This window comes from Campylobacter australis (assembly GCF_050586305.1).
GTDB lineage: Bacteria > Campylobacterota > Campylobacteria > Campylobacterales > Campylobacteraceae > Campylobacter_A.
The window spans coordinates 1-40,871 of the sequence record NZ_JAXUAA010000010.1; the positions used below are offsets into that span (position 1 = coordinate 1).

At 35.2% G+C, this 40,871-nt stretch carries 64 protein-coding genes and 2 pseudogenes; 34 read left to right on the forward strand and 32 right to left on the reverse strand.

The genetic code is table 11. The features are described 5' to 3' along the window. Window positions 1-1,540: 1,540 nt before the first annotated feature. From U5B17_RS08855 to U5B17_RS08980, 26 genes and pseudogenes are all read right to left on the reverse strand, one after another. On the reverse strand, window positions 1,541-1,672 hold the full coding sequence (locus tag U5B17_RS08855) for a hypothetical protein (protein ID WP_430804987.1): 132 nt from the start codon (window positions 1,670-1,672) through the stop codon (window positions 1,541-1,543). Window positions 1,673-1,679: 7 nt separating this feature from the next. Next, on the reverse strand, window positions 1,680-1,844 hold the full coding sequence (locus U5B17_RS08860) for a hypothetical protein (RefSeq protein WP_430804988.1): 165 nt from the start codon (window positions 1,842-1,844) through the stop codon (window positions 1,680-1,682). Between the two features lie 131 nt (window positions 1,845-1,975). Then, window positions 1,976-2,203 carry a hypothetical protein gene (locus tag U5B17_RS08865; protein WP_430804989.1) on the reverse strand — a complete coding sequence of 76 codons (228 nt, stop codon included), beginning with the start codon at window positions 2,201-2,203 and terminating at the stop codon, window positions 1,976-1,978. A gap of 1,146 nt (window positions 2,204-3,349) precedes the next feature. After that, a complete protein-coding gene (locus U5B17_RS08870) occupies window positions 3,350-4,447 on the reverse strand; it encodes a tyrosine-type recombinase/integrase (RefSeq protein ID WP_430804990.1) in 1,098 nt (365 codons plus the stop codon). Next, on the reverse strand, window positions 4,437-4,679 hold the full coding sequence (locus U5B17_RS08875; RefSeq protein ID WP_430804991.1) for a hypothetical protein: 243 nt from the start codon (window positions 4,677-4,679) through the stop codon (window positions 4,437-4,439). Before U5B17_RS08875 ends, U5B17_RS08870 begins: the two co-directional genes overlap by 11 nt. Further along, on the reverse strand, window positions 4,657-4,869 hold the full coding sequence (locus tag U5B17_RS08880; protein WP_430804992.1) for a hypothetical protein: 213 nt from the start codon (window positions 4,867-4,869) through the stop codon (window positions 4,657-4,659). Before U5B17_RS08880 ends, U5B17_RS08875 begins: the two co-directional genes overlap by 23 nt. Then, the gene (locus U5B17_RS08885; RefSeq protein ID WP_430804994.1) at window positions 4,862-5,110 is read right to left on the reverse strand and encodes a hypothetical protein; all 249 of its coding nucleotides are present in this window, start codon (window positions 5,108-5,110) and stop codon (window positions 4,862-4,864) included. Before U5B17_RS08885 ends, U5B17_RS08880 begins: the two co-directional genes overlap by 8 nt. Beyond that, entirely contained in the window at window positions 5,097-5,456 is a 360-nt protein-coding gene (locus tag U5B17_RS08890) for a YopX family protein (RefSeq protein ID WP_430804995.1), read from the reverse strand. Before U5B17_RS08890 ends, U5B17_RS08885 begins: the two co-directional genes overlap by 14 nt. A gap of 117 nt (window positions 5,457-5,573) precedes the next feature. After that, window positions 5,574-5,816, reverse strand: coding sequence for a hypothetical protein (locus tag U5B17_RS08895; RefSeq protein ID WP_430804996.1), 243 nt, complete (start codon window positions 5,814-5,816; stop codon window positions 5,574-5,576). Beyond that, a complete protein-coding gene (locus tag U5B17_RS08900) occupies window positions 5,813-6,070 on the reverse strand; it encodes a hypothetical protein (RefSeq protein ID WP_430804997.1) in 258 nt (85 codons plus the stop codon). Before U5B17_RS08900 ends, U5B17_RS08895 begins: the two co-directional genes overlap by 4 nt. Beyond that, the gene (locus U5B17_RS08905; RefSeq protein ID WP_430804998.1) at window positions 6,067-6,270 is read right to left on the reverse strand and encodes a hypothetical protein; all 204 of its coding nucleotides are present in this window, start codon (window positions 6,268-6,270) and stop codon (window positions 6,067-6,069) included. Before U5B17_RS08905 ends, U5B17_RS08900 begins: the two co-directional genes overlap by 4 nt. Window positions 6,271-6,272: 2 nt before the next feature. Continuing rightward, window positions 6,273-6,470, reverse strand: a complete 198-nt coding sequence (locus U5B17_RS08910; RefSeq protein WP_430804999.1) for a hypothetical protein — start codon at window positions 6,468-6,470, stop codon at window positions 6,273-6,275. Between the two features lie 95 nt (window positions 6,471-6,565). Continuing rightward, window positions 6,566-7,312 carry a phage antirepressor KilAC domain-containing protein gene (locus tag U5B17_RS08915; protein ID WP_430805000.1) on the reverse strand — a complete coding sequence of 249 codons (747 nt, stop codon included), beginning with the start codon at window positions 7,310-7,312 and terminating at the stop codon, window positions 6,566-6,568. Continuing rightward, window positions 7,309-7,521 (reverse strand): hypothetical protein, encoded by a 213-nt coding sequence (locus tag U5B17_RS08920; protein ID WP_430805001.1) that lies wholly within the window; start codon window positions 7,519-7,521, stop codon window positions 7,309-7,311. The genes U5B17_RS08915 and U5B17_RS08920 overlap by 4 nt, the downstream gene beginning before the upstream one ends. 388 nt (window positions 7,522-7,909) lie before the next feature. Then, window positions 7,910-8,143: a transcriptional regulator gene (locus tag U5B17_RS08925; protein WP_430805002.1), complete on the reverse strand. Its 234-nt coding sequence runs from the start codon at window positions 8,141-8,143 to the stop codon at window positions 7,910-7,912. 62 nt (window positions 8,144-8,205) lie between these two features. Next, window positions 8,206-8,322: pseudogene (locus tag U5B17_RS08930) on the reverse strand (single-stranded DNA-binding protein); the annotation flags it as partial. Window positions 8,323-8,326: 4 nt separating this feature from the next. Then, window positions 8,327-9,340, reverse strand: coding sequence for a recombinase RecT (locus tag U5B17_RS08935; RefSeq protein ID WP_430805003.1), 1,014 nt, complete (start codon window positions 9,338-9,340; stop codon window positions 8,327-8,329). Then, window positions 9,337-9,726 carry a hypothetical protein gene (locus U5B17_RS08940; RefSeq protein WP_430805004.1) on the reverse strand — a complete coding sequence of 130 codons (390 nt, stop codon included), beginning with the start codon at window positions 9,724-9,726 and terminating at the stop codon, window positions 9,337-9,339. Before U5B17_RS08940 ends, U5B17_RS08935 begins: the two co-directional genes overlap by 4 nt. Window positions 9,727-9,737: 11 nt before the next feature. Continuing rightward, the gene (locus U5B17_RS08945) at window positions 9,738-10,532 is read right to left on the reverse strand and encodes a PD-(D/E)XK nuclease-like domain-containing protein (RefSeq protein WP_430805005.1); all 795 of its coding nucleotides are present in this window, start codon (window positions 10,530-10,532) and stop codon (window positions 9,738-9,740) included. Window positions 10,533-10,643: 111 nt separating this feature from the next. Continuing rightward, window positions 10,644-10,859 carry a hypothetical protein gene (locus U5B17_RS08950; protein ID WP_430805006.1) on the reverse strand — a complete coding sequence of 72 codons (216 nt, stop codon included), beginning with the start codon at window positions 10,857-10,859 and terminating at the stop codon, window positions 10,644-10,646. Window position 10,860: 1 nt separating this feature from the next. Next, entirely contained in the window at window positions 10,861-11,034 is a 174-nt protein-coding gene (locus tag U5B17_RS08955) for a hypothetical protein (RefSeq protein ID WP_430805007.1), read from the reverse strand. Window positions 11,035-11,149: 115 nt separating this feature from the next. Then, window positions 11,150-11,773, reverse strand: coding sequence for a hypothetical protein (locus U5B17_RS08960; protein ID WP_430805008.1), 624 nt, complete (start codon window positions 11,771-11,773; stop codon window positions 11,150-11,152). A 95-nt stretch (window positions 11,774-11,868) separates the two neighbouring features. Continuing rightward, on the reverse strand, window positions 11,869-12,018 hold the full coding sequence (locus U5B17_RS08965; RefSeq protein WP_430805009.1) for a hypothetical protein: 150 nt from the start codon (window positions 12,016-12,018) through the stop codon (window positions 11,869-11,871). Between the two features lie 40 nt (window positions 12,019-12,058). Continuing rightward, window positions 12,059-12,559, reverse strand: coding sequence for a helix-turn-helix domain-containing protein (locus tag U5B17_RS08970; protein WP_430805010.1), 501 nt, complete (start codon window positions 12,557-12,559; stop codon window positions 12,059-12,061). After that, a complete protein-coding gene (locus U5B17_RS08975) occupies window positions 12,546-12,746 on the reverse strand; it encodes a hypothetical protein (protein ID WP_430805011.1) in 201 nt (66 codons plus the stop codon). Before U5B17_RS08975 ends, U5B17_RS08970 begins: the two co-directional genes overlap by 14 nt. Beyond that, on the reverse strand, window positions 12,736-12,978 hold the full coding sequence (locus U5B17_RS08980) for a hypothetical protein (RefSeq protein ID WP_430805012.1): 243 nt from the start codon (window positions 12,976-12,978) through the stop codon (window positions 12,736-12,738). Before U5B17_RS08980 ends, U5B17_RS08975 begins: the two co-directional genes overlap by 11 nt. An 84-nt stretch (window positions 12,979-13,062) precedes the next feature. On the opposite strand from U5B17_RS08980, the gene U5B17_RS08985 reads away from it, so the two are divergent. After that, on the forward strand, window positions 13,063-13,185 hold the full coding sequence (locus U5B17_RS08985) for a hypothetical protein (RefSeq protein ID WP_430805013.1): 123 nt from the start codon (window positions 13,063-13,065) through the stop codon (window positions 13,183-13,185). Between the two features lie 218 nt (window positions 13,186-13,403). Further along, a complete protein-coding gene (locus tag U5B17_RS08990) occupies window positions 13,404-13,556 on the forward strand; it encodes an excalibur calcium-binding domain-containing protein (protein ID WP_430805014.1) in 153 nt (50 codons plus the stop codon). Window positions 13,557-13,624: 68 nt separating this feature from the next. On the opposite strand, the gene U5B17_RS08995 is transcribed toward U5B17_RS08990, so the two are convergent. From U5B17_RS08995 to U5B17_RS09020, 6 genes are all read right to left on the reverse strand, one after another. Next, a complete protein-coding gene (locus U5B17_RS08995; RefSeq protein ID WP_430805015.1) occupies window positions 13,625-14,071 on the reverse strand; it encodes a thermonuclease family protein in 447 nt (148 codons plus the stop codon). Then, entirely contained in the window at window positions 14,016-14,924 is a 909-nt protein-coding gene (locus tag U5B17_RS09000) for a hypothetical protein (protein WP_430805016.1), read from the reverse strand. Before U5B17_RS09000 ends, U5B17_RS08995 begins: the two co-directional genes overlap by 56 nt. Continuing rightward, window positions 14,925-15,380, reverse strand: a complete 456-nt coding sequence (locus U5B17_RS09005) for a Panacea domain-containing protein (protein WP_430805017.1) — start codon at window positions 15,378-15,380, stop codon at window positions 14,925-14,927. It lies immediately after the preceding gene. 275 nt (window positions 15,381-15,655) lie between these two features. After that, entirely contained in the window at window positions 15,656-16,417 is a 762-nt protein-coding gene (locus tag U5B17_RS09010) for a DUF1828 domain-containing protein (protein WP_430805018.1), read from the reverse strand. Between the two features lie 2 nt (window positions 16,418-16,419). Beyond that, entirely contained in the window at window positions 16,420-16,917 is a 498-nt protein-coding gene (locus U5B17_RS09015) for a DUF6978 family protein (RefSeq protein WP_430805019.1), read from the reverse strand. Between the two features lie 103 nt (window positions 16,918-17,020). Next, window positions 17,021-17,734, reverse strand: coding sequence for a LexA family protein (locus U5B17_RS09020; RefSeq protein ID WP_430805020.1), 714 nt, complete (start codon window positions 17,732-17,734; stop codon window positions 17,021-17,023). 530 nt (window positions 17,735-18,264) lie between these two features. On the opposite strand from U5B17_RS09020, the gene U5B17_RS09025 reads away from it, so the two are divergent. The 32 genes and pseudogenes from U5B17_RS09025 to U5B17_RS09180 form a co-directional block, all read left to right on the forward strand. Beyond that, the gene (locus tag U5B17_RS09025; protein WP_430805021.1) at window positions 18,265-18,567 is read left to right on the forward strand and encodes a hypothetical protein; all 303 of its coding nucleotides are present in this window, start codon (window positions 18,265-18,267) and stop codon (window positions 18,565-18,567) included. A gap of 85 nt (window positions 18,568-18,652) precedes the next feature. Then, window positions 18,653-18,910: a hypothetical protein gene (locus tag U5B17_RS09030; protein WP_430805022.1), complete on the forward strand. Its 258-nt coding sequence runs from the start codon at window positions 18,653-18,655 to the stop codon at window positions 18,908-18,910. 1 nt (window position 18,911) lies between these two features. Continuing rightward, window positions 18,912-19,808: a phage replisome organizer N-terminal domain-containing protein gene (locus U5B17_RS09035; RefSeq protein ID WP_430805023.1), complete on the forward strand. Its 897-nt coding sequence runs from the start codon at window positions 18,912-18,914 to the stop codon at window positions 19,806-19,808. Further along, window positions 19,805-20,419 carry a hypothetical protein gene (locus U5B17_RS09040; protein ID WP_430805024.1) on the forward strand — a complete coding sequence of 205 codons (615 nt, stop codon included), beginning with the start codon at window positions 19,805-19,807 and terminating at the stop codon, window positions 20,417-20,419. Before U5B17_RS09035 ends, U5B17_RS09040 begins: the two co-directional genes overlap by 4 nt. Then, window positions 20,416-20,634 carry a hypothetical protein gene (locus U5B17_RS09045; protein ID WP_430805025.1) on the forward strand — a complete coding sequence of 73 codons (219 nt, stop codon included), beginning with the start codon at window positions 20,416-20,418 and terminating at the stop codon, window positions 20,632-20,634. Before U5B17_RS09040 ends, U5B17_RS09045 begins: the two co-directional genes overlap by 4 nt. Beyond that, window positions 20,624-21,355, forward strand: coding sequence for a DNA-methyltransferase (locus U5B17_RS09050; RefSeq protein ID WP_430805026.1), 732 nt, complete (start codon window positions 20,624-20,626; stop codon window positions 21,353-21,355). The genes U5B17_RS09045 and U5B17_RS09050 overlap by 11 nt, the downstream gene beginning before the upstream one ends. Beyond that, window positions 21,345-22,196 carry a DNA adenine methylase gene (locus U5B17_RS09055; RefSeq protein ID WP_430805027.1) on the forward strand — a complete coding sequence of 284 codons (852 nt, stop codon included), beginning with the start codon at window positions 21,345-21,347 and terminating at the stop codon, window positions 22,194-22,196. Before U5B17_RS09050 ends, U5B17_RS09055 begins: the two co-directional genes overlap by 11 nt. After that, entirely contained in the window at window positions 22,186-22,530 is a 345-nt protein-coding gene (locus U5B17_RS09060) for a DUF1064 domain-containing protein (protein ID WP_430805028.1), read from the forward strand. Before U5B17_RS09055 ends, U5B17_RS09060 begins: the two co-directional genes overlap by 11 nt. Window positions 22,531-22,670: 140 nt before the next feature. Then, window positions 22,671-24,365 carry a phage terminase large subunit family protein gene (locus tag U5B17_RS09065; RefSeq protein ID WP_430805029.1) on the forward strand — a complete coding sequence of 565 codons (1,695 nt, stop codon included), beginning with the start codon at window positions 22,671-22,673 and terminating at the stop codon, window positions 24,363-24,365. Continuing rightward, window positions 24,362-24,574, forward strand: a complete 213-nt coding sequence (locus U5B17_RS09070; protein ID WP_430805030.1) for a hypothetical protein — start codon at window positions 24,362-24,364, stop codon at window positions 24,572-24,574. The genes U5B17_RS09065 and U5B17_RS09070 overlap by 4 nt, the downstream gene beginning before the upstream one ends. Continuing rightward, a complete protein-coding gene (locus U5B17_RS09075) occupies window positions 24,564-25,016 on the forward strand; it encodes a hypothetical protein (RefSeq protein ID WP_430805031.1) in 453 nt (150 codons plus the stop codon). Before U5B17_RS09070 ends, U5B17_RS09075 begins: the two co-directional genes overlap by 11 nt. Window positions 25,017-25,049: 33 nt before the next feature. Continuing rightward, on the forward strand, window positions 25,050-25,280 hold the full coding sequence (locus tag U5B17_RS09080) for a hypothetical protein (RefSeq protein WP_430805032.1): 231 nt from the start codon (window positions 25,050-25,052) through the stop codon (window positions 25,278-25,280). Continuing rightward, entirely contained in the window at window positions 25,280-26,662 is a 1,383-nt protein-coding gene (locus tag U5B17_RS09085; protein WP_430805033.1) for a phage portal protein, read from the forward strand. Before U5B17_RS09080 ends, U5B17_RS09085 begins: the two co-directional genes overlap by 1 nt. Continuing rightward, window positions 26,652-28,337 carry a phage major capsid protein gene (locus U5B17_RS09090; RefSeq protein WP_430805034.1) on the forward strand — a complete coding sequence of 562 codons (1,686 nt, stop codon included), beginning with the start codon at window positions 26,652-26,654 and terminating at the stop codon, window positions 28,335-28,337. Before U5B17_RS09085 ends, U5B17_RS09090 begins: the two co-directional genes overlap by 11 nt. Window positions 28,338-28,347: 10 nt before the next feature. Continuing rightward, complete coding sequence (locus tag U5B17_RS09095) at window positions 28,348-28,542, forward strand: hypothetical protein (RefSeq protein WP_430805035.1); 195 nt, start codon at window positions 28,348-28,350, stop codon at window positions 28,540-28,542. Further along, window positions 28,539-28,826: a hypothetical protein gene (locus tag U5B17_RS09100; protein ID WP_430805036.1), complete on the forward strand. Its 288-nt coding sequence runs from the start codon at window positions 28,539-28,541 to the stop codon at window positions 28,824-28,826. The genes U5B17_RS09095 and U5B17_RS09100 overlap by 4 nt, the downstream gene beginning before the upstream one ends. Further along, window positions 28,826-29,251: a hypothetical protein gene (locus tag U5B17_RS09105; protein WP_430805037.1), complete on the forward strand. Its 426-nt coding sequence runs from the start codon at window positions 28,826-28,828 to the stop codon at window positions 29,249-29,251. The genes U5B17_RS09100 and U5B17_RS09105 overlap by 1 nt, the downstream gene beginning before the upstream one ends. Next, on the forward strand, window positions 29,251-29,736 hold the full coding sequence (locus tag U5B17_RS09110) for a phage baseplate assembly protein V (RefSeq protein WP_430805038.1): 486 nt from the start codon (window positions 29,251-29,253) through the stop codon (window positions 29,734-29,736). The genes U5B17_RS09105 and U5B17_RS09110 overlap by 1 nt, the downstream gene beginning before the upstream one ends. Window positions 29,737-29,811: 75 nt before the next feature. Beyond that, window positions 29,812-30,903, forward strand: a complete 1,092-nt coding sequence (locus tag U5B17_RS09115) for a phage tail protein (protein ID WP_430805039.1) — start codon at window positions 29,812-29,814, stop codon at window positions 30,901-30,903. Between the two features lie 28 nt (window positions 30,904-30,931). Then, the gene (locus tag U5B17_RS09120; protein WP_430805040.1) at window positions 30,932-31,432 is read left to right on the forward strand and encodes a phage major tail tube protein; all 501 of its coding nucleotides are present in this window, start codon (window positions 30,932-30,934) and stop codon (window positions 31,430-31,432) included. 9 nt (window positions 31,433-31,441) lie between these two features. Next, window positions 31,442-31,702, forward strand: a complete 261-nt coding sequence (locus U5B17_RS09125; protein ID WP_430805041.1) for a hypothetical protein — start codon at window positions 31,442-31,444, stop codon at window positions 31,700-31,702. A 309-nt stretch (window positions 31,703-32,011) separates the two neighbouring features. Then, a complete protein-coding gene (locus tag U5B17_RS09130; protein ID WP_430805042.1) occupies window positions 32,012-34,276 on the forward strand; it encodes a phage tail tape measure protein in 2,265 nt (754 codons plus the stop codon). A gap of 8 nt (window positions 34,277-34,284) precedes the next feature. Next, window positions 34,285-34,659, forward strand: coding sequence for a hypothetical protein (locus tag U5B17_RS09135; RefSeq protein WP_430805043.1), 375 nt, complete (start codon window positions 34,285-34,287; stop codon window positions 34,657-34,659). Next, window positions 34,652-35,110 carry a hypothetical protein gene (locus U5B17_RS09140; protein WP_430805044.1) on the forward strand — a complete coding sequence of 153 codons (459 nt, stop codon included), beginning with the start codon at window positions 34,652-34,654 and terminating at the stop codon, window positions 35,108-35,110. The genes U5B17_RS09135 and U5B17_RS09140 overlap by 8 nt, the downstream gene beginning before the upstream one ends. Further along, window positions 35,107-35,310, forward strand: a complete 204-nt coding sequence (locus U5B17_RS09145) for a tail protein X (protein ID WP_430805045.1) — start codon at window positions 35,107-35,109, stop codon at window positions 35,308-35,310. The genes U5B17_RS09140 and U5B17_RS09145 overlap by 4 nt, the downstream gene beginning before the upstream one ends. After that, on the forward strand, window positions 35,301-36,224 hold the full coding sequence (locus tag U5B17_RS09150) for a phage late control D family protein (RefSeq protein ID WP_430805046.1): 924 nt from the start codon (window positions 35,301-35,303) through the stop codon (window positions 36,222-36,224). Before U5B17_RS09145 ends, U5B17_RS09150 begins: the two co-directional genes overlap by 10 nt. A gap of 42 nt (window positions 36,225-36,266) precedes the next feature. After that, window positions 36,267-36,560 (forward strand): GPW/gp25 family protein, encoded by a 294-nt coding sequence (locus tag U5B17_RS09155; protein WP_430805047.1) that lies wholly within the window; start codon window positions 36,267-36,269, stop codon window positions 36,558-36,560. Then, on the forward strand, window positions 36,557-37,597 hold the full coding sequence (locus U5B17_RS09160; RefSeq protein WP_430805048.1) for a baseplate J/gp47 family protein: 1,041 nt from the start codon (window positions 36,557-36,559) through the stop codon (window positions 37,595-37,597). Before U5B17_RS09155 ends, U5B17_RS09160 begins: the two co-directional genes overlap by 4 nt. After that, window positions 37,590-38,198, forward strand: coding sequence for a phage tail protein (locus tag U5B17_RS09165; protein ID WP_430805049.1), 609 nt, complete (start codon window positions 37,590-37,592; stop codon window positions 38,196-38,198). The genes U5B17_RS09160 and U5B17_RS09165 overlap by 8 nt, the downstream gene beginning before the upstream one ends. Then, complete coding sequence (locus tag U5B17_RS09170; RefSeq protein WP_430805050.1) at window positions 38,195-40,141, forward strand: phage tail-collar fiber domain-containing protein; 1,947 nt, start codon at window positions 38,195-38,197, stop codon at window positions 40,139-40,141. The genes U5B17_RS09165 and U5B17_RS09170 overlap by 4 nt, the downstream gene beginning before the upstream one ends. Window positions 40,142-40,152: 11 nt before the next feature. Beyond that, complete coding sequence (locus U5B17_RS09175) at window positions 40,153-40,656, forward strand: DUF4376 domain-containing protein (protein WP_430805051.1); 504 nt, start codon at window positions 40,153-40,155, stop codon at window positions 40,654-40,656. Next, window positions 40,650-40,871, forward strand: a pseudogene (locus U5B17_RS09180) (hypothetical protein); the annotation flags it as partial. The gene U5B17_RS09175 and the pseudogene U5B17_RS09180, both read left to right, overlap by 7 nt.

The following is a 40,871-nucleotide window of genomic DNA, read 5'->3' on the forward strand; positions in this document are numbered from 1 at the left end:
CTGGTTGGTTTAAAGTGAGAGTTTGGCTAGTTAGGATCACATCGGCATGCTTTATATGATCGCTGGCTTGTTTTATGCGCTCTTGTTCATTTTTTAGCTCTCTTTGTTGTATCTGTGCTTCGCTAGCATACAACAAAGACAATCCACACAAAAATAAAAAGAAGCTTCTTGGCATACCTTTATTTAACCCATATTATATATTTATTACATTTTATGAAAAATATATTTAAGTAGTACTTAAATATATTTTTCAATTTTGATTATTTACCGCAGGTAGCCATTTATTTAGTATTGAAAATTTTACTTTTGTGCCTTTTTGTTTTTCACTCTATCTCATTTATAGTAAATTTCTCAGACCTTAAAGTCAAAATTACTATAGAGATGGCAGAAATCGATGAAAAAATGCAAAATAATCCAATGCAAGATAGGATATTTAAAACAGTATTCAGCAAATCCAAAAAATAACACAATAACGAGTACATTTTCAAATATTATTCATCTACTTTTCTAATTAAAATATTATTTTCATTTTTTTATCTAAGCCAATTTTTTCTATATATAAGGTCATGAGATCCTAAAACAAAATTGTTTATTTTTTTCAATAATAATTGATATATTATCTGGTGTACCATCCCATATTTTTATATTTTCTATTGCTTTTCTGAAATTTATCATCTTGGCATATTGCAAAAATACTTTAATTATTATAAAAACATATTTACCACATCTTTTATTGCTAACTACCCCAATAGTTACAAAAGCCTCTTCTACCTCCACCCACTAACTAAACATTCTAAATAAATCTCATTAATATATTAACTACATTATTGAGCTTTCTATACATTTACTAAAAAGCTTTTGAAAAAATGGATCACTAGACTTTGGTTCAGGCAGGAGCACTCACTATATCTTAAGCTAAATTTGCCTATCTAAAAACATTTATTGTGGCTATAATATTTTATCACATATTAGCAATCTAGTATTCAACTCTTGGTTTTTCAAACCAGCCATTTTTATTAAGCATTTTACAGCATTCGTTAAAGCGATTTATCATAATGTCGCTTAGAGTTTGTTTTAGACCTTATTTAACGCATCTATTCTCAGTATTTTCACGCCCTTTGATATAAAAATCAAGATTTGCTAATTTTAAAAGTTTTTGCATAGTACGGCATTTTTGGATATAAATTTACAGTATCCTTGCTGATCAATAGCGAAAATTTAAAATTATTAACTTTTATCGTTATAGACAATATTTGTCTGCCTACCGTTGATGCTTACAGGTGTTCATTTATAATAATGCTCGCTTTATCATTTAAATCGGCGTTGTAACTGGCATCAGAATTTATTGCATCGTTTTGCTATAGCTTGAAAGCCATTATGCCAATGTACCTGATTTTGCTTTTAGTCTTAGTTTTCTTGCTAGCTCCACCAGCCTCAACCATAAACCTTACAAAAAATCATTTAAGCCAGCTTTTGTATAAAATACAACTTTACGACTAATGTAGGCTAGTTATTTTGCATTTCTATATTTTGCTTGTGCTCACTTTGATATACCAAATTTTAGTTCAACTTCATCTTGACTATCTTCATAAAAGCCATTGTCATTTAAATGTTGCATTTTAACTCCTTTAAATTCTTGTTTTTTATTACTATTTATGCAATTTCTATCCATCACCTACTCATATACTAAAGCTATTAGTCATAACTCTTTCTTGGTTTAGCTTGGTATGCACTTCATCATACATCTCTAGCATATCTGATTTGATATGCTCTGTTATGCCTAAAAATAGTTTTGCTATATTTGATATAAAAGAGATTGTCTTTTGTTTAAAAGCAAGTAGCAAGGATATTTCTTACCGTTCTATACTCTCAGACACTTTATTATATATTTCATCTTTAAATTCCTGCTCATCGTTATAAATCCTTTGTGTCTGATGTATTCTAGCAAGGTCTTTATGAGTAGCTACACTACCTTTTATACCTCTATAGCAATACCCTTAAAAGCATCTGCTGCCATATCTTGAAGAGATGAGCCATATACTCTCATCTGTTTTTTATCTCTTCTATGACAAGCTTGCTTTGTAAAATCATAGTTTGTAAATACTATCTGATAGTGCTTGGTCTTTTCATCATCTAGCCCTTCAAATTTCTCTTTATCCCTAGTAGTTCCAAATACTAATAATACCTCTGTAAATGGAGTCATCTTCTTTTGCCAATCTTTGCGTCCAGTAGTCCCATTTTTACAAACTATGCTTTGGCTCTCATAGTCCTTTTAAAGAGACTGTACTTTTCATTGATGATGTTTATAGTGTAGTGATTTGTTGTTTCATTACCTCTGTATATTAAATTTCCAAAACAGTTTATTAGATAGTATCTATTTAGTCTAGTTGAGTCTTTTAGACTACCTATCTTTTTAGTTTGGTTTGGCTCTCTTAGATCATGACCAAGCTGTGCTATGGCTTTTGCTTGTGGTTAGATTTTGTGAAATTGCAGCCACTACTATTTGGTGATTGTTTATTGTTAGGGCACTCATGATATGGCTCCTGTTTTTAGCAGTGGGTATATTAAGGATTTTAAAGATGTTGTTGGTATCGCTGTGTACTTAAAGGTTAGCATGTTTGTGTCCTTGTCATTACTACTTTTAGGTACAGGCTTTGAAAATAGCTTTTGCGTACTCTGGCTAACTGGCAAATTTCTTGCATTCTCTTTCTCTTGAACTGTATTAAGCAGATTGCTATTTGGTTTTTCCAGAATTTCTCCTAATAATATAATTAATATATGAATTGATTACAGGTAGAACATAAAAACAAAGGATATTTGCTTACTAGGATTAGAAAATAGTTGCTATTCCAATCCATCAGCACATAAAACATGAGATATAAATTACTTGATTTTGTAAATCAAGTAACACAATTATAGATCGTTTTAAAAAATATGTAAGCAAAAATCGTTTTGCCATTACATTAAGATTCTAAAAACTTATAGAAAGGCTATATGCAGTGGTCTAGATTAAAATTTTTCCATACTAAAAAATATAAATTAATTTTATAACATATTTATTAATAGGATTGAGAATGGATTTTAATCGGGTGAGAAAAACTGACTGGATTTCTTCTTAGAATATGCTATAACTACAATTAGCTTAAAATTTTACTAAGAATTCTACTAGTTCGCTACAAAGTTTTAGGTCTATTTAAGGAAAGGATAAGTGCTAAAATAATCTAGTAAAGCACTACTTTTTGGGGTTTCTGGTGTCAAGAGAGAGACTTGAACTCTCGACCTCCGGCTTATGAGAATTACGCCTTTTGTCGTTTTAGTCCCTAAAAATCGCTATTCTTGCAGTATCGCCCTATTGGTGTGCCCTACTTTGTGCCTTTAAGCCCAAATTTAGCTCAAAAAAGACATTATTAACAGCTCTGATTTTTTCGTTTGTGAGCTGTGCCGTATAGTAGTGTTTGTCGCTTACCTCTTGCGAGTGACCTGCAAGCTCAGCCACAAACTCTCTACTCACTCCGTGATTTCTCAAAATACTCACAAATGTATGCCTTGTCGCATAAAGCGTCTTATATTCTACGCCGATACTTTGTAAGAGCGGTTTAAAGTAATGCTTTGCGATAGCCTTGCTCTCGCTGTATGGTGTGCCTAGCCGTGATGGGAATAGCCACTCACTACCACTATCATAATCTTTTAAAATTTCAACCAAATAATCGGCTAAAATAACAAAGCGGTTGTGATTTTTTATGCTATTACTTTGTAAAATTTGCCCCTTAGTCATGGTGCGATTTACAAAAATTAGCTTATTTTGCCAGTCAATATCGCTGTATTTTAACGCCAAAAGCTCGCCCGTGCGTAGTCCTGTGGTGAATGCCAAGTGTAAAAAGATATTTAGCCAGCCTTTTGAGTGGGTTAAAATCTTTTGCATTTCATCGATGGTATATGGCTCTTTTTTCTCATTATACACTCTAAACCCATCAACTAAAAGCAAGGGGTTTTTTGGTATTATATCGTTTAAAGTCGCTTTATTTAATGCCATATTTAGGATATTTTTTAAGCGTTTAACGGTAGTAGTTGAGTAATTTTTTAAAAGCTCACTTTGCCACTTCTCCAAATCAAGTGGCGTTATATCCTTTAGCCCATAGCCTTTAAAATATGGCAAAATAAGGCGTTTTGCTTTTGATATGTAATCATCTTGCACCGCCTTGCTTCGCTTGTGTGCGCTTAAATTTAGCATTTCTAGTAGAAAATCACTAAGCTTATATGATGGCTCTTTTACTGCATTTTTTTCATCAATTTTATTTAAAAGAACGCTCCAGTAATTACGCGCGATAAAGAGTAAATTTTCATTTGTCGCTTGTAAATTAGTAGAGAAACGGTATCTTTTACCGCTAATAGTGCCAAAGACATAGATCACGCCATTTCGCACCTTGTAGCCACCGCTATTTTTCATTATATCTCCTTAACAGTGTAAGGGCGACAGCTTGAGACACCATAATTTTACCATTTTCTTCCCAATATTCAGTCCCAGGGCTAAATTTTCTTTTTAAAAAGCTTGTTATGGTCTGTCTGCTCTTGCCTGTTATGTTTGCTATTTGAGCTACTGACATGCGTTTTGGTAAAAGCAAATTTATAGTATCTCTTAGCTCTAATAATAAGCCTTTAACCTCTAAAAACTCGCTCATGTTTTATCCTTTTTCGCCGTAAATCTTTTATCAAGCTGTGTTTTAAAATTTTTAGCCTACACATAGGCAACTTAAACAAGATAGGTAAAATCTCATTATTTATAATGGCGTGTTTTTTATCGTGTTTCTCGCAAAATTTTATAAGCCGATCAAGTGTTTCAAGCTCTTTTTCTCTATCTGGACTACTCATGTTCTCCGCCCAATGCGTAAAATAAATCAGATGAAAAAGGAATAAAGAGTTTATAATTTTTACCATCGCCTTTTGTCTCTACCAAAAAATCGCCAAATACGCCATCGGTGGTGAGTTTAGCATTTTTTGTGTCTAGTTTGTCTAGCCTTATCACTCCGCCTTGATTGTCAATAGCGACAATATCCTCGTAGTTTATTTCGTATTCTTTTAATAGTTTAAGAATTGTTTTAAGCGTTCTCATTTAAAAGCTCCTTATTTTCGTAAATATTGCCGATGACTACCCAATCGCCAAGTTCATCGATGTCATAATTCACATTATTTTTTGTAACGACTAAAAAGCTGTTTAAAATATACTTTATAATTCCGACTTCGTCCTCTTGTGGCATAACACCCAATGGCGGGACTGACGGGTCAAATTTCACAATATCCTCCTCGTAAATTTCCACTCCGTTTTTATCCTTTAACCCAACATATTGCATAAGCTCAAATTCATCATCGCAAAGTTCATAATCAAACCAGCCGTCATCTTTAGAAAAAGTTTCTCCGTTATTTTCTTTATCCCAAACTCTAAATTTAATCTCTCTCATTTTTTAATCCTTTTAGTTCTTTATAAATTTCCAACGCCTTTTGTCTTTTGGCGTTATCGTCTTGCATTAAAATAGTTTCGTGGATATTGCTCTTTTTCTGATTTTAAAAACAACATTTTATCCCAGCCTATAACTTTTATATGTCCAAATACCATACAGCCACGCAATAAAACACACAAGCATAATTACTATGTCATACCAGCGAGGCGTAAGCTCGGCTTTTGCCACCTTTTCGCAAAGCATCGCCATTGAATTTAATGCACCATACATACAAACCATAAAAAAGCTCCATAGACAAAATGAGCCACCACCCATCGCCTCTAAATTCTTAATCATTTTAAAAAATACTATGTCGATCATATCTTAACCTTTGCATATCCGCTTAAAAAATCGACAAGCTTTTGCGCTTGCGCCTCTTGAATATAAAACGCGACAATACTTAAAAAATCATCACTTGCACTACTTAAAGTCTGTGCTAGATCAAGTGCTAACCACTTTTTGGCTTGTTCGTTGCTGAGCCTATCGAGCGTGCGCGTTTGTGCTATTTGCAATATGCCAGCTAGTCCAAGCTCATTAAGCACGCGCTCAGCTCTTTCGCGTTCTCTTTTTGTCATATCTCGCCTTTTAAAAGTTTTTCATTAAATTTGATCGCCTTTGCGACTTCATTTATGCGCTCATCGTCGCGCAGCTCAAGCGGAAGGGCTAAAAGCTCGTTTAGCAGCTTCTTGCCGTTCTTGATCTTAGTCTTAAAATGCTCGCTGGCGTCTGGCAATTGGCAAAGGCTCACTCCGTAAAGATACTTAGTGGATTTCATTTTTATCCTTTTATCTCTTTGATTTCTTTCTTAATAGCCTTTAATTCTTGCAAGAATCTCAAGGCTTCAGGCGTATTTAGCCCTAATGCACTAATATACATAATAAGCGTATTAATCCTAGCTTCTATCTCTCCTAGTGCGTTTTGTAGTGCTAAAATCTCAGCTACATACTCGGTGCGGCTTTTATTTAGGGCTATCATTTTTAATCCTTAATATTTACATCAAGGCGGACTAACTCCGCCTAAGCTTATTTTGTGTATAATATCTGTCTGGTTTTTGTAGTCTAATTGGTGGATTAGGCTACATCTCTTCCAAAAGACTTAAATATTTTTTCCGTAAAATAAACTTGCCCTTTTGCCGTAATGCGTGTTGTTAGCTTTTCGCCTTGAAAATTTATGTTATTAACAAAACTTGGCTTACGCTCGAAGTATCCAGCTTCTACATATTTTTGATAAGGCTCCGTGCTACTTGGTATAATGTAGCCGTTGTCTCTAAACCATTGATAAAGCCGTTTTTCGCCTATGTTTAAGCCTTTGCTACATAGTATCTTTGCAAAATCTCGTATCAGTAGGCTGCCTTTGCTGATTTCTGCAACCCTGCCAAAATCAGTATATGGCATATCAGCCTCGATTTTTGCCGTGAGTTGTTTATTTTTGTCTTGTTCGTCTGCGTATCTTAAAGCAAGTTCGGCAAAAGCTCGCGGATCTGCTAATAAATTTTGGATTGTCGGCGGTTTTTCGTGTGCTAAGATAAAATTACTCGCCCAATCTCTAAATAGAATTGTTTGCGGTGTCTCTCTTAGCTTAAAGCCTAGCGTAATAACGCCCTTTTTAGTCCAAAAAGTCTGCATTGCGTTACCTGTTGCATTTTGCCACAGATAGAAATGCACGCCCTCTTTAAATTCATTTCTAGCCTTTTGTGAGCGGATAGCGTCCTCACTTACTCCAAAGCCCTCCGCAACTTGTTTATTTGATAAGCTCCAAGTGTCCTCATATTCAAGCACTTCTAAATTTAAATTGTTAAATTCTATGATTGCGCTCATCGTATTCCTCCTTTCGGCTCTAAAATATTTAAAATTTTAGCTTTCAAAGCATTATGATTATTTGCTAGGTTTTGCAACATTACAAATAAATCATAGGCTAAATCAAGCACCTGGTATTCTTGTCCTTTTGTGTCTGTTGAGTATTTAGATAAAAGCTCGGCAAATTTTGCTAAGCTCTCATCATTGCCATCATAAAGCTCGTTTTTCATTTTTGAGCCTTTGTGTGGTAAATCCAAATGCAAGTAGCAATAAAAGCTACTGCCATTAAGACATCTAAAAAATCTGCTGACATAATAAGCTCCTTATGGTATAATTACAAAAGGCAACGATGCAATATTTATTAACGCCCCTTGCGGGGGAGTGGTTAAACCCACTCTATAATTCGCAAAATCCAGTAAAGGATTTGCAAAATTAACGCTAATACTTGCAAGAATATTAACATCGTTGCTCCTTTTGTTTATTTCAAAGGTAATTATTTTTTACCTTTGATAAGAGCATTATACCATATTAATTACTTAATGTAAAGAGTTTTGTAAATAAAAATGAAGTTTTTTGCAGTTTTTTAGTAAAAATTAATGACTTTTTAGAAAAAGTAGCCTATCTTAGCCACTTTTTCAAATTCTCTTTTATTGTTTCGCTGTCAGCAAGTTCTTTTTCAAGCTCTAAAATTCGCCTATACATCTTAATGGCGTGTTGCATTGGCTCGCTTACATTGCCAGTAGAGGCTGAATTTTTAACTGCTCCTTCTCCATACCCTATCGCCTCCCCAAGCTGCTTATAAGTAAGCCCAAGTTCTTTGCAGGTTTGTTTTATTAAATTTTCATCTGCCATTGTTATCCTTTATTTTTAGCCTAGATTATACAAAAATACCACTTAAAGATAATCTAATGCGTGCTTGTATATTTGCGAGTTACGGCGATACTTGAATTGCCGATACAACTTCCACTCTGTGAGTATCTAAGCTCAATATCTTTGGTCAAATTCCCAACTAAAACTATTTTGTTAAACATATCTCTACTCCAAAAGACTATCTATACTGCTTGGCTCATCTAAATACGCCTTAGCCTGCTCTTTGCTAAGCCTCATCACAACCTTTTCGGCTTCATTCTCATTTAGTCCGCGCCTCATAAGCTCGCTTTGTAGCTCATCGTGAGGCAATGGTTCATCTATGTTTATAACTGGCACATCCTCCATCTCGGCGTCTATCGGATCAGTCTTTTGTGCTTTTAGTTCACTTGCCTTTTTAAGTCCTAAATTTGCTATCTCGTTTAAATCAAGTGGCTTTTTAACTTCAATCGCTTTATCGTTAATCTGCTCTGTTTTAAACGGCTCATTTTCAGCATTTATAGCCTCTTGCATTTGCTCGGTTATTGGTAAGCGAGTGGCTACATATTTAATAGCTTTTGCTTTATACATCTCTTCCGCCCATTCAGCCCAGATGTTTGTTAGCTCTGCACTGCTCTTTTGGTTTTGGCTTTTTAGGCGTAATTGCTCTAGCTTTTTAAACGGCACAAACTCGCTAAATTCATTATTTTTAGCATCTTTTGCATACACTATTACTCCGCGTAAATTTTCAAAAACCCATCTAGCATTTGTCTCATCTCTCTCGTCATAATTTGGATTAAAAGAAATTTCATCCTTAACCCCTGCAAAACGCATACTAAAATCATCGCACCTATACACGCATAAGGCTCTAAATATCCAGCCGTTGCGATACGCTAAGCTTACCCAGCCTTTATAGCCGATTTGTAGCTGGGCACTCTCGCCGTATTTGTTGCGAAATGGCACGACATAGGCTTGTCCGAAAGTCTTGTTAGGGTTTAGCCCTAATCGGACTATCTCAAGCCCTGCGCTTAATACGCTCTCAACGGAGCAGTTTTGCAAGCCCCTTTCGTTTGCCATCGCCGTTAAAGAGGCGGCAAAGGTGCTTGACTTTGCCTTGTCGCCACCAGTGATTACATTAATAACGCTCATTTTTGAGGCGACTATATCTCTTGCTTGGTTTTCTCTAATTTGAAGTTGGTTCATTTGGTATCCTTTTTTCGTAATTTTCTGTCGTATTTTTTATAAAAGTGCATAAGCCTAGCTAGTGTAAAGGCAGATATTATCCTATTGTGTAAATTATCATCGTCATTACTTTCCACATGGCACCAAATGCTTATTTTTTCATCATTAATAAAAATTTTAGAAGTCTCCCCATTTACATTATCAAATGGCTCATCCCGCCTATAATCACCATAATAAATATAAAACTTTCCTGTGAGCGTTTTTTCGTCGTCTATCTCATAAGTAGTAAGAAAGGTATTGTTTTTATCCCTCTTATACCGCTCTAAAAAAGAAAAAGTTTTAAAAATTTCTTTTTTAACCTTTTTTTGCAGTCTGTTAGTTAAATACTCCGCTTTTTCTTGTGTCATTTTATATCCTTTCACTCATAAAATTTCCACGCTGGCAGGCTTAGCATTTGCACGGCGTTAATGCGTTCGCCGTCAAATTTAGCATAGCCCCACCACTCATTGTTACCACTGCAAAATTTATAAAGTTCTAAAAGCTCTTGATAGCGTTTGCGCCCAAGATCTAGCGCCACTTCGTCAAGCTCGTAAAAGCCGACCATAAACGGCGCTTTTGTTTCTACTGCGATGAATAGAAATTTATTAACTTCCCTGCCAAGACTAGCCATCACATCGGTGTAAAAGGCGGCTTGAATGTGATAGTTAAAGCTTGCCACACTTTTAGCAAAGCCCACCGCCGAAGCATCCGAAGTTGTTTTTAGATCGACGATAAGCCCTAATTTTTCATTGTAAAAATCAGGCTTGCACTTCACCGCCACTTCATCTATTTCACTAAAATATGCCTGTTCTGCCTTGCCGTCTTGTAAAAAGGGGGCTGTTTCTGGCATAGAATTAACGCTATTTGCTATCTGCTCGGCTGTGGCTAAAAGCTCGGCACTTATCGGTGTTTTATCGCCTAAATTTTGCATAAATTGCTCGTGCTGTGCCTTGCCGTCTTTGGTTCGTTTGTCGCAAGTTGGCTCAATGGCAAACTCATTGCCAAAATCAAGCGGTTCAAGCACTAATTTATGCACTACAGAGCCCAAAAGTAGCGATGGCGTTTGCTCCCTTTTTAGCTCGTGTTTTAGCTTTAAATGCAAAGGGCTTTTTGCTAATAAATCTAAATCAGATTTTGAGATTTCAGCCCTTGCGTGATACTCTTTGTTTGTCATTGCCTAACTCCGCTTCTCATTCTTACACCAAAAACGCCGCTTTTACTATAAAAGAGCCTAAAGCCTGCACGGATAAATTTAAATTTTTGCTCTAGTGTCACAATTTGTTCCTTAAAGTCTATTATTCCAGACGGTTTGTTCTATCTCATCTATGTTTTCAAAGCCAATTAGTGGCTCATAATAACCACGCAAGGCAACTAGCTTACAACTAATCGAGTCAATAAGCTTTTGTATTTTGCTCTCATACTCATCGCAAAAAACCGTAAGGCTTTGCTCGAGCTCCTCTTTTTTCATAAAGTCATAGTCTTGACTCTCAATACTGCTCATCTTAAGCCCCCTTGCTGTTTAGTTGTTTTAGTTTTTCATTTGTTCTTGCGATAATTTGCGCTCGCTGTTCTTCATTTGGACGCTTTATATAAGAATTTGCAAAGCTTGCATTATTTTTTTCAGCCCTTTTAAGTGCACTTGCCATCTCATCAAAGCTTGATATAAACGCTTTCATAGCTAGCCCCTATAAGCCGTATCAACGACCCTATCACCTTGTCTTGCTACTATAAAGCCATCAGCGTTTATATAATAAAACCTGCGGGAGAAATAACACCCACTTAGTCCTTTTATCATTGTGTCTCCTTTGTGTGTTGTGTTAAAGCTATGCAAACATCATTTATAAAAGTTTTTGTAGCGTTTTGTAATTTATTAGCTGCCATCTGTAGCTCAGATAGTAAAAACTCGTTGTTTTGTTGGTTGTTGTGTTTTAAAATGGTGTTTTTGGCTTTTAAAAGCTCGATTTTTTGATTGTGCTGTGCTATCTGTCCTTTATAGCCGTTTATCTGCTTTTCGTGGTGGTTTGTTTTGTTGATAAGTGTGGCTTGTAGGTCGCTAACTTTATCTACTAAACGCAAGTTATTTTCTCTAGCGATACGTGCGTTTTCTAGCTCTTTATTGATAGACTTTTCAAGCTCCATCTCAGCCCAAAGGCGGAAATTTTTAGCTTGTGGGCTACGGATAAACATACCAAGCTTGATGATACCGCGTAAAGTCCATTTGATTTCGTTTGTGCCGTATTTGTTTTGCTCTGTAATAAAATGGATATTTTCTAAAATTTCATCGGCGTGTAATTTTTTATGGCTTCTAATTGTTGCTTCATTTATGCCATAATGTGTAGCAACATACTCGGTAGTGAATGTTTGGAAATTTAAAATTTCAACTTGGGTTGTTGGTTGTAAAAATAAAGAATTCATCTTTTAACTCCTTTTGGATTACTTTTGTATTCTGTAAGTATTCCAAAAAGAAGCTTAAAAGATTATAAAAAGAGTAAAAAATTAATCTAAAAAGATTATTTTTGTAATCTATTGTCTATGTCTTTGGTTACAACATAGACAATATACTGATTTATTGTCATTCCTAGCGACTGCGCTATTTTTTCCATAATCTCTAACATTTCTCCGTTAAAGGTTATTTGTAGCTTTTTATTTTCTTTTTCCATTGTGTTTCCTTTTTTTATTGTTTTTAGCGTGTTGAAATTTTCAACGCGCTGTTTTTGCTTCATCGATTAACTCAAAAGCCTTTTTAAATTTATCTAGTTGCTTTTTTGTTTTTTCATGCTCTAGTAAAAGCTCCATAAATTTAACTGCCATTTCTGGTGGCTTTGTTTGCGTAGCCCATTGCGCGGTTGTGTTATTTGCCACTCCTATTCGCTCCGCCAACTCCCTTTGTGTGATATTTAGCTCACGGCACACGCGCTTAACAATGTTTTCGCTTTGTGGTGCCTCTAATGTATCTTTTATCTGCTGTGCCTCTTTCGTTCCGCTAGGCGATAGCACAACACCAGTGTAAGCCATCTCTTTTTTATCGTAATCTTTGTATCTTATGCTGTCAAATTTTGCAAGTTGTTTGATAGTTTCGTGAATTTGTGCTTCATCTGCTATCTCATCTTTTGTAAAGATTATCTGTGGTTTTGGATATTTACTAAGCAAGAGTAATAACAGCTTTTCTTTATAGGTTAATCTTTTTTCATCTGCGGTCATCGTTGTCCTTTTTAAATTTATCTTTTAAAAATATGCCTGTTGCATTTATGCCTATGCCAGCTATTATTACGATAATACCTTTTGTGCTATCGTTTGATGCAGCTAAAAAGCCATAAATCATAATGCCAAGCCCTATGGTTTCAACCAGCTGGGCGCATACCTTTTTAACTAGATTTTCATTTTCCATTTTCGTCCTTTTCACAAACAAAGCTTATTTCGGTATTTTGTAGATAGTCAAACCGCTTAAAAACATTGTCTAGGTCTCTTAATAAATTCGTGTCGTTGTAAAATAGTGCATTGTTACAATTAGGGCAATATTCAAACGACTTTTTGCGTTCGTTTATGTCAAATACAATGCGAGTTTTACAGTGCTTGCACCTGATTTGTATCTCGGTTATGTCTTTGATGTTTTTTGTCATTGTTTATCCTTTATAAATTAAGCTAATATTTTAACTAAAAAATATTTAAATTTTACCCTAACAAAAGAGCAGCAAGTAGGTGTTTTGGATGAATTCAAAAAGGAGCTAGCAAATACATACTGCCCTTGTGTTAGAGTAAAATTTGGACTTTTTAGCAGAAATTTAAAAACGAGCCTAAAAACTATCCTAAAAGCTCGCTGGCGTTAGCTAGGGCAATATCGCTTCCCTAGTGCGCTTCCGATTAAAACCAGATTTGTATCAACTCGATACAGGCTCTGTCGGTCAAAGCTTCTCAGCTATCAAGCCTTATCCTTGGTTGGATAGTGAAAGTATATAATAACTATACTTAAATGATTATTAAAAAAGTTTATTTTTTATATACTTTATGAAATTTTTTTGTGCTATAATTTTTAAAAGGATATACTATGAAAATACTAATCTTATTTATAAGTCTTGTAATTTTTGGTTTTAGTGCGGAAAAAGAGTTTGATTGCTCAAAGCGCTATTGTAAAGAGATGAAAAGCTGTAAAGAGGCAATGTATTACCTTAATAATTGTGGCATGGATAAATTTGACTGAGATGGCGATGGCGTGCCTTGTGAAAATGTTTGCGGAAAAAAGAAAAAACGAAAGTAAAAACTATCTCTTTATTTTAACTTTCTAAATTCCCAAGGCGGTATAGGATTTTTGTCTTGCCAAAGCCCTAAGCCTTGCCTTTTTGCTTGTATTTCATGAAGCTTATATTTTTTATCATATTTTACATACGCCCATGCATAACCATTTAAAACCATTTGCTCGTTAATATCATAGTCATTAAAATAGATTGTTCCTACTACTCTGCCGTATCTGTCTTTTTTGTGCTCTTCTACGAATACCATTTGCCCTGCTATCATGTCGGCTAAAAATAATCTTGCCTTGTTACCATAAGCTTGCTTTTCCTCTGGTGCGTCTATGCCGTTTAATCTTATTCTAATTTGCTCTTTTTGCTCGGTTAGTATCGTGATTGTGTCGCCATCTGATACTTTGATTACTTTGCCGTCAAGGGCTAGTATAATACTTGGTAATATTAAAATTAATAGTAGAGTTGTTTTCACTTGTTTTTCTTACATTTTCATCATAGTTAAATGATTTTATAAGACATACCGTAGCAATAAAAATTATAATTATATTAAAAAGCCAAATTTTAGAACAACATCCGCCTTCTGTTTTTTGCCCAAAATGTATCTCTCTAATAAAATTAAAAAGTAAATTCAAAATATTTACAACAAAAATCCCCAAAAAACATATAATAGACACAAGCTTAAAAGTATTTGGTTTGTCTATGTTTTGCAGTACAGAAGAAGAAAACGTTATATTTGCTACAAAAGCAAGGATAATTGATGCAAATATACCAAGAATGGACACATAGTTTTTTTGAGATTTTTTTAACTCTTCACCAGTATGCCTTGTCTCTTCTGTTGCATCAATTAGTATTTTATTAAAATTTTTTATATCTTTTTTTGCGACTTCAAAATTTTCTTTAAAATCAAGTATATCATCTAGCCGTATGCGCTCTAAAGATATATGGTCCAATAATTTAAAAACCTTATTTTTTAAATTTAATTCAGGATTATCATATTCTGCAAGCTCTTTACTTTCGTATAAGTGCCTTATATTCTCAGCTATTATATCCAAACACTCGCGTCTTACACGACTTTCCATCATAAGATATGCAGTAATTTCGGAATATTGATGCCTATTGTTTTTAGTATATATTTTTTCCAGCTTGTCGATAAGCATAGTATATTCATCTTCTTTAAATATACGTGTTGAGATTTCAACCAAAAAAGAACTGAAAAGCAATTCTTTTGAGTGATTATAATTGCTGTTTGTTGAATTTATTTTTGACTGATCAACTTCTGTTAATAGGCTATTAAGATTTTTGGCTTTTGTATTAGAGTTGTTCATCTATCTATTATCTCTAATTTTTCGCGCTTCATCCTCGATAAAAGCATTAGGAATTATATTATATGCCCCTATGCCATTTTTATATACTCTATCCCAAGCGCCATCTTTTGTGTGGCTAAAATCAACTAATTGCCAAGATGGAATATTAGCTATTTTGTCTATAAAATTATATAGCATATTTATATCTTCTGTTAAGAAAGGTTCAATATCATCTCTCATATCTCTAACCTTTATCAAATTAGATACAAATATAGCATATTTATTATACACTTCCTCTATAACAGGTCCATACTGCCATGCTTCAAAAAAATTATCATCTATAAGACTTCTATCTCTATTGACCAAGTAATACATATTAATAAAATATAGGATTTTTTGAAGCTTTAAGTTGCTAATAGGATTACCCATATCAATGCAACGATTTATAATGTGTGCTGCTACATCCAATGCTTTCATCTTTGCTCCTTTCAATATTTTAACGTATTTTATCTGTATTTTTAAGACATTTTATGTCTAAATTGTAGAATTTTAAAAGAACTGGTTAAAAAATGGCGCAATTGTACCAAAAAATAGATAAATGTTCGCAATAGTTTGTAATATTATACTAAAAAATTGTATAAATTTTAATTTCACACAACTTTTAGCTCTCAACCCCTACCTTACCCCAGCGTCATCAAAAGTAAGCCCTGGGCTATCTTTTTCCCTACAAATTTTTTACAAAATTTTAATTTTTAAGCAGCCAAATACTCGGTGTAGTTTTTGATTTTGCTCCATTTTAAAAGCTTGATATTTAATTCTTTGGTTGCAACACTTAAGTCTTTGTTTTCAATATCGCCATCATTAAAAATAATAATTTTATCACTTGAGCTTCTATCTGTTGCTAAGTCTGTAAAAGTAAAAAGAGTTGCCTTTAAATTCTCTTTTTTTGCATTATTTAAAAGCTTAATAAGTCTTTCTTTTTCTTGTCGTGATTTGCTTATCAAAAACTCGAATTTATGCGATAAATGAGATTTGCCCTCAATAGAAACATTTGGCGCATATCTTGCGTTTATACTATCAAAAAAGCTTTCTACATCATCATAAAAAAATCCACTACTTGTTTTACTTGGAACAAACATATCATTTACGCTTATTAAAGCTTGTATCATGTTGTGCTGTTTTTTTGCAAAATCACAAGCTCCGCTTATAACAAAAAGCTCATCATCGTCTTTTTTAAAAATACCAAAGCCATTTAATGCAACTTCAAGGTGCTTGTTTCTTTTTTCGGTATTAAACTCAAAGCCAGATAATTTTAAATCCTGTATAGTCTCTCCGCCATCACTTATCTTAAGTGTGTCGTCATCTAAAAAATCAATATAAACCGAAATATTGTCATTATGTCTATCTAAAAAAGGTGTGATAATCTCATAACACTTTTTATCAATAACATTAATATCAAAATCGCCTTTTAAATACTCAAAGTAGGAGTTTAAAAGTTTATTTATCTCAAGCATCGCTAAAAAAGCACCCTTTGTAGTTTTATTTTTATATTTGCATACTTGCAAAATTGCTCTATTTGCTCCATAAATTTATCATCACAATCACTAAAGCCAAACTCACTTATTGGGAAAGCCCATTTATCATCATAACCATCAATATAAATGTGCAAATGTCCCTCTAGGCTTAGCCTTGCTTGGCTATATTTTTGCATAAGTTGGCTTAAAATTTTATCAGTCGGAGCCTTGTCTTTATTGTATGGTGGATTTGTGTGAGTATTGAAAAATTCATTTCTTAGTAAATGAGTGCTTTTATTGGCTCTAAGCTGTATGGTTGTTCTTTTATGCTGTTTTTTAGACATACCAAGGTCTAAAAGTAATGATATGTCTTTATAGTTTTTTTCGGTTGTTTCAAGCTCTATGTTTTTAACATAAAAATTTATCTTATCAAGTGTAAAATTTGTATCTTTTACTATTTTTAAAGCTTCAATAAGTTTTTTAGCCTCATCTTGTGTCATTTTTTATCCTTTTAAACTTAGCCACGCCCAACAGCTCTAAGTCTTGCTTTGCGATTGTTTAGGCGTAGTTTGTTTATGCTTACAACTTTGCTCAAAAATTTTATTAATCATTTTTTAAGCCAACCGCCCGAAGTCTAGCACTTCTATTGTTGATATTAGCTTTTGTAATACGCACAACTTTAGTAGCTTTAAAATTATCAAGCAAAGCGTCATCATTGCTCATAATATTAATAGTCATAAAGGCTGGGTTTTGGTTGCGTGGGATAAGTTTAATATTGCCTTGCTTATCTTTGTAATAAATTTTAACTGCTTTATCGTTAAAAAGGGTATAATAAACTAAATCACCATTTTTTATAGGCTCTTGCTCATCACAAACCAACAGATCGCCATCATCAATTTCAGGACTCATGCTGTCGCCGCATGCTTTTACCGCAAAAACTCGCTCATTCCATAAATTTTCAGGGTAATATACGACTTCATCATCGCAGTCATATACACTAAGCTCAGGGGCGCCACAACTTGCACAAGCTACAACCGCGACTTTTTTAACACCCATTTTGTCGCTTACATTAAAGACAACACTTGCGGTTTCGTCCATTTCAACAATATCGCTAAATTTAAGATCAAGAGCTTGTGCTATTGCATTTATATTCTCTATACTAGGGCGCATAGTGCCTTTAGGCTGTAGCCATTTCTTAAGTGAAATTTCTGCGACATCATAGCCATTTTCAATCATAGTCATCATCAAATCGACATATTTCATATTTTTACTTTTTAAAGCCTCTTTGATGACTTCTTTTTTTAGTTGGTATTGCATTTTTTATCCTTTGAAAAAAGTATATAAATTATATCCTATTTTACAAATTTTTAAGTATATAATTAATACAATTTTTAAGGTTTTTATAAGTATATATATAATATACTTTTGTCATGACAAAGAAACAATTTTCAAAAATATTAAGAGAAATTTGCCCAGAGCCTACTGTTAAAGTCTTACGAAGTGGAGCGCAAAAACCAGGATACGAAAGAATGTGTTATTTTGCAAAAAGAGGTATCCCCTTTGAGGCTTGGCAGGATATACACAGTTGGCTAAAAGAGCAAGAAAAAGCCCAAAAATGCAACTCCTAAGCCTGCTAATTAGCACAATCATAATTTTTTTGACAGTGCTATTTTGCGCGTGTATTATGGTTGCGGTGGTGCTAGGTTGCTACATCATCGGCGCGATAGTAAAGTATGAAAGGGGCGAGAGATGAATGAATATGCGCTTTTTGCCGTAGGTTTTACATTCGGCTTTTTTGTATGGTCTTTGCCTTATGCGATATTTACATTGTTTTTTAGGTGGCTTAGGTGAAGTGTTTAAAAAAGGCGCATCTTTTGCCAGTGAGTTTGCAATTGCCTTTGATGGCAAAGTTGCACTCTATGGCTTTGATTTTGGAGCCTTCAAAAAAAATATTTACTGGTGTTTTTGCAAAATCGCTAATGCAGATGCGCCTTAAAATTTGTAGTTGTGGCTTTTGCTTTGGAGTGATTGATTTGCAAAAACCAAATCCAACACAGCAACCAACAATAAAGCCTAATATCACAGCAAACTGCTCATTAGTGAGTAAGGGCTTAAAGATATTTAAAATTTCAAACATGAAAGAATTATAGCAGAAAATAAATTTACTTTCACAACCTCGCAGTTATCGTCCTTTCTGTGGGGTTTTGAAAGTAAATTTTTAAAAAAGGACAGAGCATGCAAGAAAAATACAAGCTTACAATAAGAGCGGGCGAGAGAAAAAGGGATTTTGTCCGTAGGGTGCTACTCACACAAGGCTGCATCACGCGCAACCACGCATTAAGAAATTACATTTCACGGCTAGGGGCTGATATTTTGATACTTAAAGGTGAGGGTTGGCGAATAATCGGCGCCGATGAAGTCCAAAACAGCGTTAAGACGGGCGATTATATTTACACACTAATTGAAGCACCACAACAACAAAAAGGAGCATAAGATGAGCAAAAAACTATTTTGGATAAAGTTAAACAAAGATTTTTTTCAAGATATAAAAATCAAAAAAATCAGAAGCGTGGCTGGCGGTGATACATACACTTGTATTTATTTAGAGCTTTTATTGCTTAGTCTTGATGATGAGGGTGTGATATTTTTTGAGGGTATCGAGCCAACGATCGAAGAAGAGCTTGCTTTAAAAACTGGCGAGAGCCTGATAAACATTAAAGCTGCCTTTGCTATTTTTGAGAGTTTAGGACTACTTCAAAGAGGCGAGGATGATGATGTCAGACTTCCAAAAGCAGTAGAGCTAAGTGGCGGAGAGTGCGAGAGTATCGAGCGTGTACGCAAATTTAGGGCGAAACAAAAAGCCTTAAATAATCCTGAAAAAGCGTTACATGTAACGGAGTGTAACGCTAGTTGTAACGATGAGTGTAACGAGCAAGTAACGCAAGTGAAACAAAAATGTAACCCTAGAGTTAGAGATAGAGTAAGAGATAGAGAAGAGTTAGAGATAGAGCGAGAGCAAAACGCATGCGCGTACACACACGCGAGGGATGAAAGCGACGAGCCAAAACCAAAACGCTTTGTAAAACCAACCCTAGACGAACTAAACGCTTACAAACAAGAGCAAGCCCTAAATGTCGATTGTGAAAATTTTTATAACTTCTACGAAAGCAAAGGCTGGCTAGTTGGCAAATCTCCGATGAAAGACTGGCGAGCAGCTATGCGTAACTGGAGTAAGAACGAAGGCAGGTTTAGCGCAGCCAAACCGCAAGAACAAAACGGCTCACAACTTAGTGTCGATGATGTCAGGCGTTTTGGCGGTGATGTGAGCTACTACCTGCAAGGCTCACAAGGCGAAGTTATAGAGTGCGAACAGATAGGAGCTTGGCAGTGAATAGAGTGAAATTTATCCAAGAAGCCCTAAACGCAAACCAAACCCAAGCATTGATCATAAGCGAGCTAATAAAGCCGCTAAAAGATGAGGACTTGGTGCCGTTTTTTGCTTTTCGTGCGAGTTTTATCCAGCCTATGCAAAGTGCGGAGCTAATAACTAAAAACGCCGTTTATGCCTACCGAAAACAAAAGACTTTACAGGCTATAAGAGCTGGCGAGTTTAGGTTTAAAAGCGTTGATGGCGTTGTAAATTTTGTGCGTGAGTATTTCAAAAATGAACGGCTTTGTTATGGGGCTGCTAGTTTTAAAGACTTCGTTATCATCGGCGTTGATGCACACGGAAATTTGATCAACCACTACGCCATCAACCAAAACACGGGCAAACCTAAACAGCTAAGCTCAGGCGAAGAGTATGAAGTTTATAGCTGGCTTTACGAAAAACAAGAGCGCATAGGCGTTGTGAAATTTATAGCCCAAAAAGAGCGCGAACAGATAGAGCAAAAGACAGAGCAAACACCAGCCCTACCGCTTGACCCTGACGCACCTTTAAAAATAACAGACGAAGCAAGGGCGAAACTAGCCACGATGCTTGGTAATTGGCGGGCAAAATGACAACGCAAAGAGAAATAACAGGGGTGTATATACGCTTAGTAAGTCCGATAAAGTTTGTCATAAGTGCGATAAATGACAAAAACGAACTTATAGGCGAGTGTGAGAGCATACCAGTGTATAAGCTATCGTTGGTTAAAAATTTTATCGACAAGACAAATAAAAAGCATAAAGAATTAGCCTATATGGCAAGTAAAGGGCTATTTGATGAGGAATAGAACAAAATACAACTCAAAAAAGACAATTGAGCGTGAGCTAAATAAAATTTATAACACAGATTGCTTGGAGTTTATGGCAAAAATGGAGGATAAAAGCGTGGATTTAGTCATAGCTGACCCACCTTATGAGATAGCAACAGGTGGCGGCGGAGTGGCTATTGGCAGAGTGCAAAACAAAACCAGCCTTAATAAAATTTCCAATGGGTTTAATATCGAAGCGGTTTTAAATGAGTGTGAGAGGCTTTGTAAGAGACTAAACGCCTTTATATTTTGTTCAAACAAGCAAATATCAAAGCTAATGAGCTGGGGCGAGACACGAGGATACAGCGCGGTATGTCTTGTATGGCATAAACCAAATGCCATACCCTTTACAAATGGCACATACAAAAGCGATTTAGAATATTGCATACACATTAGGGCAAAAGGTGCACTTTGCCAAGGTAAAGGCGCGATAAAATCAAAGCTTTTTACGCGTAACTGCCAAAAAAGTCAGTTTGGGCATCCAACCGAAAAACCGCTTGAGCTAATACAAAAATTTATCTTAATTGGCTCAAATGAAAATGATGTGGTATTTGACCCATTTATGGGAAGTGGCACAACGGCGGTAGCGTGTAAGGAGCTAGGCAGAAATTTTATCGGTTGCGAGATAGAGTCTAAATACTGCCAGATAGCGGAAAAAAGAGTAGCAAATACGCAAAAAGGGCTATTTGATGAATTATAATAAAGCGCCTTTGCCATTTCAAGGACAAAAAAGAAACTTTATAAAACAATTTAACGAGCTAATACGCGATGAGTTTAGCGCGTATAAAGACGGCATATTTTTAGACGCTTTTGGTGGTAGTGGTTTGTTATCGCATAATATAAAGCAGATTTATCCAAATGCAAGAGTGATTTATAACGACTTTGATAACTATAGCCAAAGACTTGCAAATATTGAAGCTACAAATGAAATTTTAGCCACTATTAGCCCAATTTGTAAAAAATACAAAAAAGGCGACAAAATAAGCGATAACGACAAAGAGGAGATTATTGAGATTGTAGATAGCTTTAAAAAACAGGGCTATTTTATAGACACTATAACATTAAGCTCATATTTACTTTTTAGTGGGAGGTATGCTCATTCGTGGGAAGAGCTTAAAAAGGCTCCTTTTTATTCAAAAAGGGGAGGGGCGGTGCAATACGAGGCTAAGGGATATTTACAAGGCGTTGAAGTAGTCCAAAAAGACGCGATAGAGCTAATTAAAGAGTATAAAAATGAAAAAAATGTTTTAGTGTTAGACCCACCATATTTACAAACAGATATGGCGGGATATGCTCATTACTGGGGTCTAAAAGACTTTTTAAGATTATGTGATTTAGTGCGTGATCCATTTATATTTTTTAGCTCGAGCAATTCTCATATTTTAGAGTTTTTAGAGTGGGGAATTAAACACGGCAATAAAAATTTTAAAAATTATAAAATAAAACAATCTAAAGTAGGCAAGGTGTCTTTTAGTGCAAAACAAAAAGATGATTATATGATTTATAAAAGCGGAATAAAGGATTTGTTTGATGAGATATAGATACACAAAAACAAAATATAACGCCAAAAAAACAAATGGCTATGACAGCAAAAAAGAGGCAAAAAGAGCAAAAGAGCTAGAGCTACTTTTAAAGCAAGGGCTTATAAAAGAGTTACAAAAGCAAGTAAGGTTTGAGTTACAGCCAAAATTTAAAGCACAGGGCAAGAGCGAAAGGGCTATAACTTACATAGCCGACTTTGTTTATACTCAAAACGGCGAAACGATAATCGAGGATGTAAAAGGCTATAAAACAAAAGAGTATTTAATAAAACGGAAACTACTTTTAAAGCTCATAGCAGATGGCAAGATAAAAGCGGAGTTTAAAGAGGTGTAGATGGCAAAGATAACACACATAGTGACTTTTCACGGGTCCTTTCTAGGGCTTTTTTGTATGTACAGGGGGGGAACCGCACAAAGTCGAAAATTCTTTATCAAAAAAGTTCATTTCCTTTTCTGTTTTTTATAAGGAATTTAATGGGTATTTTATCTAAGATTTTTGCTAAGTCTATCTTTGTTAAGAAGAAAATGACACTTACACAGTGGAGTGAAAACCACAGAGTGCTAAGTCGTGAAAGCTCCGCTCAATACGGTAAATTTAAAGCTTTTGCTTATCAAAAAGAACCTATGGACGAAATCAGCAACACGCGTCGCTCAAAGGTCGTTTTACTTTTTGCCTCTCAACTTGGGAAATCGGAAATGATAAATAATGCCATAGGCTATTTTATACATCAAGAACCAAGCACAATTTTATTTATGCTTCCTAATGAAAATGATGCAGAAGATTATTCAAAAAGGCGTTTAACTCCTATGATTAGAGATTGTGAGGTTCTAAAAGAATTAATCAACGCAAACGATGCGAACAATACAATTTTGATTAAAAATTTTAGTGGTGGAAATCTTGCACTTGTTGGGTCAAACTCAGTAAGTAAACTAGCATCAAAGCCTATTAAGATTTTGCTTATTGATGAAGCTGATAGATGCGAAAATACAAAAGAGGGAAGTGCAATAAAACTAGCCGAAAAAAGAACTGTAACATTTTCACAGCGTAAAATTGTTATAAGCTCTACTCCTACACTAAAAGATAGTTCTCAAATTTTAAGCGAATTTGAGCTAAGCGATAAGCGTTATTTTTTTATTAAATGCCCTCACTGTGGGTATTCTCAAACTTTGGATTTTTCTCATGTAGTTTGGGAAAAAGACAAGGATAATAAACCTATTTTTGAAAGCGTACGCTATACATGTGCTGATTGTGGTGCTTTACTTAGCGAAAGCGAAAAAAATAGAGCCGTAGCAAGTGGTGAGTGGATAGCAACAAACCCTGGGGCAAAGACAGCTGGATTTTTCTTAAACGCCTTTTACAGCCCGTTTTTTTCGATGCAAGACATCGTTAGAGACTGGTATGAGAGCAAAGACGACCAGAGCAAACTTCAAACCTTTATAAATACGATTGAGGCTCGCGGATTTGAGCCGCCGACTATTAGTCTAAATAGTGATGAATTATTCGACCGTATAGAACCGTACGACAGCCAAAATGTACCTGAGTGTGTAAAATTTATAACTGCTGGGATAGATATTCAAGCAAACCGCATAGAAATAAATTTTATTGGTTGGGCTAGTGGCTTTGAAGCATTTAATATCGAGTATAAACAAATTCATGGCAACACTGATCAAGAAGAGGTTTGGGGAGAAGCCTTTAAATATTTACATAAAAAATTTACTCTTTCAAATGGCAAAGAATTAACCCTTACGCTTGGGCTTGTTGATAGTGGTTTTAATACAGAAAGAGTTTATAAATTTTGCGCCGCTAGTAAAAGGCTACTTGCTACAAAGGGTGCAAACGAGGGAACAAACAGAGAAGATTTTATCAATCCTATTAAAAAAATAAAAAATGGTTGCTATTTTATGCGCGTGGGTACTTATAAAGGCAAGAGTGAATTAATGAGATTACTTAAAATTAAAGAGGCAGGAAATGGGTATTTTCACTATGGCAAAGGTTATACGCGTGAGTTTTTTGCTCAGTTAAATGCAGAAAAATTGCAAAAGCTAAAAAATAAAAATGGGTATGAAAAGCTTCAATGGGTAAAAATCAGAGAAAGAAATGAGGCGTTAGACATTAGCGTTCTAGCTTTGGCTGGAGCTAAAATCGTAACTAAAAGGGTAAAATTTTGAAAAATAAAAAAGCACTTTATGGTCTACGCTCAAGGCAAGAGTTAAATTTATCTACAATAAATGCGGTTAAACTTCACATGTTAAGCAAAAAAATGGGGATTAGAATAAGCCATGTGGCTGATATTATGATAGAAGAATTTTGGCAAAATTTTGATGGGATAACCGAAGAAGACAAAAATTACATTAAAGATTTAGAACATGATAGTTAGTATAAACGAACTTGCTAGGCTTTTAGGGCTTACTCCTAGGCGTATTTCTCAGCTGGTAAGTGATGAAATTTTAACCAAAGAAAAAAGGGGAGAGTTTGACGATAGCAAAAATATTGCTGCGTATATTGATTATAAGGTTGCTCTTGCTAGTGAAACCACAGACTTAACAGAAGCAAGGGCAAAAAAAGAGGATAAGTTAGCGCAAATCAAAGAGATAGAACTAAAAAAACTAAAAAATGAGATAGTAAGTATCGAGCAAATAGAAAAAGAGCTTGATGATATTGCATCAACCGTATCAAATAGACTTTACAACCTCACAAACCGCCTAAAGCTAAAAATAGACCTAAGCGCACAAAGCGAAGATGCAATAAACGAAGAGATAGAAAATATCTTGCACGAGCTAAAAGATAGTAAAATTTATAAAAAATACAATACGCCGTAAAAAATTACTCCACAAATTTCATAAAATCACTTTATGGATATAAAAGAGCGAATATTTTTAATCGACGAAGCCATCGACAATGTCTTAAAAAGCCTAAATGATGGTATCGAGATTAAAACTTACTGGATTGATAATATCAAGGTTGAAAAGCGAAGCGCATACGAGTTAATAAGCGAGCTTAGAAAAATGAAAGCTTTAATAATATTAGAAGCAAATCAAAAGAAAAACAAAAGTTTAAAATATACATTTGGAGGGCGTAATTAATGCTAAATATCTTTAAAAAGCAAAAACAGCCTAAAAAACGGGTTTTTAATTTTTTCAGATGGCATAGCCTTAACCCAAACGAAGCAAACGCCAGTGAAATTTATTCACTTGGAGTAAACACTGATCCTGATTTGGCTAGTGCAAGACTTAGAAACCAAGCACGAAGCCTAAGCGTTAATAACTCGCTCACGGCTGGATTTTTTGATATGATAGCAAGTGAAATTTTAGGCGAACAGGGCTTAACGCTTAGTGTAAGTAGCAATGACAGCTTATTAGACAAAAAGGCGGAAACGGCTTATTTTGAGTGGGAGCGTGATTGCTGTCCTTACGGCGTTTATGATTTTGAAGATTTGGAAGAAATGGCACTTATTAGCTATTTTAGAGATGGCGAAGTTTTCGTACATTTCGTGCGTGGCGATGATGGGTTAAAGATTGAAATTTTAGATGCGAGTTTGATTGATAGCAACTACACAAACGACAAAGAAAATGTAAAATGTGGTATCCAAAGAGAGAGAAACAGCCTAAAACCGCTATTTTATTACTTACGCAAAGAAGGTAACACAATAAAAACTCAGCTAAACGAAGTGATAAAAATTCCAGCCGATGATATTATTCATATTAAAAAGACACTAATTCCACAGCAAAGACGGGGTATTTCACGCCTAGCAAGTGCGATTATGGATATTAACGGCAAAGACAAGTTTTTAAAAGCTGAAAGAGATAGGGCGAGATTAGCGGCTGAGATTACAGGCTTTATCACAAACAAAGCAGATGACGGGTTACCAAATTTTAGCCTAGATGATGAAAGCATAAACGAAGTAAATAACAAAATCGCAACCGTTGGTGAGCTATCGTATCTAAACTCAAACGAAGACATTAAATTTACCGACACTCACGCACCTGATAACATCGTGGATTATCTAAAAATGACTGATAGAGAAGTGGCAAGGGGGCTTGGTGTAAGCTATGCAACACTCACTGGCGATTTGCGAGAGGTAAATTATAGCTCTATAAGGCAAGGCGTAACCAGTGAAAGGCGTAGCTTTAGAAGGTTACAAGGGTTTTTAAGGCGCAAATTTCACGAGCCAATTTTTAAAGAGTGGCTAAAGAGCGCAACAATAGCTAAAATTTTTACGCCAGCTGAGCATAGCAAGATTTTAAACTCTTTTAGCTACAAACCTCAAGGCTGGGAGTACATAGATCCTACAAAAGAGGTTAATGCTAATAAAGTCAGTATAGAAAATGGGTTTAAAACCATAAGTGAAGTTTTACGAGAAAAAGGGGTGGAAATGGATAGCTTTTTAAAAGATTTAGATGCAGATAAGCAGGTGATTAAAAAACTAAGCGAGATTAACAAGATAAGGAAAGAAAATGAAAATTAAAGACCTAGAGGGCGGTTTAAAGCTTAGCGCAAAGAAAAGTGCAGTAGATGAGGAAGCCCTAAGCGTAAGTTTTGTTGCTCTTTCAAAAAATAACAGGCATAAACGCTCATTTTTTGGCGAGGATTATTATCTAAGCGTGGATACTGCAACGATGAAATGGGAGGCTACGACGCTTTACAAAGACCACGATGTAAGCTTTGAAACAGCTCTTGGGAAAATTACTGATGTTAAATTTGAAAATGGAAGCTTTAAAGCCAAAGTAGAGTTTTACAAAGAAATACCAGAGAGCTATCAAGCCTTTTTAAAGTTTAAAAATGGGCTAAGTGATAGCGTTTCAGTAGGGATGAGCGATTATGAGATAAACGAAAAATTAAGCGTTGATGGCATTAGCCATTACGAAATTTCAAACGGCAAAATTTACGAGCTTTCAGCCGTTTGGCAAGGAGCAGACCCTAATGCAAAGATAGCAAAATTTAATAAAAACCAAAAACAAGGAGAAGTAAAAATGAACCCAGAAACAAATCCAGAAGTTGCTGAACTTACAGCTAAAAATACAGAGCTACAAAAAAGAGCCGATGAAAATAAGCAAATCATCGAACTAGCACAAATTTTAGGTGAAAGTGAAAAAGGACTAGAAGCCATAAATAACGGCGTTAGCTTCAATGCTTTCTCAAAACAAATGGCAGAACTTAGCAAAAGCGCAAAGTATGAAAGCATAAATGTTGCTCCAAAAGCAACTGATAAGCGTGAGTTTTCTCTTGCGAATATTATTAAATCAAGCACTGGAATAAGAGCAGATTTGGGCTATGAAAATAGCTTTATTCAAGACAATGGTCGCTATGCATTGCCTGATGAGTTTTATGCTAAATTTGCGGCTGTTAAAACTACTGATGCAACTAGTATCATAGATAGGGCTTATCGTAGCGATTTACTAATAGAAGCTTTAAAACAAGAGAGCGAGCTATTAAATAAAGTCACTTGGCTAACGGGATTGAGCCAGGAGGTCGAAATTCCACGGGACAACTCAGCGTTTGAAGCTTACTTCGTAAATGAGGGAGATCAGGCAACGCCTCAAAATTTAGATTTTGACACAATCAAGCTATCTTCACATACACTTTCAGCAAGGATTGCTGTCACTCGCAAGATGCTTTTAATGTCTGCAATTGATTTAGAAAGTTACATTTACTCTAAACTCCGTGACGCAATACGCTCAAAGTTTGAAGATACGCTTATTCATGGAACTATCCCAATAAAAGGCATTTTTAATACCTCAGGCGTTCAAACTCACGATGGATTTATCACAGCACCTACTCTTGAAAGCACATTAAAATTTAGCACACTGCTAGATAGCGCCAAAATTGATACCACAAGAGCAGTATTTTTTGCTAATGGTGCAAGTTTAAATAAACTTCGTGCCACTTCAAGAGAAAGCGGAACTGAGCGTAAGTTACTTGAGGGTAACGACTTGCAAGGATATGAAGCTTACAAGTGCAACAAACTTGCAGATGGTGAGTTAATCTTTGCTGATTTTTCACAGCTTTATGCTGCAACATTTGGACAACTTGAGTTTATCCCTCGCCAAATAGGTGGTGGTTCGATTGAGATTGAAGTATTTTTAGAAGTTGATGCAAAAATCGCTCGTGAAAAAGCTTTTGTAATATCTAAAAATGCATAAAGGATAGGCTATGAAATATAAAATATTGTATAACTGCGTGGTCGGAAACGACCATGTAAAACAAGGCGAAATTTTAGACCTAAGCGGCTTTGATAGAAACTATATTGCAAGACTTGTAACGATAGGAGCTATTAAGCAAATCGAAGATGAAGAAGAACCAGCAAAAGAAGAAGAGCCAAAAAACAAAAAGGCTACCAAAAAGTGAAATCCTTAATCGATACAGCCAAAAAAGACATAGGCAAAATTTTAAATAACGGCGGTTATGTTTTTAGGCTTGATGATGGGAGTGAGATATACGGTGTGTTAAACAAAAGCACACCGATATTTTTTGATAATGGCACAACAAGCAAAAGCGTTACGGCTTTACTACCAGTTGATACAAATATCAAAGTAGGTGATAGACTAGAATGTGAAAGCCAAAACTATGAGATAAGCAAAATCGAGCTTGAAAGTCAAGTATTAAAGCGTATTTATTTAAGGCTTATATGATGCAACAAGAGTTAAACATACCAAGACAAGATGAAACAAAGCCTGAAATAAGTGCATTTAGAGATAAAATTTTACATGATTTACAAAAAGCGTTAAAACCTATTGCAAATTGTCTAATCAATGATACTTTTACTTATGAAAATGCAGATTTGCCAATTATTATTATAAGAGACAATAGCGATGAAATTCAAGCGCAAGGCGAAACACTAAAACACGAGCTAAGCATAAGCGTTGATGTTATAACGCGCTTTATTGATAGTGAATTAAACAAGGCTGTTTTAGGTGTGATAAGAGATTTTAAAAGTAGCTTTAATGCCTCAGAATTAGTAGGCATAAATAGAGAGTTTGAAACTGGCGAAAATAACAGCTTAAAGACAGAATTTGAGCTAAAATTTCTTTATTATACAGAGCTTTGGAGTTATTAATGATAAAGCTAGGTAATATCTGTGAAGTAGCTAGTGGCAAGGCTTTAGTTAAGGTAAATTATCAAGGAACTATAACAAAACTCATACCATACATAAGTCCTGCAAATTCTTTTATGCAAAGCTATACACCACCAAGGGTTGGTGAGCAAGTTATATTATTAGAGTGTGAGAGTGGAAATGCTAAATTTGCACTAGGTGCTATCTTTTGCCAAAGTTACAAAGAGCCTAGCGGCTCAAGCAATACTAAGCAAATAACTGCCTATGAAGATGGTACTATAATAAGTTATGATAGCTCAAGCTCAACGCTTGAAATACTAAATCCAAAAATGATAAATATCAAAGCTAAAAATAGCGTAAATATCACAACACCAGTGCTAAATTTAAACGGCGATTTAGTCGTGTCAGGCAATATCACAGACAGCAGAGGCGATTTGACAGGACATAGCCACAGCGACACAGATGGTTATACTTCAACACCAAGATAATACTTAACATAATACGCCGTAAAAAAAATCCATATTTTGGCATAAAATATTAAAAATTTAACATAGGAGTAAAATATGCCAGCTAAATACGGTGTAAATGTTGAGCTATACAATGGCTCATTGAATGGCTATGACATTAAAAACTCACGCCCCATAGCACTAGTCGGCGATGATACGAAGCTAGAAGTAGGGCTTAGCATTTACAGCACTATCGAGGATGCGTTAAAGGTGGTCGGCGAAGGCAGCATTAAAAATGCACTTGATGACTTTAAAGCGACAGGGCTACATTCGCAAATCATTTTAAGTGCTTTTAGAAAAACAGAAGAGAGTGAGCAGACACAAAAAGCTTGTCTTGAAGCAATTAATCTACTTAAAAAAGCAGAAGCACAAGTCATGGCAAAGCCAAAGTTTATCCTAGCACCTGAGTATAATGATACCGGTGTTTATGAAACACTAAAACAGCTAGGCGAGTATTTAAGGGCTGTTTATGCAATAGAAGTAACAGCTACAAACGAAACAGAGGCGCTAGGCGCTGTTAATGAGCTTCAATATAAAACCGCTATTTGTAGCTATCAAAAAGTACTTAGAACCGATAAAGCAGTCCGCCCAGCTAGTGCGTTTTTAATAGCAAGTTATGCAAAAGTGATGTCAGAAACTGAGTATGGCTTTTCACAAACCTACTCAAACAGAGTAATTCCTGGTGTAGTAGGCATAGTTGATAGAGTAGAGTATATCCAAGGCGTGGATTGTGAAGCTGATAGGCTAAGAGACGCAGGTATTACGGCTATTATCTCAGATGACGGCATAAGAGCGTGGGGTGGTGAAACCAGAGATGAAGACTTTAAAAGTATGCATACTTATGTTATCTTTTATACAGCAATTGAAACAATATTTAAAGCTCAAAAAACCGCCATAGATAAGCGAATGCGAGATGTGCTTAAAAATGTAGTTGATAGCCTTGAGGCGTTTTATCGTAGACTAACGGCAAATAATGTCGTGGTAGGTTTTAATGTAACTATACCACCTGAACTAAACGATAACCAAACCATAGCCGCAGGTAAAATTTACATCAAACATGAAGTTCAAGAAATGCCACTTATTAAAAATATTACAAACCGCATTTATAGAGTCGATGCATATTCTCAGGTATTGATTGAAGAGCTTTAAAAATGAATAAAACAAAAAAGGAATTACAATGCCAGCACTAACAGCACAGGCCATAACAGGCGGTAATTTATTTGTCGATGGTATCGGCAAACTTGGCGAACTCAAAAGCGCAGAATTGCCAAAATTTGAGTTTGAAACACTTGAAACAGGCACGGCAATCGGCAAATATGAACTTGTTTTGCCGACATTAAAGCCGCTTACTTGCACCCTTGAAGTAAATAATGTCAATATGCTTTATTTTGCAACGCTAAACACGAATATACCGCAGGTTTTTTACATCAAGAAAAACCTTACAGCACAGCACGGCGAACACACCAAAATAACAGCTACATTTACAGGCAATGTTAAGGTGCTTGAAACGCCTAAATTTGAGATGAACGCAGAAGCCGTTTTAAAACTTGAAATTGCTTGCACTTTTGTAAAATATGATATAAACGACGCCCCTGCGGTGATTTACGATGTAAAAAATGCAATTCATATGGTTGGCGGTGTAGATTTATATGAAAAAATACGCAAAAACATACTTTAAAGGTTTAAAATGCTACAAAGAATAGAGAAACAAAAAGAGACTTACAAATTTTCAGATGGGCAAGAAGTTGTGCTTTATGCACCTACGCTAGGGCAGATAAGAAATTCAGAAAAAAGCAAAGATGATATGGAAAAGCTTATTAAGCTTTTAGTGGATATGAGCAAGGGCGAAATGGATGAGGCTTTTTTAAATGACTTGCCGATCAGCGAGTTATCAGGGCTTAGTGAGGTGGTCGCGAAACTAAGCGGAACGCTTGAAATAAAAAACTAACTGAGGGTATAGCTTTAATAGGCTATGCCCTACATTTTGGCTTCAGCGATATTTTAAAAATGAATTATGGCGAGTTTGTAGAGTTTTATGAAGTGGCAAAAAGGCTAGTGATTAAAGCATAGATAAAAATGCCAAAAGTGCCAAAGATGACAATGTATATTATAGCCATAACAAACAAATCAACGGCACAAACAAATAGGCAAAAAATGCATCCTATAATGCTAAAAAAAGAGTTTATAACTTGCATTTTGCCCCCTTTGTGGTGTATTAATAAGATTTTAGCATTTTAAATTTAAAAGGATTTTAAAAATGTCAAAACAGACTTTAACCTTTGCACTTGAGCTTAAAGGACTTGACAATATCCTATCTAGGATTAATAAAAGTCAATATACGCTAAGCGAAAGCCTAAACAAAAGCCTAAAGGTAGCACATACAGCCTATAAAAAGGCGCTTGATGATGTAAAACTTAATCCTACACTACAACCCCATAATTTTAAGTCAGAACTAGACAGATTAAAAAAGCAAATAAAAGTAGCCACAACGGCAAATTTAAAGCTTAAAATGGATGAAGCAAGAAATAATATCGAAAAGCTTAAGGTGGATATTTTAGCTGCTTTTGGTGCTTTCAAAACCTTACAAGCACCCATAAACGCAGCTATGTCATTCGAAAGTGCTATGGCTGATGTTAAAAAGGTTGTTGATTTTGAAACTCCAGAGGAATTAAAAGAGTTTTCAAATGAAATTTTAAAATTAACAAAAACAATACCGATGAGCGCTAAAGCCCTTACTGAAATAACAGCAGGTGGCGGACAAATGGGAATTGCCAAAAAAGACCTTTTGCAATACACCCAAATGGCGGCAAAAGTAGCCGTAGCATATGGCATAAGTGCCGAGAGTGCTGGTGAAAACATCGGTAAAATCTCAAACATCTTACGGCTAAATTTAGACCAAACGGCTTCTTTGATGGATAGCATAAACCACCTAAGTGATAATAGTGCAAGTAAGGCGTCTGAGATAATGGATACATTAAAGCAAGGACTGGGCGGAACTGCTAAAATGGTAGGACTTACGGGGGAGCAAGCATCCGCTTTGGCTTCTACTTTTATATCTCTTGGTAAAGATGCTTCAACAGCTTCAAATGCAGCAGGTGCTTTGTTAGAGCGACTAAATGCGCCAAATAAACAGATGTTGGAACTTTTTAAACATGTTGGTATAGATTCTAAAGATTTTGCCAATGGTCTTAAAAAAGATGCACAAAGGGCAGTTATATTTTTTTTAGAACAGATTAAAAAATTAGACCCACAAAAACAGATGGAGCTTCTAACAAATGCAATAGGCAGAAACTATAACGATGACATCGCAACACTTGTCGGCTCTCTTGATGTGTATAAAAAAGCATTAAAAGAGGTGGGCGATGTGCAAAACTACCAAAATTCAGTTCAAAAAGAATTCGCAAATCGCTCCAATACCGCCGAAAACAAACTACAACTTTTAAAGTCAAGTTTTGAGCGATTAGGTATTACGATAGGAAATATCTTTTTGCCAATTGTGAGCAAAGCTTTTGAGGCAGTGGCTGGAGTGATCAATAAAGTGTCTAATTTTGTTAGCGAACATAAAAGATTAGTTGAAGTTTTAGGCTATGCAATAGGTGCTATTTTTGCCTACCGCACGGCAATATTAGCTGCTAAGATAGCATCATCGGCTTTTACGCTAGTTACTAGCGGTGGCTGTGGGTGGCTCTTAAAATTTGGCATATCTTGCCAGGATGTAGCTAGTAAATTAAGCTTTATGAATTTAAAAAATATTATCGCACAAAAAACTATGGCACTTTGGGGAGTAGTAAGCGCAGGTTATGTAAAAGCTATGGCACTTATAAAAAGTGCAAGTTTTAGTATGGCGGGAGTATTTAAAATTTTACGACTTGCACTCATTAGCACAGGTATCGGAGCGATAGTTGTAGCACTTGGGGTGGCGGCTAGTTATGTTGTTGCAAATTGGCAAAAGGTAAAAGCTTTTTTTAGTGGTTTCTTTGATGGACTAAAAAAGGAGTTAGAGCCTATAAATAAAATTTTTAGTCCGCTCATAGAAACAACAAAGGCACTTTTTAATACTCTTTTTGGTGGTAGTGCAAAAACAAGTGAAGAATTAAAAGAGGCAACTAAGGCAGGAGAGCGTTTTGGTGAAGTTGTAGGTAAAGCGTTAGGTTTTATCCTTACTCCGCTTGAATTAGTGTTAAAAGCCATAACAGCTGTTATAGAGGGCATAAAAGAAGCTATAAAATGGGTTGATGAGCTGTCTATTGATAAGGCTATTAATGGAGTAAAAGACACTTTGGGTATAGGCGGTGGCAAAGAAAGAAAATGGTATAACCCTTTTAGTTGGGGCAATGATAAAACTCAACTACAAACAACAAATGGCACAATAGATAAAATAACAAAAACCCAGAACCAAAATACAGATAAAAGAACTATAAATGACAACAAGACTGTTAATATTTACATGCAAAATACTGCCGCTACCCCACAAGAAGTAGCAAGAGCGGTGGAGAATAGAAGCTACGCATTTACCGATTAGGAGAAAAAGTGATAATTTCAATAGATAAATACATTTTTCAAGTAACAAACAATATCCATGGTTTAACAAAGGTATTAAATGTAAATTTAGAAAAAACACAGACCATAACAAAGCCAGTCTATACACACATGGGCGGGTATGAAGAAAATATCAGCTTTGAAGCCAAAATTTTGCTTGATAATATGAATGATTTTATAGGTTTTGAAAATCTTATAAAACAGGCAAAGCCACTTAAAATTTCAGCCTTTGACCTTTGTGTTTATAACGATATTTTTATTACAAATTTAAGCCAGAGTGTGGATAACTTTGTAAAAACAAATCTTAATGGTGTTTGGTATTACACAAAAACACTACATATAAATGGAATAATTATAAATGGATAAAAATGCTATTTCAAAAAGCTTTGCAAAGGCTTTAAACGCTACGCTTACCCAAGTAGCAAAAGAGCAGCGCAAAGCTATTTTACAAAAAGTAGCAGTTAAACCAAAACATCTAAAAACAAACAGATTAAAAAAGCACAGGGCTAGTGCTATGAATTTAACGGTGAAAATCACAGCCACAAATAAAATGATAACGCCTTTTATGCTAAAAGATGCGGCAAGACCTTACAATAAAGGCTATGGCGTAAGGATAAACCGAAAAACTGGCGGTAAATTCTTTATTGCAAGCAAACCAAAGGCTGTTAGTGGATTTACAGTAGCAAGTGGCAAAATAGATGGCAGAGATTATTATTACCTGCAAAAAGTTGCAAATCTTGATGAATTAGCCTTAGAATTTACAGAAGAGCTTCAAAAAACAGCGACAAAAATTTTAATTGAGGAATTACAAAAATGAATGATATCTACATAGCAAAAGATGATGAGCAACTAGATGCAATATGCTTTAAATTTTACGGCTCTATCGAGACTGAAATTTATGCTGAATTTTTACGAGAAAACGAGCATTTATTAACTCGCCCTATCAAAGGTGGAGATGTAGTAAAATTACCAAATATACCAAAGCCAGATAAAAAAGTGAGTTATTTATGGGAGTAGCAAGTTTTCATAAACCAAAGGTTAAAATCCTGTATAACGGCAAAGATAAGACAGCCATTATGCCTTGGGTTAATATAAGCATAGATGATAATGAGGGTGATGAAGCCGATAAGCTTAACATCGTGCTAGAATACAACTCACCAAAACCACGAGCAAAGGACACGATAGAAATTTATGTAAATGATAACTTTTTAGGGAAATTTATCATAGTTGGTATAAAATTTAACTATAAAAAAACAATTGAGATAGAGGCTATTTCGGCTGATTTTACAAAAGATTTTAAAACCAAGAAAAATAGAACTTTTTTAGAAAAAAGCTATCACAAAATCATATCGCAAATAGCAAAAGAAAACAACTACAACACTAAAATTGATTTTGACAGAAGTAGCGAAATCGTAACACTAGAACAACACGATTTAAGCGATGTCGCTTTTTTACATAAAATAGCAAAAGATCTAAATTTAAGCTTCAGCGTGAAAAATAATACATTTATTTTTTTAGATAGAAACAAAGAAAAAGAGCGATTAAGCTATGATTACAGCGCCGATGATGCCATATCTTTAAGTTATGAGTTTATTCACACATCAAGCCAGTATAAAAGCTGTGAAGTAACATGGCACAACACCAAAACAGGCAAAGATGAAACGGTACGGGTCGGTAGCGATGAGCCGACATTAAAAATCGTTTCTATGCAAGATAGCAAAGACGAAGCTCTAAAACTAGCCAAATCAAAATTACAAGTGCAAAAAAATTCAGAAATAAAAGGGAATATGCAAATAGTAGGTGAGCCGTTTTTTGCAGGAGCTTATCTGAATGTATATTTTAGCGATACAAATAAAACGATGAAATTTATCATCAAAAAAATATCACACAAGATTTCTACTGCTTGGATTAGCGATATTGAGTTTTTCTAATACGCCGTAAAAATAAAGGGGCTAAAATCCTAAAATATCCCTATGAGTTACCAAATAAGTATAGATGAAAATTTAAAACGGATATTAACCACTACGCGCACGACAAAAACACTCCAGCCAACTTTTGGAATGGTAAGAGTGGTAGATAAGCAAATGAGCTTGAATTTGTTAAGTGAGTTAAAGCAAGAAATTATATCGCAAGTTAAAACTTATGAGCCACGCATAGAGCTTGATGGACTAAATTTTAAAAATGATAGTAGCGGAGGATTGGAAATAACCTTGTCGTATATGATAAAAAATAGTGGTGCAAAAAGCATAACAAGGTTAGAGATATGAAAGTGCCAAATTTTATAAAACCACTTGACATTGACAAAGAGCGAGAAAGCATACTAAACGAATTTAAGCAAAAGAGCGGTAAGCTTGATTATATCCCGCTAATAGGCGATGATTATGTAACGCTTACAGACATATTTTTATACCGCCTTAATAACTTCATCGAGCTTTTAAACATTCGCATTAGTCAAAATTATATAAATTTTAGCTCGGGGGATTATCTTGATGAGCTTGTGGCACTTATCGGCATTACTAGGCACGATGAGGTTAAGCCTATCGCTGAGTTAGAAATCACAGTAAGCTCACCCACATTTTTACCAAAAGGGACTAAATTTACAGATGGCACGGGACATAATGCCTTTTTAATGCAAGGCATAAATATCGCAGATAAAGCAAAGGTAAAAATCGAAGCTGACAGCTACTTTAAACAAAACTACGAAACAACCATACAAGAAATCCCAAACATCTACATATCAAGCATAGCACAAACCCAGCCTTTTTCAGGCTTTAAAGCAAGAGAGAGCGACGAGGAGTTAAGAAAAAGATTTTTACTTGCACTTCATCGTTTTAGCACGGCTGGAAGTGCGAAAAGCTATCTATTTCACATTTTAAACACTGAGGGCATTAAAAAGGCAAATGTCTATCATCTAAGCCCCGGTGTGGTGCAGGTAGTTTTTCTAAGTGATTATGAAACACAAATCGCAATATCTAAGATTAGCGAAGCCCTAAGCGATAAAGTCCCGCTAACTGATGATGTGCGTATAAAAGAGGCTAGAAAAATAAGCGTTGATTTAAATATCGAAGTAACACCGATGGCGGATTTTATGTTTAGTGAAATTTTAGCGAATGCAAACGCGAAGCTAAAAGAGCTTTTTAGCACCTTACAAATCGCCCAGACGCTACATCAAAGCAAAATCATAGATGTAGCCTTTGATGAAAATGTAAGAGCAGTAGAAGTAAAAAGCCAAATCCCCACAGTTAATCGCGATGAAATTTTAGTGCTAAACTCGCTAATAATCACAAAGGCAAATCATGCTTAACCTTAAAGCCTATAATGATGAGCTTTTTAGAGTTGATGAGGTAATGAGTGCTAAGTATGATGAGTGGCTAAGATTTGATGAGAGATATTTTTATAAGCCAAGTGAGATAAACCTTGCTTTTTTGGCACATACTTTTGATCTTGATAAGGGGCTAAGTGATGATGAGGTTAAGCCGCTTTTATCTGAGCCTATCAAAAACTACTTTTTGGAGGGGACTTTTTACAGCCTAAACAAAGCCCTAAAAGCCTTTTATGATGATAGCAAGGTTTTAGAGTGGTTTGATTATGATGGTAAGCCATATCATTTTAAACTAAACCTAGAAACTAGCCAAAAGAGCCTAAGCAAAGAAGCCTTAGAAAAAACAGATGAGATAGTAAATGCCTATAAAAATGTTAGAAGTGTATATGATGGAGCATCCATCATCATATCAAGCAAAGCAAATTTAAGCACCGGCTCTTATGTAGCTAGTGGCGAGAGTATAGATGTATATCCGTTTATGCTTACTAGCCTTAGTGTAAAGAGTGAGTTTTTTGCTCATAGCAGCATAAAACAAGATGAGATAATAACTGTAAAACTAGATTTAAAAGGAGTAGTAGCGTGAATTATTTTTCAATCCTTACAAGCATAGGACTTGCAAAGCTAATAAAAGCCACCGCAAACAGCGAGCAAATAATCCTTAGCCAAATGGGCGTAAGCGATGATAGGGGCGAGATAAGCCAAGATATGCAGACTTTGCCAAATGTAAGGCATAAATTTAGCATAAACAGCATAACCCAAAGCGACACAGATAAAAATGTGCTAATTTGTGAAGGCGTCATAAGTGCAGATGTTGGCGGCTTTTATATACGCAAAGTTGGCATTTATACTAATGATGATGAGCTTTTTGCAGTTGGCAATATACCAGAAAGCTACAAGCCACTTTTAGCCGAAGGCTCAGCAAAAGATATAACGATTAAATTTTATCTACAAGTTGATAATAGTGCAAATATCACGCTAAAAGTTGATAATAACATAGTTTTAGCAACGCGAAATTTTGTAAAAGATGAGATAAAAAAGCTTGACACTAAATTCTTACCACTTACAGGCAAAGCCGCCGATAGTGATAAACTAGATGGGCTTGATAGCTTTGAATATGCCAAAACAGCCAACACTTACACAAAACACCAAATCGATACTATGCTTAGCAGTGGAGAATTTGAGGCTTATAATAAAGCATTTGTAGATGAGATAAAAATACAAGGCTTAAAAGATACCTCAAATAACCCAAATCCGTTTAATGATGACTCTTGTATAGCAACATTTAAAATAGTTGATAATGTTTTAAAAGAGCTAAACAACCGCTACACTATTACAAAAAATACCCCTTATAAACTATCACAGGGAAAATTTGGTTCTAAATTAGAGCTAACAGCAACAGCTGGTGAAGCCCCTGTCGTGAATGATTATATTATAAAAAGCTGGTTTGAAGGAACCAAGACAATCAGTTTTCATACCACGCTAAATGAACCTAATAAAATGTATAACACATTTCTTTCAGAAGCAAGTTCTCAATATAATATAGGACATGTACAGGTTGAACTTTATAATGGCATGTTTAGACTGCATTATTATAAAACCAAAGGAGATACCAGAACAATAGTTATATGGTATAGCGCTACATTAAATCTAATTCCAGACAAAGCCTATCATTTTGTTGTAAGGGGCAATGATACTTTGACTGAGTTATTAATAGATGGTGTAAAAATACCCCTTTCAAAAACAACCAGTACAAGCACTCCGCCAACAACCCCAAACAGCCTAGCAATAGGAGGATGGGGAAATGTTGATACAAGGCACCTTATAAATGGCTCGATAGAGCAAATCAGAATATTTAATAGGTCTTTGAGCCAAGATGAAATCAATATCTTAGCCATAGAAAAGGCATATGATAGCTCATCGCCAAATAATTTAACAGTAAAAGCAAAGCTATATTTATCAGATGGCAAAAAAGAAAATGGATTATATGACAATAAAGCATATAATCTAAATACTTTTTTAGCAGAAAATGGCTTAATAAATGGGGATTATTATATAAAGGCAAAGTATGATAATTCAATAGAACTTATAGCTGATAAACCAAGCATAGGCACTAAATCAAGCACGAGTGAATATTATATTGACGGGACTTGGTATAGTAAAACAGATGAAAAACTACAAAGACAAACATATTTGCCTTATATAGTTACAGTTAGCGGTAATAAGTTTGCAAAGCTAACTCCTATTAATTTATATCCAAGCGATACAGGAATAGGCATAAATCAAACTTGGCAGAATATGACTAGTCAAAGGCAAGCAGGCGTAACCTATACAAACACAACAGGACGACCGATACAGGTATTACTTTATATTACAAGAAGTAGTAATTGGAATTGTAACATTGTTATAAACGGCATTGGAGTTGGTGGGGGCGGAGCTGGTGCATACTCACCTATTATACCAGCCAATGCAACATATAAGTTAGAAGCAGTCGGAGTAGCTATAAATCGATGGCTCGAACTAAGATAAAGGAAAACACAATGAAATATTTTAAAAATAAAGAGAATGAAATTTACGCTTACGATGATGATATAAGCCAAGCTATGTTAAGTGAGTTTATAGCAAAGCACAATCTAACACCGCTAAATAAAAAAGAGCTAAACGAGCTAAATAAACCAAAAGAACCAAGCCTAACAGAACTAAAACAAGCAAAATTAGATGAAATTTTAACAGTCTTTAACCGCAATCTTGAAAATCTTGATGGTGGTTTAGAAGTTAAAGGGCTTAATATCATAGTTGATTGTGGTCGTATTCACGCTGAAAATATAAGCTCAATGATAACTTTGCTATCAAACACAAACCAAAACGAGATAACATTTAGACTTTATGATAACACAAGCAGACAAACCACACTAGATGAGCTAAAAGCCATACAAACAGCAATCATATCTAAAGGCTTTGAACTGTATGAGAAAAAATGGACTTTAGAGCAAGCCATAAATGAAGCAACTAGTAAAGAGCAGATAGAGGCTATAAAATGCTAAAACTACTCACAGCCTACATAGCTAAATTATTTACTAAAAAGGTGCTAGATAAAAACAAAGGCGAGATAGTTAAAATCTCTCGTCCTATCTTAAAGCCATACAACAAAGATAAATTTGAGTTAGTGCAAGATTACACCCATAATGGCATAACCATTAAAGCAGGCTATAAAACAAATGGAGCGGATATACCAAGGCTTTTTTGGTCGGTGTTTGCG

What these genes read in the sequence shown, in the direction of transcription:
- U5B17_RS08895 (WP_430804996.1), bottom strand. Translation starts at nt 5,816, where the DNA reads ATGATCGACATAGTATTTTTTAAAATGATTAAGAATTTAGAGGCGATG.
- U5B17_RS09005 (WP_430805017.1), bottom strand. Translation starts at nt 15,380, where the DNA reads ATGAAAGCATTGGATGTAGCAGCACACATTATAAATCGTTGCATTGAT.
- U5B17_RS08980 (WP_430805012.1), bottom strand. Translation starts at nt 12,978, where the DNA reads ATGACAAAAAACATCAAAGACATAACCGAGATACAAATCAGGTGCAAG.
- U5B17_RS09050 (WP_430805026.1), top strand. Translation starts at nt 20,624, where the DNA reads ATGAGGAATAGAACAAAATACAACTCAAAAAAGACAATTGAGCGTGAG.
- U5B17_RS09085 (WP_430805033.1), top strand. Translation starts at nt 25,280, where the DNA reads ATGCTAAATATCTTTAAAAAGCAAAAACAGCCTAAAAAACGGGTTTTT.
- U5B17_RS08865 (WP_430804989.1), bottom strand. Translation starts at nt 2,203, where the DNA reads ATGACTCCATTTACAGAGGTATTATTAGTATTTGGAACTACTAGGGAT.
- U5B17_RS08910 (WP_430804999.1), bottom strand. Translation starts at nt 6,470, where the DNA reads ATGATAGCCCTAAATAAAAGCCGCACCGAGTATGTAGCTGAGATTTTA.
- U5B17_RS08880 (WP_430804992.1), bottom strand. Translation starts at nt 4,869, where the DNA reads ATGAGTAGTCCAGATAGAGAAAAAGAGCTTGAAACACTTGATCGGCTT.
- U5B17_RS08885 (WP_430804994.1), bottom strand. Translation starts at nt 5,110, where the DNA reads ATGAGAACGCTTAAAACAATTCTTAAACTATTAAAAGAATACGAAATA.
- U5B17_RS09165 (WP_430805049.1), top strand. Translation starts at nt 37,590, where the DNA reads ATGCTTAACCTTAAAGCCTATAATGATGAGCTTTTTAGAGTTGATGAG.
- U5B17_RS09115 (WP_430805039.1), top strand. Translation starts at nt 29,812, where the DNA reads ATGCCAGCTAAATACGGTGTAAATGTTGAGCTATACAATGGCTCATTG.
- U5B17_RS09095 (WP_430805035.1), top strand. Translation starts at nt 28,348, where the DNA reads ATGAAATATAAAATATTGTATAACTGCGTGGTCGGAAACGACCATGTA.
- U5B17_RS09160 (WP_430805048.1), top strand. Translation starts at nt 36,557, where the DNA reads ATGAAAGTGCCAAATTTTATAAAACCACTTGACATTGACAAAGAGCGA.
- U5B17_RS08900 (WP_430804997.1), bottom strand. Translation starts at nt 6,070, where the DNA reads ATGACAAAAAGAGAACGCGAAAGAGCTGAGCGCGTGCTTAATGAGCTT.
- U5B17_RS08945 (WP_430805005.1), bottom strand. Translation starts at nt 10,532, where the DNA reads ATGACAAACAAAGAGTATCACGCAAGGGCTGAAATCTCAAAATCTGAT.
- U5B17_RS09015 (WP_430805019.1), bottom strand. Translation starts at nt 16,917, where the DNA reads ATGACACAAGATGAGGCTAAAAAACTTATTGAAGCTTTAAAAATAGTA.
- U5B17_RS09130 (WP_430805042.1), top strand. Translation starts at nt 32,012, where the DNA reads ATGTCAAAACAGACTTTAACCTTTGCACTTGAGCTTAAAGGACTTGAC.
- U5B17_RS09065 (WP_430805029.1), top strand. Translation starts at nt 22,671, where the DNA reads ATGGGTATTTTATCTAAGATTTTTGCTAAGTCTATCTTTGTTAAGAAG.
- U5B17_RS09140 (WP_430805044.1), top strand. Translation starts at nt 34,652, where the DNA reads ATGGATAAAAATGCTATTTCAAAAAGCTTTGCAAAGGCTTTAAACGCT.
- U5B17_RS09120 (WP_430805040.1), top strand. Translation starts at nt 30,932, where the DNA reads ATGCCAGCACTAACAGCACAGGCCATAACAGGCGGTAATTTATTTGTC.
- U5B17_RS09035 (WP_430805023.1), top strand. Translation starts at nt 18,912, where the DNA reads ATGAGCAAAAAACTATTTTGGATAAAGTTAAACAAAGATTTTTTTCAA.
- U5B17_RS08960 (WP_430805008.1), bottom strand. Translation starts at nt 11,773, where the DNA reads ATGAATTCTTTATTTTTACAACCAACAACCCAAGTTGAAATTTTAAAT.
- U5B17_RS09030 (WP_430805022.1), top strand. Translation starts at nt 18,653, where the DNA reads ATGCAAGAAAAATACAAGCTTACAATAAGAGCGGGCGAGAGAAAAAGG.
- U5B17_RS08915 (WP_430805000.1), bottom strand. Translation starts at nt 7,312, where the DNA reads ATGAGCGCAATCATAGAATTTAACAATTTAAATTTAGAAGTGCTTGAA.
- U5B17_RS08870 (WP_430804990.1), bottom strand. Translation starts at nt 4,447, where the DNA reads ATGAAAAATAGCGGTGGCTACAAGGTGCGAAATGGCGTGATCTATGTC.
- U5B17_RS08990 (WP_430805014.1), top strand. Translation starts at nt 13,404, where the DNA reads ATGAAAATACTAATCTTATTTATAAGTCTTGTAATTTTTGGTTTTAGT.
- U5B17_RS09075 (WP_430805031.1), top strand. Translation starts at nt 24,564, where the DNA reads ATGATAGTTAGTATAAACGAACTTGCTAGGCTTTTAGGGCTTACTCCT.
- U5B17_RS08955 (WP_430805007.1), bottom strand. Translation starts at nt 11,034, where the DNA reads ATGAAAGCGTTTATATCAAGCTTTGATGAGATGGCAAGTGCACTTAAA.
- U5B17_RS08875 (WP_430804991.1), bottom strand. Translation starts at nt 4,679, where the DNA reads ATGAGCGAGTTTTTAGAGGTTAAAGGCTTATTATTAGAGCTAAGAGAT.
- U5B17_RS09155 (WP_430805047.1), top strand. Translation starts at nt 36,267, where the DNA reads ATGAGTTACCAAATAAGTATAGATGAAAATTTAAAACGGATATTAACC.
- U5B17_RS08965 (WP_430805009.1), bottom strand. Translation starts at nt 12,018, where the DNA reads ATGGAAAAAGAAAATAAAAAGCTACAAATAACCTTTAACGGAGAAATG.
- U5B17_RS08890 (WP_430804995.1), bottom strand. Translation starts at nt 5,456, where the DNA reads ATGAGAGAGATTAAATTTAGAGTTTGGGATAAAGAAAATAACGGAGAA.
- U5B17_RS09080 (WP_430805032.1), top strand. Translation starts at nt 25,050, where the DNA reads ATGGATATAAAAGAGCGAATATTTTTAATCGACGAAGCCATCGACAAT.
- U5B17_RS09145 (WP_430805045.1), top strand. Translation starts at nt 35,107, where the DNA reads ATGAATGATATCTACATAGCAAAAGATGATGAGCAACTAGATGCAATA.
- U5B17_RS09000 (WP_430805016.1), bottom strand. Translation starts at nt 14,924, where the DNA reads ATGAACAACTCTAATACAAAAGCCAAAAATCTTAATAGCCTATTAACA.
- U5B17_RS08940 (WP_430805004.1), bottom strand. Translation starts at nt 9,726, where the DNA reads ATGACACAAGAAAAAGCGGAGTATTTAACTAACAGACTGCAAAAAAAG.
- U5B17_RS08925 (WP_430805002.1), bottom strand. Translation starts at nt 8,143, where the DNA reads ATGGCAGATGAAAATTTAATAAAACAAACCTGCAAAGAACTTGGGCTT.
- U5B17_RS09125 (WP_430805041.1), top strand. Translation starts at nt 31,442, where the DNA reads ATGCTACAAAGAATAGAGAAACAAAAAGAGACTTACAAATTTTCAGAT.
- U5B17_RS09150 (WP_430805046.1), top strand. Translation starts at nt 35,301, where the DNA reads ATGGGAGTAGCAAGTTTTCATAAACCAAAGGTTAAAATCCTGTATAAC.
- U5B17_RS08905 (WP_430804998.1), bottom strand. Translation starts at nt 6,270, where the DNA reads ATGAAATCCACTAAGTATCTTTACGGAGTGAGCCTTTGCCAATTGCCA.
- U5B17_RS09010 (WP_430805018.1), bottom strand. Translation starts at nt 16,417, where the DNA reads ATGCTTGAGATAAATAAACTTTTAAACTCCTACTTTGAGTATTTAAAA.
- U5B17_RS09175 (WP_430805051.1), top strand. Translation starts at nt 40,153, where the DNA reads ATGAAATATTTTAAAAATAAAGAGAATGAAATTTACGCTTACGATGAT.
- U5B17_RS08855 (WP_430804987.1), bottom strand. Translation starts at nt 1,672, where the DNA reads ATGGATAGAAATTGCATAAATAGTAATAAAAAACAAGAATTTAAAGGA.
- U5B17_RS09060 (WP_430805028.1), top strand. Translation starts at nt 22,186, where the DNA reads ATGAGATATAGATACACAAAAACAAAATATAACGCCAAAAAAACAAAT.
- U5B17_RS09020 (WP_430805020.1), bottom strand. Translation starts at nt 17,734, where the DNA reads ATGCAATACCAACTAAAAAAAGAAGTCATCAAAGAGGCTTTAAAAAGT.
- U5B17_RS09055 (WP_430805027.1), top strand. Translation starts at nt 21,345, where the DNA reads ATGAATTATAATAAAGCGCCTTTGCCATTTCAAGGACAAAAAAGAAAC.
- U5B17_RS09090 (WP_430805034.1), top strand. Translation starts at nt 26,652, where the DNA reads ATGAAAATTAAAGACCTAGAGGGCGGTTTAAAGCTTAGCGCAAAGAAA.
- U5B17_RS09045 (WP_430805025.1), top strand. Translation starts at nt 20,416, where the DNA reads ATGACAACGCAAAGAGAAATAACAGGGGTGTATATACGCTTAGTAAGT.
- U5B17_RS08975 (WP_430805011.1), bottom strand. Translation starts at nt 12,746, where the DNA reads ATGGAAAATGAAAATCTAGTTAAAAAGGTATGCGCCCAGCTGGTTGAA.
- U5B17_RS08950 (WP_430805006.1), bottom strand. Translation starts at nt 10,859, where the DNA reads ATGAGCAGTATTGAGAGTCAAGACTATGACTTTATGAAAAAAGAGGAG.
- U5B17_RS08935 (WP_430805003.1), bottom strand. Translation starts at nt 9,340, where the DNA reads ATGAACCAACTTCAAATTAGAGAAAACCAAGCAAGAGATATAGTCGCC.
- U5B17_RS08970 (WP_430805010.1), bottom strand. Translation starts at nt 12,559, where the DNA reads ATGACCGCAGATGAAAAAAGATTAACCTATAAAGAAAAGCTGTTATTA.
- U5B17_RS09105 (WP_430805037.1), top strand. Translation starts at nt 28,826, where the DNA reads ATGCAACAAGAGTTAAACATACCAAGACAAGATGAAACAAAGCCTGAA.
- U5B17_RS08920 (WP_430805001.1), bottom strand. Translation starts at nt 7,521, where the DNA reads ATGAAAAACGAGCTTTATGATGGCAATGATGAGAGCTTAGCAAAATTT.
- U5B17_RS09110 (WP_430805038.1), top strand. Translation starts at nt 29,251, where the DNA reads ATGATAAAGCTAGGTAATATCTGTGAAGTAGCTAGTGGCAAGGCTTTA.